61 protein-coding genes are annotated in these 50,046 nt (G+C 65.7%); 51 read left to right on the top strand and 10 right to left on the bottom strand.

Annotated elements, in window-relative coordinates; all coding sequences use genetic code 11:
• Positions 1-490 precede the first annotated feature (490 nt).
• The 29 genes from rpsJ (at position 491) to GST15_RS06465 (ending at position 16,652) form a co-directional block, all read left to right on the top strand.
• Positions 491-802: a 30S ribosomal protein S10 gene (gene rpsJ / locus GST15_RS06605; RefSeq protein ID WP_159016406.1), complete on the top strand. Its 312-nt coding sequence runs from the start codon at positions 491-493 to the stop codon at positions 800-802.
• 11 nt (positions 803-813) lie between these two features.
• Positions 814-1,467, top strand: a complete 654-nt coding sequence (rplC, locus tag GST15_RS06600) for a 50S ribosomal protein L3 (protein WP_159016405.1) — start codon at positions 814-816, stop codon at positions 1,465-1,467.
• A 2-nt stretch (positions 1,468-1,469) separates the two neighbouring features.
• On the top strand, positions 1,470-2,075 hold the full coding sequence (rplD, locus tag GST15_RS06595; protein WP_159016404.1) for a 50S ribosomal protein L4: 606 nt from the start codon (positions 1,470-1,472) through the stop codon (positions 2,073-2,075).
• A complete protein-coding gene (gene rplW, locus GST15_RS06590; protein WP_159016403.1) occupies positions 2,072-2,368 on the top strand; it encodes a 50S ribosomal protein L23 in 297 nt (98 codons plus the stop codon). Before rplD ends, rplW begins: the two co-directional genes overlap by 4 nt.
• A 10-nt stretch (positions 2,369-2,378) precedes the next feature.
• Positions 2,379-3,206, top strand: a complete 828-nt coding sequence (gene rplB / locus GST15_RS06585) for a 50S ribosomal protein L2 (RefSeq protein WP_159016402.1) — start codon at positions 2,379-2,381, stop codon at positions 3,204-3,206.
• Between the two features lie 6 nt (positions 3,207-3,212).
• Positions 3,213-3,482: a 30S ribosomal protein S19 gene (rpsS, locus tag GST15_RS06580; protein WP_159016401.1), complete on the top strand. Its 270-nt coding sequence runs from the start codon at positions 3,213-3,215 to the stop codon at positions 3,480-3,482.
• 10 nt (positions 3,483-3,492) lie between these two features.
• Complete coding sequence (rplV, locus tag GST15_RS06575) at positions 3,493-3,828, top strand: 50S ribosomal protein L22 (RefSeq protein WP_159016400.1); 336 nt, start codon at positions 3,493-3,495, stop codon at positions 3,826-3,828.
• Positions 3,829-4,563 (top strand): 30S ribosomal protein S3, encoded by a 735-nt coding sequence (gene rpsC / locus GST15_RS06570; RefSeq protein WP_159016399.1) that lies wholly within the window; start codon positions 3,829-3,831, stop codon positions 4,561-4,563.
• A 3-nt stretch (positions 4,564-4,566) separates the two neighbouring features.
• A complete protein-coding gene (rplP, locus tag GST15_RS06565) occupies positions 4,567-4,980 on the top strand; it encodes a 50S ribosomal protein L16 (protein ID WP_159016398.1) in 414 nt (137 codons plus the stop codon).
• Entirely contained in the window at positions 4,980-5,192 is a 213-nt protein-coding gene (rpmC, locus tag GST15_RS06560) for a 50S ribosomal protein L29 (RefSeq protein ID WP_159016397.1), read from the top strand. The genes rplP and rpmC overlap by 1 nt, the downstream gene beginning before the upstream one ends.
• A gap of 11 nt (positions 5,193-5,203) precedes the next feature.
• Positions 5,204-5,482 (top strand): 30S ribosomal protein S17, encoded by a 279-nt coding sequence (gene rpsQ / locus GST15_RS06555; protein WP_159016491.1) that lies wholly within the window; start codon positions 5,204-5,206, stop codon positions 5,480-5,482.
• Between the two features lie 16 nt (positions 5,483-5,498).
• On the top strand, positions 5,499-5,867 hold the full coding sequence (rplN, locus tag GST15_RS06550) for a 50S ribosomal protein L14 (RefSeq protein ID WP_159016396.1): 369 nt from the start codon (positions 5,499-5,501) through the stop codon (positions 5,865-5,867).
• A 16-nt stretch (positions 5,868-5,883) separates the two neighbouring features.
• A complete protein-coding gene (rplX, locus tag GST15_RS06545; RefSeq protein WP_159016395.1) occupies positions 5,884-6,192 on the top strand; it encodes a 50S ribosomal protein L24 in 309 nt (102 codons plus the stop codon).
• Between the two features lie 31 nt (positions 6,193-6,223).
• On the top strand, positions 6,224-6,766 hold the full coding sequence (gene rplE, locus GST15_RS06540) for a 50S ribosomal protein L5 (protein ID WP_159016394.1): 543 nt from the start codon (positions 6,224-6,226) through the stop codon (positions 6,764-6,766).
• A 17-nt stretch (positions 6,767-6,783) separates the two neighbouring features.
• Positions 6,784-7,089 (top strand): 30S ribosomal protein S14, encoded by a 306-nt coding sequence (gene rpsN, locus GST15_RS06535; RefSeq protein ID WP_159016393.1) that lies wholly within the window; start codon positions 6,784-6,786, stop codon positions 7,087-7,089.
• An 88-nt stretch (positions 7,090-7,177) separates the two neighbouring features.
• Entirely contained in the window at positions 7,178-7,573 is a 396-nt protein-coding gene (rpsH, locus tag GST15_RS06530; protein ID WP_159016392.1) for a 30S ribosomal protein S8, read from the top strand.
• Positions 7,574-7,586: 13 nt separating this feature from the next.
• The gene (gene rplF / locus GST15_RS06525; RefSeq protein WP_159016391.1) at positions 7,587-8,114 is read left to right on the top strand and encodes a 50S ribosomal protein L6; all 528 of its coding nucleotides are present in this window, start codon (positions 7,587-7,589) and stop codon (positions 8,112-8,114) included.
• Between the two features lie 42 nt (positions 8,115-8,156).
• Positions 8,157-8,510, top strand: coding sequence for a 50S ribosomal protein L18 (gene rplR, locus GST15_RS06520; RefSeq protein ID WP_159016390.1), 354 nt, complete (start codon positions 8,157-8,159; stop codon positions 8,508-8,510).
• A 160-nt stretch (positions 8,511-8,670) separates the two neighbouring features.
• On the top strand, positions 8,671-9,204 hold the full coding sequence (rpsE, locus tag GST15_RS06515) for a 30S ribosomal protein S5 (RefSeq protein WP_159016389.1): 534 nt from the start codon (positions 8,671-8,673) through the stop codon (positions 9,202-9,204).
• The gene (rpmD, locus tag GST15_RS06510) at positions 9,197-9,397 is read left to right on the top strand and encodes a 50S ribosomal protein L30 (RefSeq protein ID WP_159016388.1); all 201 of its coding nucleotides are present in this window, start codon (positions 9,197-9,199) and stop codon (positions 9,395-9,397) included. Before rpsE ends, rpmD begins: the two co-directional genes overlap by 8 nt.
• 4 nt (positions 9,398-9,401) lie before the next feature.
• Complete coding sequence (gene rplO, locus GST15_RS06505; RefSeq protein ID WP_159016387.1) at positions 9,402-9,854, top strand: 50S ribosomal protein L15; 453 nt, start codon at positions 9,402-9,404, stop codon at positions 9,852-9,854.
• 7 nt (positions 9,855-9,861) lie between these two features.
• Entirely contained in the window at positions 9,862-11,229 is a 1,368-nt protein-coding gene (secY, locus tag GST15_RS06500; protein WP_159016386.1) for a preprotein translocase subunit SecY, read from the top strand.
• 272 nt (positions 11,230-11,501) lie between these two features.
• Positions 11,502-11,858: a 30S ribosomal protein S13 gene (rpsM, locus tag GST15_RS06495; protein WP_159016385.1), complete on the top strand. Its 357-nt coding sequence runs from the start codon at positions 11,502-11,504 to the stop codon at positions 11,856-11,858.
• Between the two features lie 9 nt (positions 11,859-11,867).
• The gene (rpsK, locus tag GST15_RS06490) at positions 11,868-12,260 is read left to right on the top strand and encodes a 30S ribosomal protein S11 (RefSeq protein ID WP_159016384.1); all 393 of its coding nucleotides are present in this window, start codon (positions 11,868-11,870) and stop codon (positions 12,258-12,260) included.
• Between the two features lie 14 nt (positions 12,261-12,274).
• Positions 12,275-12,907: a 30S ribosomal protein S4 gene (gene rpsD, locus GST15_RS06485; RefSeq protein WP_159016383.1), complete on the top strand. Its 633-nt coding sequence runs from the start codon at positions 12,275-12,277 to the stop codon at positions 12,905-12,907.
• Between the two features lie 54 nt (positions 12,908-12,961).
• Positions 12,962-13,960 carry a DNA-directed RNA polymerase subunit alpha gene (locus GST15_RS06480; RefSeq protein ID WP_159016382.1) on the top strand — a complete coding sequence of 333 codons (999 nt, stop codon included), beginning with the start codon at positions 12,962-12,964 and terminating at the stop codon, positions 13,958-13,960.
• Between the two features lie 246 nt (positions 13,961-14,206).
• Entirely contained in the window at positions 14,207-14,593 is a 387-nt protein-coding gene (gene rplQ, locus GST15_RS06475; RefSeq protein WP_159016381.1) for a 50S ribosomal protein L17, read from the top strand.
• Positions 14,594-14,698: 105 nt separating this feature from the next.
• Positions 14,699-15,199: a disulfide bond formation protein B gene (locus GST15_RS06470; protein WP_159016380.1), complete on the top strand. Its 501-nt coding sequence runs from the start codon at positions 14,699-14,701 to the stop codon at positions 15,197-15,199.
• A 58-nt stretch (positions 15,200-15,257) separates the two neighbouring features.
• A complete protein-coding gene (locus tag GST15_RS06465; protein ID WP_159016379.1) occupies positions 15,258-16,652 on the top strand; it encodes a class II 3-deoxy-7-phosphoheptulonate synthase in 1,395 nt (464 codons plus the stop codon).
• Between the two features lie 60 nt (positions 16,653-16,712).
• On the opposite strand, the gene GST15_RS06460 is transcribed toward GST15_RS06465, so the two are convergent.
• Together GST15_RS06460 and typA are read right to left on the bottom strand one after the other, a co-directional pair.
• The gene (locus tag GST15_RS06460) at positions 16,713-17,210 is read right to left on the bottom strand and encodes a DUF2127 domain-containing protein (RefSeq protein ID WP_159016378.1); all 498 of its coding nucleotides are present in this window, start codon (positions 17,208-17,210) and stop codon (positions 16,713-16,715) included.
• 41 nt (positions 17,211-17,251) lie between these two features.
• Positions 17,252-19,081 carry a translational GTPase TypA gene (gene typA, locus GST15_RS06455; protein WP_159016377.1) on the bottom strand — a complete coding sequence of 610 codons (1,830 nt, stop codon included), beginning with the start codon at positions 19,079-19,081 and terminating at the stop codon, positions 17,252-17,254.
• Positions 19,082-19,224: 143 nt separating this feature from the next.
• Here typA and GST15_RS06450 point away from each other — a divergent pair, with 143 nt between their 5' ends.
• The 5 genes from GST15_RS06450 to prpC all read left to right on the top strand — a co-directional run bounded on the left by GST15_RS06450 (position 19,225) and on the right by prpC (position 24,246).
• Positions 19,225-19,719, top strand: coding sequence for a peptidylprolyl isomerase (locus GST15_RS06450; RefSeq protein WP_159016376.1), 495 nt, complete (start codon positions 19,225-19,227; stop codon positions 19,717-19,719).
• A gap of 101 nt (positions 19,720-19,820) precedes the next feature.
• Positions 19,821-21,026, top strand: coding sequence for an aminotransferase class I/II-fold pyridoxal phosphate-dependent enzyme (locus tag GST15_RS06445; protein ID WP_159016375.1), 1,206 nt, complete (start codon positions 19,821-19,823; stop codon positions 21,024-21,026).
• Between the two features lie 78 nt (positions 21,027-21,104).
• Entirely contained in the window at positions 21,105-22,088 is a 984-nt protein-coding gene (locus GST15_RS06440; protein ID WP_159016374.1) for a malate dehydrogenase, read from the top strand.
• A gap of 113 nt (positions 22,089-22,201) precedes the next feature.
• Positions 22,202-23,098: a methylisocitrate lyase gene (gene prpB, locus GST15_RS06435; protein WP_159016373.1), complete on the top strand. Its 897-nt coding sequence runs from the start codon at positions 22,202-22,204 to the stop codon at positions 23,096-23,098.
• On the top strand, positions 23,095-24,246 hold the full coding sequence (gene prpC, locus GST15_RS06430) for a bifunctional 2-methylcitrate synthase/citrate synthase (RefSeq protein WP_159016372.1): 1,152 nt from the start codon (positions 23,095-23,097) through the stop codon (positions 24,244-24,246). The genes prpB and prpC overlap by 4 nt, the downstream gene beginning before the upstream one ends.
• Positions 24,247-24,335: 89 nt before the next feature.
• Here the strand turns inward: prpC and GST15_RS06425 are convergent, their stop codons facing one another.
• The 3 genes from GST15_RS06425 to GST15_RS06415 all read right to left on the bottom strand — a co-directional run bounded on the left by GST15_RS06425 (position 24,336) and on the right by GST15_RS06415 (position 26,585).
• Positions 24,336-24,950, bottom strand: coding sequence for a glutathione S-transferase family protein (locus GST15_RS06425; protein WP_159016371.1), 615 nt, complete (start codon positions 24,948-24,950; stop codon positions 24,336-24,338).
• A gap of 77 nt (positions 24,951-25,027) precedes the next feature.
• Positions 25,028-25,486, bottom strand: coding sequence for a cell wall hydrolase (locus tag GST15_RS06420; protein ID WP_159016370.1), 459 nt, complete (start codon positions 25,484-25,486; stop codon positions 25,028-25,030).
• Between the two features lie 313 nt (positions 25,487-25,799).
• Positions 25,800-26,585: a DODA-type extradiol aromatic ring-opening family dioxygenase gene (locus GST15_RS06415; RefSeq protein ID WP_159016369.1), complete on the bottom strand. Its 786-nt coding sequence runs from the start codon at positions 26,583-26,585 to the stop codon at positions 25,800-25,802.
• Between the two features lie 225 nt (positions 26,586-26,810).
• On the opposite strand from GST15_RS06415, the gene GST15_RS06410 reads away from it, so the two are divergent.
• The 4 genes from GST15_RS06410 (at position 26,811) to GST15_RS06395 (ending at position 31,225) form a co-directional block, all read left to right on the top strand.
• Positions 26,811-28,262, top strand: a complete 1,452-nt coding sequence (locus GST15_RS06410; RefSeq protein ID WP_159016368.1) for a bifunctional 2-methylcitrate dehydratase/aconitate hydratase — start codon at positions 26,811-26,813, stop codon at positions 28,260-28,262.
• Between the two features lie 157 nt (positions 28,263-28,419).
• On the top strand, positions 28,420-29,643 hold the full coding sequence (locus tag GST15_RS06405) for an OmpA family protein (protein WP_159016367.1): 1,224 nt from the start codon (positions 28,420-28,422) through the stop codon (positions 29,641-29,643).
• Positions 29,644-29,823: 180 nt separating this feature from the next.
• Complete coding sequence (locus GST15_RS06400) at positions 29,824-30,336, top strand: hypothetical protein (protein WP_159016366.1); 513 nt, start codon at positions 29,824-29,826, stop codon at positions 30,334-30,336.
• Positions 30,337-30,448: 112 nt separating this feature from the next.
• Positions 30,449-31,225 (top strand): pseudouridine synthase, encoded by a 777-nt coding sequence (locus GST15_RS06395; protein WP_159016365.1) that lies wholly within the window; start codon positions 30,449-30,451, stop codon positions 31,223-31,225.
• 27 nt (positions 31,226-31,252) lie between these two features.
• On the opposite strand, the gene kbl is transcribed toward GST15_RS06395, so the two are convergent.
• The 3 genes from kbl to GST15_RS06380 form a co-directional block, all read right to left on the bottom strand.
• Entirely contained in the window at positions 31,253-32,446 is a 1,194-nt protein-coding gene (kbl, locus tag GST15_RS06390; protein ID WP_159016364.1) for a glycine C-acetyltransferase, read from the bottom strand.
• Between the two features lie 84 nt (positions 32,447-32,530).
• On the bottom strand, positions 32,531-33,565 hold the full coding sequence (gene tdh / locus GST15_RS06385) for an L-threonine 3-dehydrogenase (RefSeq protein ID WP_199268719.1): 1,035 nt from the start codon (positions 33,563-33,565) through the stop codon (positions 32,531-32,533).
• A 65-nt stretch (positions 33,566-33,630) separates the two neighbouring features.
• Positions 33,631-34,050, bottom strand: coding sequence for a DUF3224 domain-containing protein (locus GST15_RS06380; RefSeq protein ID WP_159016362.1), 420 nt, complete (start codon positions 34,048-34,050; stop codon positions 33,631-33,633).
• A 239-nt stretch (positions 34,051-34,289) separates the two neighbouring features.
• Here GST15_RS06380 and serA point away from each other — a divergent pair, with 239 nt between their 5' ends.
• From serA to GST15_RS06350, 6 genes are all read left to right on the top strand, one after another.
• Positions 34,290-35,855, top strand: a complete 1,566-nt coding sequence (gene serA, locus GST15_RS06375; RefSeq protein ID WP_159016361.1) for a phosphoglycerate dehydrogenase — start codon at positions 34,290-34,292, stop codon at positions 35,853-35,855.
• On the top strand, positions 35,855-36,499 hold the full coding sequence (locus GST15_RS06370; protein ID WP_159016360.1) for a histidine phosphatase family protein: 645 nt from the start codon (positions 35,855-35,857) through the stop codon (positions 36,497-36,499). Before serA ends, GST15_RS06370 begins: the two co-directional genes overlap by 1 nt.
• Entirely contained in the window at positions 36,496-37,767 is a 1,272-nt protein-coding gene (folC, locus tag GST15_RS06365; protein ID WP_159016359.1) for a bifunctional tetrahydrofolate synthase/dihydrofolate synthase, read from the top strand. The genes GST15_RS06370 and folC overlap by 4 nt, the downstream gene beginning before the upstream one ends.
• A gap of 56 nt (positions 37,768-37,823) precedes the next feature.
• Entirely contained in the window at positions 37,824-38,861 is a 1,038-nt protein-coding gene (locus tag GST15_RS06360; protein WP_159016358.1) for an SPOR domain-containing protein, read from the top strand.
• Positions 38,862-38,990: 129 nt separating this feature from the next.
• The gene (gene purF / locus GST15_RS06355) at positions 38,991-40,460 is read left to right on the top strand and encodes an amidophosphoribosyltransferase (protein ID WP_159016357.1); all 1,470 of its coding nucleotides are present in this window, start codon (positions 38,991-38,993) and stop codon (positions 40,458-40,460) included.
• Positions 40,461-40,475: 15 nt separating this feature from the next.
• On the top strand, positions 40,476-41,276 hold the full coding sequence (locus tag GST15_RS06350) for a ferritin-like domain-containing protein (RefSeq protein WP_159016356.1): 801 nt from the start codon (positions 40,476-40,478) through the stop codon (positions 41,274-41,276).
• 726 nt (positions 41,277-42,002) lie between these two features.
• Here GST15_RS06350 and lpxH read toward each other — a convergent pair.
• Positions 42,003-42,722, bottom strand: coding sequence for a UDP-2,3-diacylglucosamine diphosphatase (gene lpxH / locus GST15_RS06345; protein WP_159016355.1), 720 nt, complete (start codon positions 42,720-42,722; stop codon positions 42,003-42,005).
• A gap of 77 nt (positions 42,723-42,799) precedes the next feature.
• Here lpxH and gltX point away from each other — a divergent pair, with 77 nt between their 5' ends.
• The 7 genes from gltX (at position 42,800) to GST15_RS06310 (ending at position 48,748) form a co-directional block, all read left to right on the top strand.
• Positions 42,800-44,200, top strand: coding sequence for a glutamate--tRNA ligase (gene gltX / locus GST15_RS06340; RefSeq protein ID WP_159016354.1), 1,401 nt, complete (start codon positions 42,800-42,802; stop codon positions 44,198-44,200).
• 23 nt (positions 44,201-44,223) lie between these two features.
• Entirely contained in the window at positions 44,224-44,715 is a 492-nt protein-coding gene (locus GST15_RS06335; protein WP_425482200.1) for a transcriptional repressor, read from the top strand.
• Positions 44,716-44,817: 102 nt separating this feature from the next.
• Complete coding sequence (locus GST15_RS06330; protein WP_159016353.1) at positions 44,818-46,236, top strand: hypothetical protein; 1,419 nt, start codon at positions 44,818-44,820, stop codon at positions 46,234-46,236.
• A 10-nt stretch (positions 46,237-46,246) separates the two neighbouring features.
• A complete protein-coding gene (locus tag GST15_RS06325) occupies positions 46,247-47,167 on the top strand; it encodes a metal ABC transporter substrate-binding protein (protein WP_159016352.1) in 921 nt (306 codons plus the stop codon).
• The gene (locus tag GST15_RS06320) at positions 47,164-47,976 is read left to right on the top strand and encodes a metal ABC transporter permease (RefSeq protein ID WP_199268718.1); all 813 of its coding nucleotides are present in this window, start codon (positions 47,164-47,166) and stop codon (positions 47,974-47,976) included. The genes GST15_RS06325 and GST15_RS06320 overlap by 4 nt, the downstream gene beginning before the upstream one ends.
• A 61-nt stretch (positions 47,977-48,037) precedes the next feature.
• Positions 48,038-48,448: a MerC domain-containing protein gene (locus tag GST15_RS06315; RefSeq protein ID WP_159016351.1), complete on the top strand. Its 411-nt coding sequence runs from the start codon at positions 48,038-48,040 to the stop codon at positions 48,446-48,448.
• A gap of 111 nt (positions 48,449-48,559) precedes the next feature.
• Positions 48,560-48,748 (top strand): 30S ribosomal protein THX, encoded by a 189-nt coding sequence (locus GST15_RS06310; RefSeq protein WP_159016350.1) that lies wholly within the window; start codon positions 48,560-48,562, stop codon positions 48,746-48,748.
• Positions 48,749-48,812: 64 nt separating this feature from the next.
• On the opposite strand, the gene hutI is transcribed toward GST15_RS06310, so the two are convergent.
• Entirely contained in the window at positions 48,813-50,033 is a 1,221-nt protein-coding gene (gene hutI, locus GST15_RS06305; RefSeq protein WP_159016349.1) for an imidazolonepropionase, read from the bottom strand.
• Positions 50,034-50,046: the final 13 nt, after the last annotated feature.

The raw sequence follows: 50,046 nt of genomic DNA, 5'->3' as shown, positions 1-50,046 counted from the left end.
GGTGGCGAAGATCATCAAGTAAGACTTCGCGCCTGGTTATTGCGGCCCCGGGCCGCAATAACCGTCGCCGTTGCAGCGGCCTGTGGCCGCTTGGCGCCGACCAAAGCGTGAATTTCGGTTCGGACCCCGGATTGTGCTTGCGCAGTCCCAGCCTTAACCGCTAGAATGTGCGGCTCGGCGACCCCCGTCTTCACGAGGGCGTCCCCACCAGCGAAATGAAGCGCAGGACGCGCGTCGTTTTCGCCAGACACGGAAATGTCGCGCGGCAAGTGCTCCGCCCGTCCCGAAGTTCTTCGGGGCACTCATGGCGGAGCGTCTTTTCGCGTTTGCAATTCCATCTGGGCAGGTCGGGCAACCGATCTGCCTTGTTTTTCAGTTTCAAGGCAAGGATCGATCAGGCAAGCGGGGCTGTATTCCTGGTCGGTCATGGTTCAACGGGGTTCGGCGCACCCAGCCGCCGGCCTGTCGCTCTTTCAATGAGGAATTCCGCATGGCGGACCAGAAGATCCGGATTCGGCTGAAAGCGTTCGATCATCGCCTGATCGACCGTTCGGCCAGCGAGATCGTCGAGACGGCGAAGCGGACCGGCGCGCAAGTGCGCGGCCCGATCCCGCTGCCGACCAAGATCGAGCGCATCACCATTCTCACCTCGCCGCACGTCGACAAGGACGCGCGCGACCAGTACGAGACCCGCACGCACAAGCGTGTGCTCGATATCGTCGACCCGAACGACAAGACCGTGGACGCGCTGATGAAGCTCGAGCTCGCGGCTGGCGTCGACGTCCAGATCAAGCTGACCTGAGGCATACGACCATGGCGAAGAAATATTCGTTGGGGATCGTCGGTCGCAAGGCCGGCATGAGCCGGTTGTTCACCGAAGACGGCAAGTCCGTGCCGGTGACGCTGATCGAGGCAACCCCGAATCGCATCACGCAGATCAAGACGGTCGAGACCGACGGCTACAGCGCCGTCCAGGTCGCGGTCGGCTACAAGCGCGCAGCGCTGGTGAACAAGCCGTCCGCCGGCCACCTGGCCAAGGCCAAGGTCGAGGGCGGTCGCGGCCTGTGGGAGCTGCGCGTGCAGCCCGACAAGATCGGCGACTTCACCGTCGGCGGCGAAATCAAGGCTGACATCTTCGAGGTCGGCCAGATCGTCGACGTCGAGGGCATCACCAAGGGCAAGGGCTTCCAGGGCACGATCAAGCGCTGGAACTTCAAGATGGGCGACGCCACGCACGGCAACTCGCTGTCGCATCGCTCGCCGGGCTCGATCGGCCAGCGCCAGACGCCAGGCCGCGTGTTTCCGGGCAAGAAGATGTCCGGCCACATGGGTTCGGTGCAGCAGACCACGCAGCGCCTGCAGGTTGTCAAGGTCGACGCAGACCGCGGGCTCATCGCGATCCGCGGCGCAGTGCCGGGTGCTCCAGGCGGTGACGTGATCGTGCGTCCGTCGAGCAAGGGAGTCTGACGATGGAACTCGCCATCAATAACAGCAGCAAGACGTTGTCGGTGTCCGACGCGATCTTCGGCCGCGAATTCAGCCAGGACCTGGTCCACCAGGTCGTCGTCGCCTACCGCAATGCGGGTCGCGCCGGCACCAAGGCGCAGAAGACGCGTTCGGAAGTCAGCGGCACGACCAAGAAGTCGAAGAAGCAGAAGGGCGGCGGTGCGCGACATGGCGCGCTGACGGCTCCGATCTTCGTCGGTGGCGGCGTGACCTTCGCGGCCAAGCCGCGCAGCTTCGCGCAGAAGGTCAACCGCAAGATGTACCGGGCGGCGATCTCGACGATCCTGTCGGAGCTCAACCGCCAGGGCCGGATCATGGTCGTCGAGGGTTTCGACGTCGACTCGGTCAAGACCAAGGGCCTGATCGCCAAGCTCAAGGACCTCAATGTCGGCCAGCGTCCGCTGATCGTCACCGAGGAAGCCACCGAGAACCTCTACCTGTCGGCGCGCAACCTGCGCTACGTCGAGGTTCGTGACGTGCAAGGCCTGGATCCGGTTGCCCTCGTCGGCGCCGATACCGTGGTCATGACGTCCGATGCCGTCAAGAAGATCGAGGAGTGGCTGGCATGAACGACGCCAAGCTCTACAACGTGATCCGTGCGCCGCGCGTGTCTGAAAAGACCGCCCGGCTGCAGGAAGTGTCGAACCAGTACGTGTTCGAAGTCGCTACCGACGCCACCAAGGCCGACATCAAGGTGGCGATCGAGAAGCTCTTCGACGTCAAGGTCGAGGCCGTGAACGTGCTGAACGTGAAGGGCAAGCAGAAAGCCTTCAAGAACCGCACTGGCCGCCGCGCTGACTGGCGCAAGGCGTACGTGAAGCTGGCCGAAGGCCAGTCGATCGACGTGATGGCCAAGGCTTGAGGAATCACCAATGGCATTGATGACATTCAAACCCACTTCGCCCGGCCGCCGTTCGGCAGTCCGCGTAGTGACGCCTGGCCTGCACAAGGGCGCGCCGCATGCAGCCCTGGTCGAGAGCCAGAGCCGGTCGGGTGGTCGCAACCACCACGGTCGCATCACCACCCGTCACATCGGTGGTGGTAGCAAGCAGCATTACCGCATCATCGATTTCAAGCGCGACAAGGAAGGCATTCCCGCGCGCGTGGAGCGGATCGAGTACGACCCGAACCGCACCGCGCACATCGCGCTGCTGTGCTACGCCGATGGCGAGCGCCGCTACATCATCGCGCCCAAGGGCCTGAAGGCCGGTGACCAGGTGATCGCGGGCAGCGATGCGCCGATCAAGACCGGCAACACCCTGCCGCTGCGCAACATCCCGGTCGGCTCGACGGTGCATTGCATCGAGATGAAGCCGGGCAAGGGCGCGCAGATCGCCCGTGCCGCCGGTGCCGGCGTGCAGCTGGTCGCCCGCGAAGGCGTGTATGCCACGCTGCGCCTGCGCTCCGGCGAAATGCGCCGGGTGCCGTCGGAGTGCCGCGCGACGATCGGCGAAGTCGGCAACGTCGAGCACAACCTCGAGAAGCTGGGCAAGGCGGGCGCAAGCCGCTGGCGCGGTATCAAGCCGACCGTTCGTGGCGCCGCCATGAACCCGGTCGACCATCCGCACGGTGGTGGTGAAGCCAAGGCCGGCCAGGGCAATCCGCACCCGGTCACGCCGTGGGGCGTCCCGACCAAGGGCTACAAGACCCGACACAACAAGCGCACGCAGCAGTTCATCGTTCGCGACCGCAGGAGCTGATAGGCCATGCCACGTTCACTGAAAAAAGGCCCGTTCGTCGACCATCACCTGATGAAGAAGGTGGAAGCGGCGACCAGCAACAAGAAGCCGATCAAGACCTGGTCGCGCCGTTCGATGATCCTGCCGGAAATGGTCGGTTACACGCTCGCCGTGCATAACGGGCGCAACCACATCCCGGTGCTCGTCAACGAAAACATGGTCGGCCACAAGCTCGGTGAGTTTGCGCTGACGCGCACGTTCAAGAGCCATGGCGGCGACAAGAAGTCCGGGAAGTAAGGAGATGACCATGGAAGCGAAAGCCATCCTGCGCAGTGCGCGCATCTCCCCGCAGAAGGCCCGGCTGGTTGCCGACCAGGTGCGCGGCCTGACCGCCGAGCGCGCGGTCAACCTGCTGAAGTTCTCCGACAAGAAAGCCGCCCACATGATCCGCAAGGTCGTGGAGTCGGCGATCGCCAACGCGGAGAACAACCAGGGCGCCGATGTCGACGAACTGAAGGTCACGACCATCATGGTCGACGAAGGTCCGTCGCTGAAGCGCTTCATGGCGCGCGCGAAGGGTCGCGGCACCCGCATCCTCAAGCGCACCAGCCACATCACCGTCGTTGTCGGCGAGGGTAAATAAATGGGTCATAAAGTACATCCGACCGGTATCCGCCTTGGCATCTCCAAGGACTGGAACTCGAAGTGGTATGCCGGCAAGAAGCATTTCGCCGACTACCTGATCGCCGACATCAAGGTTCGCGAGATGCTGCGCAAGAAGCTTGCGCAGGCTGGTATCTCCAAGATCCTGATCGAGCGTCCTGCCAACAATGCGCGTGTCACGATCCACACCGCCCGCCCGGGCGTGGTGATCGGTAAGCGTGGCGAGGACATCGAGAAGCTGCGCAAGGAAGTCAGCACGCTGATGGGCGTCCCGGCGCACATCAACGTGACCGAGGTCCGCAAGCCGGAGCTCGACGCGCAGCTGGTGTCCGAGTCCATCGCGCAGCAGCTCGAGCGCCGCATCATGTTCCGTCGCGCGATGAAGCGCGCCGTCGGCAACGCGATGCGCCTGGGCGCGCTGGGCATCAAGGTCAATGTCGCCGGCCGCCTGAACGGTGCCGAGATCGCGCGTTCGGAGTGGTACCGCGAAGGTCGCGTGCCGCTGCACACGCTGCGCGCCGACGTCGACTACGGATTCGCCGAGGCGAAGACCACCTACGGAATCATTGGCATCAAGGTGTGGGTCTACAAGGGTGAGATCTTCGATTTCTCCCAGGTTGGCCAGGAAAAGCAGGACGACACGCCGCGCAGTGATCGCAACGAGCGCAGTGACCGTCCGCGTGCGCCGCGCCGCGACCGCGAAGCGAGGGAATAAATCATGTTGCAACCCAAGCGAACCAAATTCCGCAAGATGCACAAGGGTCGCAACGACGGCCTGGCATGGTGCGGCAACGCTGTCAGCTTCGGCGAGTTCGGCCTGAAGTCGACCGCGACCGGCCAGCTGACCTCGCGCCAGATCGAGGCGGCACGTCGTTCCATCAGCCGTTACGTCAAGCGTGGCGGCAAGATGTGGATCCGCGTGTTTCCCGACAAGCCGATCACCAAGAAGCCGATCGAAGTCCGAATGGGCTCGGGCAAGGGCAACGTCGAGTTCTGGGTCGCGCAGATCCAGCCCGGCCGGATGATCTACGAGATCGAAGGCGTCGACGAAGCCACCGCACGCGAGGCATTCCGCCTGGCCGCGGCCAAGCTTTCGGTCACCACCACTTTCGTGTCCCGGACGGTGCGCTGATGGAACTCAAGCAAATGCGAACGAAGTCGGCGGATGAGCTGAAAAGCCACCTGCTGGATCTGCACAAGGAGCAGTTCTCGCTGCGCATGCAGAAGGCCACCGGTCAGCTCGCCAAGACCCACGATGCCCGCCGGGTGCGCCGAGAGATCGCGCGCGTCAACACCCTGCTCGGCCAGCCCCAGGCAGCTGATCTGCCGGGCAAGAAGAAGTAAGGATGGCCGATATGAGCGAAGTAACCAGCCCCACGAAAGAAAAGAAGCTGCACACGGTCGAAGGCCGCGTTGTCAGCAACAAGATGGACAAGACGGTGACGGTGCTCGTCGAGCGTCAGGTCAAGCATGCGCTGTACGGCAAGTACATCCGCCGTTCGACCAAGCTGCACGCCCATGACGCCGACAATTCCTGCAACACCGGTGATGTCGTCCGCGTTGCGGAATGTGCGCCGATGTCCAAGACCAAGAACTGGCGCGTGGTCGAGATTCTCGCCCGCGCGGCAGAGTGAACGAGGAGGCTGACTCATGATCCAGATGCAGAGCTACCTCGACGTCGCCGACAACTCGGGCGCCAAGGAACTGATGTGCATCAAGGTGCTCGGCGGCTCCAAGCGCCGTTACGCGCACATTGGCGACATCATCAAGGTGACCGTGAAGGACGCGATCCCGCGCGGCAAGGTCAAGAAGGGCGACGTCTATGACGCCGTCGTGGTGCGCACCCGCAAGGGAGTGCGTCGTCCGGACGGTTCGCTGATCCGCTTCGACGGCAACGCCGCGGTATTGCTGAACAACAAGCACGAGCCGATCGGCACGCGCATCTTCGGGCCTGTGACCCGCGAGCTGCGCTCCGAGAAGTTCATGAAGATCGTCTCGCTCGCACCTGAAGTGCTCTGAGCGCAGGAGTTTTGAAATGAACCGAATCAAGAAGGGCGACGAAGTAATCGTCACGGCTGGCAAGGACAAGGGCAAGCGCGGCGACGTCGTGCGCGTGTCCGGCGACAAGGTCGTCGTGTCCAACGTCAACATGATGAAGCGCCACACAAAGCCGAATCCGCAGGCCAACCAGCCTGGCGGCGTGATCGAGCGCGAAGCGCCGATCCATGTTTCCAACGTGATGTTGTTCAACCCTGCCTCGGGCAAGGGCGGGCGCATCGCAACCAAGGTGCTCGAGAATGGAACCCGCCTGCGCGTGTTCCGCTCGAGTGGTGAAGCCGTCTGAGGCCGAGCCTGAGACCAGAGGATATTTGAAAATGACTACGCGTCTGGAAGAGTTCTACAAGCAGGAAGTCGTGCCGAAGCTGATGGAGAAGTTCGGCTACACCAACCCGATGCAGGTTCCGCGCCTGTCCAAGATCACGCTCAACATGGGCGTGGGCGAGGCGGCGACGAACAAGAAGATCCTGGAAAACGCCGTCGCCGACATGGCGAAGATCTCCGGCCAGAGGCCGCAGGTCACCAAGTCGCGCGTTTCGGTGGCGTCGTTCAAGATCCGCGACGGCTGGCCGATCGGCTGCAAGGTGACGTTGCGCCGCGCCAGGATGTTCGAGTTCCTGGATCGCCTGATCAACGTCTCGCTGCCGCGCGTGCGCGACTTCCGTGGCGTGTCGGCGCGTTCGTTCGACGGCCGCGGCAACTACAACATGGGCGTGAAGGAGCAGATCATCTTCCCGGAAATCGACTTCGACCAGGTCGACGCGATCCGCGGCATGGATATCGCCATCACCACCACCGCAAAGACCAACGACGAAGCCAAGGCGCTGCTCGAAGCCTTCCGTTTCCCGTTCCGCAACTGATCCTGAGGACCTGACACATGGCAAAGACCTCGATGGTCAACCGTGAGACCAAGCGCGCCAAGCTGGTCAAGAAGCACGCCGTCAAGCGCGACGCCCTGAAGACGATCGTCAGCAGCCAGTCGGCCAGCTTCGAGGAGAAGATGGAAGCGGTGGTCAAGTTGCAGAAGCTGCCGCGCGATTCGTCGCCTGCCCGCCAGCGCAACCGCTGTGCCCTGACCGGCCGCTCGCGCGGCGTCTACAGCAAGTTCCGCCTGGGTCGCAACAAGCTGCGCGAAGCCACGATGCGCGGCGACGTGCCGGGCCTGCGCAAGGCCAGCTGGTAATTCGCTCCATCCGTCGTGGCATGTGCCGCGGCGGCAATTTCGAAATTCGCAATCAAGCGGATATCGGTGCACTCAAAGGTAACAATCAATGAGCATGACTGATCCCATCGCCGACATGCTGGTCCGCATTCGCAATGCGGCCGCGGTCGGCAAGCCGACGGTGAAGATGCCGTCCTCCAAGACCAAGGTGGCAATCGCCAAGGTGCTGCAGGACGAGGGTTACATCGGCGGTTCGCACGTCACCCAGAGCGGCGCGAAAGCCGAGCTGGAAATCGTGCTGAAGTATTACGAAGGCAAGCCGGTCATCGAGAAGCTGCAGCGCGTGTCGCGCTCGGGCCTGCGCCAGTATCGCGGCAAGGATGCGATCCCCAAGGTGCTTGGTGGTCTCGGTGTTGCCATCATTTCCACATCCAAGGGCATCATGACTGACGTGCAGGCACGCCAGCAGGGTGTCGGCGGCGAAGTCCTGTGCTTCGTGGCGTAAGGGAGTAACGATCATGTCCCGAGTTGCCAAGAAGCCGATCGTCCTCACCAAGGGCGTCGAGCTGAATGTCCAGGCCGACAACGTGAGCGTCAAGGGCCCGAAGGGCACGCTGACGATCGCCAAGCCGGCCGGTATCGAAGTGATCATCGAAGACGGCCATGCACTGCTGTCCGCGAACGATCCTGCGCTGGTTCCGCTCGCCGGAACGCTACGCTCCATCATCGCCAACATGGTGCAGGGCGTGTCCGAAGGCTTCCAGCGCAAGCTGGAGCTGGTCGGCGTCGGCTACCGCGCGTCGATGAGCGGCACCGACCTGAACCTTGCGCTCGGGTTTTCGCACCCGGTGCTGTTCAAGGCGCCCGCCGGCATCACCATCACCACGCCGACGCAGACCGAGATCCTGGTCAGTGGCGCGGACAAGCAGCGCGTCGGCGAAGTTGCCGCGAAGATCCGCAGCTTCCGTCCACCGGAGCCCTACAAGGGCAAGGGCGTCAAGTACGCCGGCGAAAACATCATCCGCAAGGAAGCCAAGAAGGCGTAATCCCACCGGGATAGACCGCTTTCAGCTTTCGGAGAAACAGACATGCTCAAGAAAATTGCCCGCCTGCGCCGCGCCAAGTCCACCCGCGCGCACATCCGCCAACTCGGCGTGCCGCGCCTGTCGGTGCTGCGCACCGGCCAGCATCTGTACGCGCAGTTGTTCAGTTCGGACGGCTCGACGGTGCTGGCTGCCGCCAGCACGACGCAGGCTGAAGTCCGCGAAGGCCTCAAGAACGGCAAGAACGCCGATGCCGCCGTCAAGGTGGGTCGCGCGATCGCCGAGAAGGCACTCGCGGCCGGTTTCGAGAAGATCGCGTTCGATCGTTCCGGCTACCGCTACCACGGCCGGATCAAGGCGCTCGCCGATGCCGCCCGCGAAGGTGGCTTGAAGTTCTGATCGCTTGAATGCCTGGGGTTCCGGCCTCATGCAGCAGGACCTGCCGATGCGGGTTGCATCGGGCGGCACGGCCAGTTCTGGCTGTTGTCGAGGCGCCCGCCACACATCACAACCATAAGCGGCAACGCCGCAAATCCTTTCAACTTACGGAATCAAGCAGATGGCAGACGAACGTGGACCGCGGGGCAGGGATCGCAACCGCGAAGAGATCGACGATGGCATGGTCGAGAAGCTCATCGCCGTCAATCGCGTCAGCAAGACGGTCAAGGGTGGTCGGCAATTCACCTTCACCGCGTTGACGGTGGTTGGCGATGGCGACGGCAAGGTCGGCTTCGGTTACGGCAAGGCGCGCGAAGTGCCGGTCGCGATCCAGAAGTCGATGGAGCAGGCGCGTCGCGGCATGCTGCGCGTCGAACTGAACAACGGCACCTTGTGGCATGCGGTCAAGTCGGGCCACGGCGCTGCGCGCGTGTTCATGATGCCGGCGTCCGAAGGTACTGGCGTCATCGCCGGTGGCGCCATGCGCGCCGTCCTGGAAGCCGTTGGCGTCAAGAACGTGCTGGCCAAGGCCGTCGGTTCACGCAACCCGATCAACCTGGTGCGCGCAACGCTGCGCGGCCTGACGGAAATGCATTCACCAGCCAACATTGCGGCCAAGCGCGGCAAGAAGGTCGAGGATCTCAACCATGGCTAAGAAAGAGAGCAACGCCGGCGGTACCGTCAAGGTGCGCCTGGTCAAGGGCCTGCGCGGCGCCAAGGGCATCCATCGCCTGTCGGTCAAGGCGCTGGGCCTTGGCAAGTTGAACAGCGTGCGCGAGTTGAAGGACAGCCCGCAGGTCCGTGGCCTGATCAACACGGTCCATTACCTGGTTCGGGTCGAGGAGTAATTCCATGAAGATGAACACACTGGGTCCGGTCGATGGCGCACGCCAGGATCGCAAGCGCGTTGGTCGCGGCATCGGTTCGGGCCTGGGCAAGACCTGCGGTCGCGGCCACAAGGGCTCGTTCGCGCGCAGCGGCAAGGGCAAGATCAAGGCTGGCTTCGAGGGCGGCCAGATGCCCATGCAGCGTCGACTGCCCAAGATCGGCTTCCGCTCCAAGCGTGCGCTCAACGTCGCCGAAGTCCTGCTGTACCAGCTGGACAAGCTCGATGCGGGAACGATCGATTTCGCGACGCTGCAGGCTGCCAAGCTCGTGCCGACCAGCGCCAAGCAGGCGAAGATCGTCAAGAAGGGCGAAGTCAGCAAGAAGTTCATCCTGACTGGCTTGCTCGCGACGGCTGGTGCGAAAGCCGCGATCGAAGCCGCTGGCGGCCAGATCAACGCAGCTGCTGGCGCGGAGTAAGCAACGAATGGCGCGAAGCGGCAATGCGGCTGGCAACCTGGGCGGCGTCGGTAAATTCACCGAGCTGCGCCAGCGCCTGTTGTTCGTCCTGGGGGCAATGATCGTCTATCGGCTGGGTTGCTATATCCCGGTGCCTGGCGTCAATCCCGAGGCGATGCTGCAGTTGATGGAGTCGCAGAAGGGAACCATCGTGGACATGTTCAACATGTTCTCCGGCGGCGCCCTGCAACGCTTCAGCCTGTTCGCGCTCAACGTCATTCCCTACATCTCGGCGTCCATCATCATGCAGTTGATGGTGCAGATCCTGCCGAGCCTGAAGGCGCTGCAGAAGGAAGGCGAGTCCGGCCGTCGCAAGATCACGCAGTGGTCGCGCCTCGGCGCCATTCCGCTGGCGATGTTCCAGTCGGCGGGCATCGCGATCGCGTTGCAGAGCTCCGGTGCCAGCAACGGCATCCCGGTGGTCTACGCGCCGGGCATCGGCTTCATCATGACGGCCATGGTCGCGTTGACCGCCGGCACGATGTTCCTGATGTGGGTCGGTGAGCAGATCACCGAGCGCGGCGTCGGCAACGGTGTTTCGCTGATCATCTTCGCCGGCATCGTGGCGGGACTTCCCGCTGCCGTGCTGGGTACGCTCGAGCAGGCGCGCAACGGCGACATCAGTGCGCTCGCGGTGATCGCGATCCTTGCGATCGTGCTGCTCTTCACCTATTTCGTCGTGTTCGTCGAGAGCGGCCAACGCCGGATCACGGTCAACTACGCGCGCCGCCAGGGTGGCCGCAGCGCGTACATGAACCAGTCGTCCTTCCTGCCGCTCAAGCTCAACATGTCGGGCGTGATCCCGCCGATCTTCGCATCGTCGATCATCATGTTCCCCGCCACCGCCACCACCTGGTTCGGCCAGTCGGGCAGTTCGGGCTTCCAGACCGCCATGCAGAAAATCACCCAGGCGCTGTCGCCGGGCGAACCCCTTCACATGATCCTGTACGGCGCGCTGATCGCCGGGTTTACGTTCTTCTATACGGCGCTGGTGTTCAACTCGCAGGAGACTGCGGACAACCTGAAGAAGTCCGGTGCGCTGATCCCCGGGATCCGTCCAGGCAAGGCGACCGCCGACTACGTCGATGCCGTGTTGACGCGACTGACCGCGGCCGGCGCCGTCTACCTGGTGCTGGTCTGCCTGTTGCCTGAAATCATGCGGGTCAAGCTCGGTACCTCGTTCCGTTTTGGCGGCACCTCGCTGCTGATCGTGGTGGTGGTCGTCATGGACTTCATCGCGCAGATCCAGGCGCACCTGATGTCGCACCAGTACGAAAGTTTGTTGAAGAAGGCCAACCTGAAAGGCGGCTCGCGCGGCGGTCTGGCGCGCGGGTAGGGCAAATATCGATGGGCGACCTGCGCGGCGGTCTCGAGCGCAGGTGGGTCAGGACCATTCCGCGCACAAGAGTAGCGCGCGGGGCGGGGCAACCGGTTCACCGGGCGCCCCACCATCCAGACCCAACGCCGGAGCAGGGGCACACTCCCCCTGCCGGGTTCCGGAAGTTTCGGCTTCCGGGGCTTCCTAGTAACACGAGACCCTGTTAAAATTCTGAGTTCACTTCGCCCGGCTCACCAGCCAGGCCGCCCAATCAGTTGGAGAATCGCGTTATGGCGCGTATTGCCGGCGTCAACCTGCCTGCCCAGAAACACGTCTGGGTGGGATTGCAAAGCATCTTCGGCATTGGCCGGACCCGTTCCAAGCAGGTATGCGAGGCCGCTGGCGTGACGCCCGCGACCAAGATCCGCGACCTGTCCGAGCCTGAAGTCGAGCGCTTGCGCGCCGAAATCGGCAAGTTCGCAGTCGAGGGCGACCTGCGTCGTGAGGTCGGCGTCGCGATCAAGCGCCTGATGGACCTCGCGTGCTATCGCGGGCTGCGCCATCGTCGCGGCTTGCCGCTGCGTGGCCAGCGCACCCGGACCAATGCACGCACCCGCAAGGGTCCGCGCAAGGCCATCAAGAAATAAGGAACCACAATGGCCAAGCCCGCTGCTGCGAAAGTCAAGAAGAAGATCAAGCGTGTCGTCACCGACGGCATCGCCCACGTCCATGCTTCGTTCAACAACACCATCATCACGATCACGGATCGCCAGGGTAATGCGCTGTCATGGGCGACCTCGGGCGGCGCCGGATTCCGCGGTTCGCGCAAGTCGACCCCCTTCGCTGCGCAGGTCGCTGCGGAAAAGGCCGGCAAGGCTGCGCTGGACTACGGCGTCAAGTCGCTCGAAGTGCGCATCAAGGGCCCCGGCCCAGGTCGCGAATCCGCCGTGCGGTCGTTGAACAATGTCGGCTACAAGATCACCAACATCATCGACGTGACGCCGATTCCCCACAACGGGTGCCGTCCGCCCAAAAAGCGTCGCGTCTGAGGAGCTGAACAAAGATGGCTCGTTATATCGGTCCCACCTGCAAGCTCGCCCGTCGCGAAGGCGCCGACCTCGGCCTGAAGTCGCCGGCACGCGCCCTGGATTCCAAGTGCAAGCTGGAGCAGAAGCCCGGCCAGCATGGCGCCACCATGACCCGCAAGGGCAAGCTGTCCGACTACGCAACCCAGCTGCGCGAGAAGCAGAAGGTCAAGCGCATCTACGGCCTGCTGGAGCGTCAGTTCCGCAACTACTACAAGAAGGCGTCGACGAAGAAGGGCAACACCGGTGAAAACCTGTTGCAGCTGCTCGAGACCCGCCTGGACAACGTGATCTATCGCATGGGTTTCGCGATCACCCGGCCGGCCGCGCGCCAGCTGGTGTCGCACCGTGGCGTGACGGTCAACGGCAAGCCCGTCAACCTGCCGTCGTTCCAGGTCAAGGCTGGCGACGCGATCGCATTGTCCGAGCGCGCGCAGAAGCAGTTGCGCGTGCAGGAATCGCTGACCGTGTCCGCGCAGATGGACCTGTCGCCGTCGTGGGTGGATGTCGATGCGAAGCAGTTCGCTGGCGTGTTCAAGGCGGTCCCGGACCGCGCCGATTTGCCTTCCGACATCAACGAAGCGCTGATCGTCGAGCTGTACTCGAAGTAATTCAATCAAGAGCGGACGGGTCCATGCCCGTCCGGTCGCAGGAGACACCAGAACATGACGGTTACCGCCAACCAGGTGCTGCGCCCGCGCGGACCCCAGATCGAACGCCTTGCCGACAATCGCGCGAAGGTCGTGATCGAGCCGCTGGAGCGAGGCTACGGCCACACGCTCGGCAACGCGCTGCGCCGCGTCCTGCTGTCGTCCATCCCCGGCTTCGCGATCACCGAGGTCGAGATCGACGGCGTGTTGCATGAATACACTACGGTCGAAGGGCTGCAGGAAGACGTGCTCGAGGTGCTGCTCAACCTCAAGGACATCGCCATCCGCATGGGTACCGGCGAAAGCTCGACCCTGACCCTGTCGCGACAGGGTCCCGGCGTAGTCACGGCAGGCGACATCAAGACCGACCACAACGTCGAGATTCTGAATCCCGCGCACGTGATCGCCCACCTGACCAAGGACACGGCGCTGAACATGCGCCTGAAGATCGAGCGTGGCTTCGGCTACCAGCCCGCCGCCGCCCGTCGTCGTCCTGATGAAGAAACCCGCACCATCGGCCGCCTGATGCTGGACGCGTCGTTCTCGCCCGTGCGCCGCGTTGCGTATGCGGTGGAATCCGCCCGCGTCGAGCAGCGCACCGATCTCGACAAGCTGGTGCTGGACATCGAGACCAACGGCACGATCGACGCCGAGGAAGCCGTCCGCACGGCGGCCGACATCCTCAGCGACCAGTTGTCGGTGTTCGGCGACTTCACGCATCGCGATCGCGGCGCGGCCAAGACCGTGGCGACGGGCGTGGATCCGGTGCTGTTGCGCCCGATCGACGACCTCGAGCTGACGGTGCGTTCGGCCAACTGCCTGAAGGCCGAGAGCATCTATTACATCGGCGACCTGATCCAGAAGACCGAAGTCGAGCTGTTGAAGACGCCGAACCTCGGCAAGAAGTCGCTCACCGAGATCAAGGAAGTGCTGGCACAGCGCGGCCTGTCGCTCGGCATGAAGCTTGAAAACTGGCCGCCAGCGGGCGTCGCCTCGCACGGCATGATGGGGTGAGCCCGAGCGCCCTGCGCGGCACTGCCGCGCGCTCGGGCAAACGCCCGGCGCGCTGCGCCGGGCCGGGGCGGAAGTTCCAAAAGTTGAAGTCGTTACTGACGTAAACGCAATACACGCCGACGGATCATAAGACCCGCGGCGCGCCGCCCAAGGATGGTCGGCCAGGACCAGCGCAGTCCGAAGTTCCAACGCCAGGACGGCGACAGCGAAGTCCAATCGTTACACCATTCATCAGGAATCCAAGCCATGCGCCACCAGAAATCCGGACGCAAGTTCAGCCGCACCAGCGCGCATCGCCAGGCGATGTTCGAGAACATGGCCGCGTCGCTGATCAAGCACGAACTGATCCGCACCACGCTGCCAAAGGCCAAGGAATTGCGTCGCGTCGCCGAGCCGCTCATCACGATGAGCAAGATCGACGGCGTTGCCAATCGCCGCCTTGCCTTTGCGCGCCTTCGCGACAAGCAGGCCGTCGGCAAGCTGTTCGTCGAGCTCGGCCCGCGTTACCAGACCCGCCCGGGTGGTTACCTGCGCATCCTCAAGTGCGGCTTCCGTGCGGGCGACAACGCACCGATGGCGTACGTGGAGCTGGTTGATCGTCCCGTGGACGCGGCAGCGGTCGACGCCGGCTAAGCGCCTGCGTTCAAGTTGCAACGGAACCCCGGCCTGGTGCCGGGGTTTTTGTTTTGCATGCCTGCCCGGCAATAATGGCTTGGTTGCCTTTCAGGACTGCGCGCCGTGAACCCGATGCACTGGAACTTTCGATCGCGATGCCTGCTCGGCGTTGCCGTATGCCTGGCCTTGCTGGGCTTTGCCTTCTACGCGCAGTTCCACGACGGGCTGGTTCCTTGCCCCTTGTGCGTCTTCCAGCGCATTGCCTTCAGCGCCGTTGCGCTGGTGTTCCTGATCGGTGGGTTGCACGCGCCCAGGGGCGTGGCTGGCCAACGCGCCTATGGATTGCTGGCCCTTGTTGTCGCGGTCATCGGCGCGGGCATCGCGGGGCGCCAGGTCTGGTTGCAGCACCTTCCCCCCGACCAGGTGCCCATGTGCGGACCGGGGCTCAATTACCTGATCGAGGCGATGCCCTTGGCGAGTGTCGTGCGCAAGGTGCTGACCGGTTCGGGCGAGTGCGCCAAGGTCGACTGGACATTCCTGGGTGGGTCCATGGCGGAATGGAGCCTGCTGTGGTTCATGTTGCTGGCCGCGTGGGCGTTGATCGTGGCCTTCCGTCGTCGCTGAGAGCCAGTTGCGGTGCAGCCGTGATCTGGCAGGATGGCGGCGCAACCAGAACAAGACCATGACGAACAGCGAACGCAACCTGCAGGCCGTACACCTTCCCGATGACTGGTCACCGGAAAGCTGGCGCGCGCGCCCGGCCATGCAGTTGCCGGTCTATCCGGATGCCGACGCGCTCGCCGAGGTCCAGGCCGAACTGCGGGGATTGCCGCCGCTGGTGACGTCGTGGGAAATCCTGGCGCTCAAGCAGCAGCTTGCAGAGGCGCAGGAAGGCCGGCGCTTCCTGCTGCAGGGTGGCGATTGCGCCGAGAGCTTCCGTGAATGCAGCTCGGCGGTGATCTCCAACCGGTTGAAGGTCCTGCTGCAGATGAGCCTGGTGCTTGTGCACGGACTCCGGCTGCCGGTCGTGCGCGTCGGTCGTTTCGCCGGCCAGTACGCCAAGCCGCGTTCGGTCGACAGCGAAACCATCGATGGCGTCACCTTGCCGGTCTATCGCGGCGACATCGTCAACGCGGCGGAATTCACCGCGCAGGCCCGCACGCCCGACCCGCGTCGCATGATCAAGGCGCACGCGCGTTCGGCGATGACGATGAATTTCGTCCGCGCGTTGATCGACGGTGGATTCGCCGATCTCCATCACCCCGAATACTGGGACCTGGGCTGGGTCGGCCATTCCCCGCTTGCCGACGAGTACCAGCACATGGTTGCCGGCATTGGCGACGCCGTCCGTTTCATGGAGACGTTGTCGGGCTCGCAGGTGCACAACCTCAATCGCGTCGATTTCTACACCTCGCACGAAGCGTTGCTGCTGCCTTACGAGGAAGCGCAGACCCGCGGGGTGCCGCGCCAGTGGGGCTGGTTCAACCTCGGCACGCATTTCCCGTGGATCGGCATGCGCACGGCAGCCATCGATGGCGCCCATGTCGAATATTTCCGTGGCATCCGCAACCCGATCGCGATCAAGGTCGGTCCGACCGCGACGACGGATCAATTGCTGCGGCTGATCGACGTCCTCAACCCGCACGACGAGCCTGGCCGCCTGACCTTGATCCACCGCATGGGCGCCGCGCGCATCGCGGCGCGCCTTCCCGCGTTGCTTGATGCAGTGAAGAGCGAAGGCCGCCGGGTGCTGTGGATCTGCGATCCGATGCACGGCAATACGGAAACCACCGGCAACGGTTACAAGACGCGCCGCTTCTGCAACATCCGCAGCGAGCTCGAGCAGGCCTTCGAGTTGCACGCAGCAGCAGGCACGCGGCTGGGTGGCGTGCACCTGGAGCTGACCGGGGAGGATGTCACCGAGTGCCTGGGCGGAGCGCGCGAATTGACCGAGGGTGACTTGTCGCGCGCTTATCGCTCTGCGGTCGACCCGCGCCTGAATTATGAGCAGGCGCTGGAGGTGGCGATGCTGATCGTCCGCCAGCAGAGCCGGCTCGCGCCGGCAGCGTCGATCTGACACAGGCCCGGTGGGATCACCGGCCGCAATGCGGCCACTGCGCCCTCGTGACGCCGCGAATCAGTAGCGGCGCCGGAAGATGTCGCGCGCCAGCACCCAGACGATGAGCAGGTTGATGGCCAGCACGGCGACGGTCGGCGCACCGGGATGCTTGCCCAGCGCATAGAGGTCGATCGGCAGGTACAGGGTGGCCGCTAGGCAGCCCAGCCAGGATGCCCAGACTTTCGCTCGCCAGAGTCCCCAGGCTTCGAAGACATGCAGCACGCCGTAGGCCATCACCGCCGCTGCTGCCCAGTGCACGGCGCCCTGGCTGATCTTTGCGGCGAACAGCGCCAGCGTGCCGTGTTGGGGATCCAGTTCGAACCGGGCGATCAGCACGTGCACCCAGTGCTGCAGGGGAGCCGGCCCGAGGATGGCCAGGCCGCTGGCGGCAATGACCGCCAGCACGCCCTTCACCGCTTCGATCAGGGCAATGATGTGCAGCCCCGGATGGGCATGCGGATCCGGGTTGTAGTGCGGGTGCGAGGGGTCGAGTCTGGGATCGAGGCTGGGGCGCATCAGGCGCGCAGGCTAACCCGCCAGGCCCGACGGAGTCGACCTCAAGCGACGCGCGAGGCGCGCTTGCGGTCGTTCTCGGTGAGGTGCTTCTTGCGCAGCCGGATTTCCTTGGGGGTGACCTCGACCAGTTCGTCGTCCTCGATGAAGTCCAGCGCCTGCTCCAGCGTGTACTTGATCGCCGGGGTCAGCTTGATGGCGTCATCCTTGCCGGAGGCGCGCATGTTGGTGAGCGGCTTGGTCTTGATGGCATTGACCGTCAGGTCGTTGTCCTTCGAGTGGATGCCGATCAGCTGGCCCTCGTACACGTTGTCGCCTTCGGCGGCGAACAGCTTGCCGCGCTCTTCCAGCGGCCCAAGCGAGTAGGCAGGCGTTGCGCCGGCGGCGTTGGAGATCATCACGCCGTTCTGCCGCTTGGCGATCGCGCCGACTTCCTTCGGGCCGTAGTGGTCGAACACGTGGAACAGCAGGCCCGAACCCTGGGTCAGCGTGCGGAATTCATTCTGGAATCCGATCAGGCCGCGGGCCGGGATCATGTAATCCAGGCGAACGCGTCCCTTGCCGTCGGATTCCATGTTCTTCAGCTGGCCCTTGCGGATGCCGAGCTTCTCCATGACGCCGCCCTGATGCTGCTCCTCGATGTCGACGACCAGCTGCTCGACCGGCTCCATCTGCTTGCCGTCGATTTCCTTGATGATGACTTCAGGCCGCGAAACTGCGAGCTCGAAGCCCTCGCGACGCATGTTCTCGATCAGCACCGACAGGTGCAGTTCGCCGCGGCCGGAGACGAGGAACTTGTCCGGGTCCGAACCTTCCTCGACCTTGAGCGCGACGTTGTGCAGCGTCTCGCGCTGCAGGCGCTCGCGGATCTGGCGGCTGGTGATGAACTTGCCGCCGCTGCGATCCTTGTTGCCCGCGAACGGCGAATTGTTGACCTGGAAGGTCATGCTGATCGTCGGCTCGTCCACGGTCAGCGCCGGCAGCGCTTCCGGGGTGTCGAGCGCACAGATCGTGTCGGAAATACTGAGGTCGGCCACGCCCGAGATCGCGACGATGTCGCCGGCTTCGGCTTCAGGCACTTCAATGCGCTCCAGGCCGAGGAAGCCCAGCACCTGCAGCACCTTGCCCTGGCGCTTCTTGCCATGGCGGTCGACGACGCTGACCGGCATGTTGGTGCGGACCTTGCCGCGCTGGATGCGGCCGACGCCGATCAGCCCGACGAAGTTGCTGTAGTCCAGCTGGCTGACGCGCATCTGGAAGGGGCCGTCCGGATCGACCGTGGGCGCGGGGACGTGCTTCATGATCGCTTCGTACAGCGGTGTCATGTCGCCGTCGCGCGCAGAGTCGTCCAGGCTCGCGTAGCCGTGCAGCGCCGAGGCGTACACGATCGGGAAGTCGAGCTGCTCATTGGTCGCGCCGAGCTTGTCGAACAGGTCGAACACCTGGTCGATCACCCAGTCGGGGCGTGCGCCGGGCCGGTCGATCTTGTTGACCACGACAATGGGATTGAAGCCCATCGCGAACGCCTTCTGGGTCACGAAGCGCGTCTGCGGCATCGGCCCATCCATCGCGTCGACCAGGATCAGGACCGAATCCACCATCGACAGCACGCGCTCCACTTCGCCGCCGAAGTCGGCATGGCCGGGGGTGTCCACGATGTTGATGTGGTTGCCCTGCCAGTTGATGGCGGTGTTCTTGGACAGGATCGTGATGCCACGTTCCTTTTCCTGGTCATTGCTGTCCATCATCCGCTCGGTGGTGACCGTGCGTTCGTTGAACGTGCCCGATTGCTTGAGCAGGCAGTCGACCAGGGTGGTCTTGCCATGGTCGACGTGGGCGACGATGGCGATGTTGCGGAGGCGTTCAATGGACATGCGGAAAGCGCACCGGGACGGCGCGAAGGCTGGCTAGGAAGCCGGCTATTATAGCGGGTCCACGCGCCTCTGCCGCCGATCACGCGATTGAAACGGTGAAGGACCCACATTTTCCCGTTCCGATTCAGACCTGGAGTCAGCCAATGTCCCTCTTTGCCACCTTTGACACCGACCGCGGGACCGTCCGCGCCGAGCTGTACCCGGAGAAGGCGCCGCTGACGGTCGCCAATTTCGTCAATCTCGCCAAGCGGGGCTTCTACGACGGGCTCAAGTTCCACCGGGTGATCCCGGACTTCATGGTCCAGGGCGGTTGTCCGCAGGGCACGGGCACGGGTGGTCCGGGCTACAAGTTCGAGGATGAAGCCAACAATGGCGTCCGCCATGACCGCGGGGTGCTGTCCATGGCCAATGCCGGCCCCAACACCAACGGCAGCCAGTTCTTCATCACCCACGTCGCCACGCCGTGGCTGGACGGAAAGCACACCGTCTTCGGCAAGGTCCTGGAGGGACTGGACGTGGTCGACAAGATCGCGCAGGGCGACGTGATCCGGTCGGTCAGGATCGAAGGCGATGCCGACGCGGTCCTGGCTGCCAAGGCCGATCGCGTCGCCGAATGGAACCGCATCCTGGCGGCCTGATCCGCCTTCCGGCAATACGTTGGGCGCAGGCGCGCACTCCGGCCGGAGTGCGCCGCCATGCTAAAATCAGCGGTCTCCCGCTGCCATTCCAAAGGTTCCCGATGCTTCAGCTCGCACGGCGCATTGGCCGCGCCAAGCCAAGCGCGATCATGCTGATCGCCGACAAGGCCAAGCGCCTGAAGGCCGAAGGCCGCGACATCATCAGTTTCTCGATCGGCGTCCCGAATTTCCTTCCCGGCGAGCATGTCTACGCCGCGGCGCGCGATGCACTGGCGCACGACTCGGGCCAGTACGGCAGCAACCGCGGCAGCGATGCGTTGCTGGACGCCTTCATCGCGCACATGGCCGAAGTCGGGCTGACCGGATACACGCGCGCCAACTGCGCTACCGGCGTGGGCGCCAAGCACGTCATCTACAACATCGCCGAAGCACTGCTCGACGAAGGCGACACGATCGTCTTCCCCACGCCCTACTGGACCAGCTACCTCGACATCGCCGAGATCGTCAACGCGAAGATCGACCTGCTGCCGTGCCCGGCGGACCAGGATTACAAGCTGACGCCGGCGCAGCTGGACGTCGCGCTGGCGAAAAAGCCGCGCGTCTTCCTGTTCAACAATCCGTCCAATCCCACCGGGATGGTGTACTCCAGGGACGAAATCTCGGCGCTCGCCGACGTCCTGGTGCGTTACCCCGACACCTGGGTGATCACCGACGACATCTACAACCGCATGGTGTTCGACGGACTGGGCTACCACAACTTCGTCCACGCCCGTCCGGAGCTGCGCGACCGCGTGATCTTCATCGATTCGCTGTCCAAGACCTATGGCATGCCCGGCTGGCGGGTCGGCTTCATGGCGGGTCCGGAGCAGGTCGCGCAGGCCGTGGTGACGATGAACTCCAACCACATCACCAACCTGCCTGAAGTCGTCAGCGCCGCGGCCGTCGCCGCATTGAGCGGGCCGCAGGACGTCACGCGCGAGAAATGCGCCGAATTCCAGCGCAAGCGCGACCAGGTGATGGCCGTCATGGACGCCATCCCTGGCGTCGTCTGCCCGAGGCCGCAGGGCGCGTTCTACGTGTTTCCGGACATCAGCGTCGCCTTCGGAAAGACCCACCAGCCATCGGGCTTGGCGATCAAGGACGACGTCACCTTCTGCAGCGCGTTGCTGGAGACCAAGGGCGTCGCGTGCGTGCCGGGTTCGGCCTTCGGTGCACCGACGGCGTTGCGCATCAGCTACACCTGCCCGACACCGCAGCTGGCTCCCGGCCTGCAGCGGTTCCAGGAATTCTTCGCCGAACTGGCGTAAGGCGTGCTTCGGCCCGTCGTTTGCCGTATCGCCAGCACACATCGGTGGGCCAGAAGGCCCGCCCAACAGGAGCCTTGAATGAAACAACCCATCCGTGTTGCCGTCACCGGCGCCGCAGGCCAGATCGGCTACGCGCTGCTGTTCCGTATCGCTTCTGGCGAAATGCTCGGCAAGGACCAGCCGGTGATCCTGCAGATGCTGGAACTGCCGCTGGAGAAGGCCCAGGCCGCGCTGCGCGGCGTGATGATGGAGCTCGAGGACTGCGCATTCCCGCTGCTGGCCGGCATGGTCGGCACCGATGACCCGCGCGTGGCCTTCAAGGATGTCGACGTGGCCCTGCTGGTGGGTGCGCGCCCGCGCGGCCCCGGCATGGAGCGCAAGGACCTGCTGCTGGAGAACGCGAAGATCTTCACCGCGCAGGGCAAGGCGCTCAACGATGTCGCATCGCGCGACGTCAAGGTGCTGGTCGTCGGCAATCCGGCAAACACCAACGCCTACATCGCGATGAAGTCGGCTCCGGACCTGCCGGCGAAGAATTTCACCGCCATGCTGCGCCTGGACCACAACCGCGCCCTGTCGCAGCTGGCCACCAGGGCCGGTGTCGCCGTTGCCGATATCGACAAGCTGGTCGTGTGGGGCAACCACTCCCCGACGATGTATCCCGACTACCGCTTCGCCACGGCGAAGGGCCAGTCGTTGAAGGACCTGATCAACGACGCCGACTGGAACGCGAACACCTTCATCCCGCAGGTCGGCAAGCGCGGCGCGGCCATCATCGAGGCGCGCGGGCTGTCGTCGGCTGCATCGGCGGCGAACGCGGCCATCGACCACATCCACGACTGGGTCCTGGGCAGCAACGGCAAGTGGGTGACCATGGGCGTGCCGTCCGATGGCAGCTATGGCATCCCGGAAGGCGTGATCTATGGAGTGCCGGTGACCACCGCCGATGGCGAATACACCCGTGTCACCGATCTGCCGGTCGACGCGTTCAGTCGCCAGGCGATGGACAAGACACTGGCGGAACTCGAGGAAGAGCGCGCCGGCGTGGCGCACCTGCTGTAGGAAGCGAAGGCGGCCTGGGCCGCCTTCGACCCGCCGGACGCGCTCTCGAGGCATCCGCGGGATTGCATCGAGCCATATCGGCGGGTTGAAACCCGCCCTACGAGGGGTTGGCAATGTCGCAGGTTTCAGCAGGCGCCCGTTTCCGCGCCGCCATCGCCGAGGAGTCGCCGTTGCAGGTCATGGGCGCCATCACCGCCTACGCCGGGCTCATGGCAAAGCGTGTCGGTTACAAGGCGCTGTACCTGTCCGGTGGCGGCGTGGCGGCCAATTCGCTTGGCATGCCGGATCTCGGCATCAGCACCATGGAAGACGTGGTCACCGATGCGCGGCGGATCGTGGAGGCGACGCAGATGCCCTTGCTGGTCGACATCGATACCGGCTGGGGCGGCGCGTTCAACATCGCGCGCACGATCCGCTCGTTCGAACGCGTGGGCGTCGCCGCGGTGCACATGGAGGACCAGGTCGGTCAGAAGCGTTGCGGGCATCGCCCTGGCAAGGAAGTCGTTACGGCCGCGGAAATGGTCGATCGCATCAAGTCGGCGGTCGATGCACGGACGGACGACGGCTTCGTGATCATGGCGCGCACCGATGCCGCGGCAGTGGAAGGCGTCGACGCAGCCATCGAGCGCGCCATCGCCTACGTCGAGGCGGGCGCCGACATGATCTTCCCCGAAGCCATGAAGACGCTCGACGATTACCGGCGCTTCAAGCAGGCGGTGCGGGTGCCGATACTGGCCAACCTCACCGAATTCGGCTCGACGCCGTTCTTCACCACCGACGAGCTTCGCGGCGTCGACGTGGACATCGCGCTGTATTGCTGCGGTGCCTATCGCGCGATGAACAAGGCCGCGCTGCACTTCTACGAAACCGTGCGTCGCGACGGCACCCAGAAGCACATCATCGACAGCCTGCAGACGCGTGCCGAGTTGTACGACTTCCTGGGCTACCACCACTACGAAGAGAAGCTGGACGCGCTGTTCGCGCAGGCCAATCCGGAGAAATCAGCATGAGCGACAACGTCCAGGCAATGCCGAAGGCGAAGAAATCCGTGGCCCTGAGCGGCACCCCCGCGGGCAACACCGCGCTGTGCACGGTCGGCCGCAGCGGCAACGACCTGCATTACCGCGGCTACGACATCCACGACCTGGCTACCCAGTCGTCATTCGAGGAAGTCGCCCACCTGCTGGTGCACGGCGCGCTGCCGACGACGGCCCAGTTGTCTGCCTACCGGACCAAGCTCAAGCGCCTGCGCGGATTGCCGGTGATCGTCGCCGAGGCGCTGGAACTGGTGCCGGCCAATGCCCATCCCATGGACGTCCTGCGCACCGGCTGTTCGGTGCTGGGAACCGTGCTTCCCGAGCGCGACGCACATGCCGCGCCGGAAGCGCGCGACATCGCCGACAAGCTGATGGCGAGCTTCGGATCGATGCTGCTGTACTGGTGGCATTTCACCCGCAATGGCCGCCGGATCGATTGCGAAACCGATGACGATTCCATCGCCGCGCACTTCCTGCACCTGCTGCATGGACAGGCGCCGAGCCAGCTGCACGCACGGTCGCTCGACAAGTCGCTGGTGCTGTACGCCGAGCACGAATTCAATGCGTCGACCTTTGCCGCACGTGTGATCGCGGGCACCGGATCGGACATCCACAGCTGCATCACCGGCGCGATCGGCGCGCTGCGCGGCCCCAAGCATGGCGGCGCCAATGAAGTCGCCATGGACATCATCTCCCGCTACGCGACGCCCGATGAAGCCGAGGCCGACATCCGCGCGCGCATGGAGCGCAAGGAAATCGTCATCGGCTTCGGCCACCCGGTCTACACCATCGGCGATCCGCGCAATCCGATCATCAAGGAGATCTCGCGCGCACTGTGTACGGACGGTGGCAACCAGGTCCTGTTCGATGTGTCCGAGCGCATCGAGAACCTGATGATGGACACCAAGAAGATGTTCCCCAACCTCGACTGGTACAGCGCATCCGCGTACCACATGATGGGCATCCCGACGCCGATGTTCACGCCGCTGTTCGTGATCGCGCGCACCTCGGGCTGGAGCGCGCACGTGATCGAGCAGCGCGAGGACGGCAAGATCATTCGTCCGAGCGCGACCTACGTCGGTCCGGAAGATCGCGCCTACGTGCCGATCGGGAAGCGTTGAAGCACGGCTGGGGCCGGCCGCTGCGGTAGGGTCGGCAGGCAGGCGAGGGTGCTGCGGCGCGGTGAATTGCGCCACCGCAGGGGCGTCGCCTAGGTGGCGCCTTCCTGCAGCAGCGCGCGCTGCACGCCTGCATCGCCAAGCATCGTGTCGAAGAAGCGCGCGAGGTTGTCGAAGCCCGACAGGTCGATGTCCATGGCCCTGGCCCAGCGGGTGACCACGAACAGGTAGGGATCGGCGATCGACCGGCTGCCGGTGATCCAGTCGCGTCCCTCGAGTTGTCTGTCGACCCGCGCGAACAAGCCACGCAGCTTGGTCGCGGCGGCCTGCTTGGTCCGGTCGATCAGGTCGGCATCGCCAAGGTAGGCGGTCGAACCGAACAATGGATGGAAGGCCGGATGGATGTCCGCATTGGCCACGCCCAGCCAGCGGTTGACCTCCGCCCGGGACCGCGCGCTGCCATCACCGCCCAGCCCGGCTTCGGGATGACTGTCGGCCAGGTAATTCAGGATCGCGGCGTTCTGGGTCAGCACCCAGCCGTCCGGCGCCGCGAGGGCGGGGACCGCACCGGCGGGATTGATCGCCAGGTACTCCGCCGTTTGTCGATCCTCACGTGAAACGCGGACGGCTTCGTAGGGCTGGCCGATCCACTCCAGCACGATGTGGTCGGAGAGCGAGCAGGCGCCGGGCGAGTAATACAGCTTCATGGGAGGTCTCGCTGAAGGGAGACCGACTATGCGCGGCGCGGCGCCAACCCATCAATCCGGCGCCGTGGAACGTAGCGTCACGACTTGTGGGGCTTGAGCTTCTGCACCCGGAAGAAGGTGTGGTCGCCGATGGTCGCCACCTGATAGGCGTTGCCCCATGCCGGGGAGACGAGGGCGGTCGCGGCAAAGTGGCTGGCGCCAGGCACGATTTCCCGGCGTTGGCGCGGCGGCAGCGCCCAGTTGCGTTGCGAGGCCAGCGCGACGGCGATGGCGGTATCCCACGCGTCGTTGTTCGCCAGGTTGGTCTGCGGGGAGACCAGCGATGGGGCGAACTGGTGGCGCGCGGTCACCACCTGGCACAGGTTGCTGCCCCACAGCCCGCTGTCGCGGCGACGCAGGGCAACCTCGGCGACGGCTTCCTGCCCGCGCACGGTCTGGTCGCGCGCTTCCAGGAAGACGGTGGTGCTCAGGCACAGCGAGTCGGCGGCTGGCTGTGGCAAAACATGCGATAGCCAGAGGATCCAGGCCAGCTTCATGGCAACTCCTTGTCCGTTGCACGGCCGCGATGCTGGCGTCCCGCCCGTTAAAGGCGGATCTGCAGCGCGACCGGATGGCGTAATGGGGAGGGCGACAGCTCTGCGGCTGGCTTTAAGCCCGGGTGCCGGAAAACCCCGCGGGAGTGCGGGCCAGCACCGGTGTTGGCCAAGGTGGCCGAACGACAGTGCGCGCACCCTATCCACCCCAAACCCAACGCCAGCTGAATAGGCGAGGCGGCAAGTGCTTGATTTTGCTGGAATGCCCGGTCGGAGAGGGTGTCTCCAAGCCGCATTCATCAGCAGTCGCGGGCCATCAGCCGATTGCGAAAGCGTCCAGGGCGAGTGAGCCGAACTCGACGGATTCATGGATCTGGCGCACGGCCGAGCCGTGCCCAGCGCCCAGCGCGACAAACAATGGCATCAGGTGTTCGACGGTGGGATGGGCCTGCCGGGCGCCTGGCGCCAGGCGATCCCAAGCCAGCAGCGCGTCGGTGTCGCCGGCGGCCAGCCTGTCCCGCATCCAGTTGGCGAAGGCAGAGGCCCAGCCGGGCATGGGCGCGTCGCGGTCGCCCCACGCCAGGTCGCCGAGGTTGTGCACGAACCCGCCGGAACCGATCACCAGTACGCCGGTTTCGCGCAGGGGCGCCAGCGCCCGCCCGATGGCGAGGTGCTCGCTGGCGGTACCGCGCGGATTCACCGAGAGAGGGATGACCGGCACGTCGGCCTGCGGGTACATCCTGCGCAGGGGCACCCATACGCCGTGGTCCAGGCCCTGGTCCGGAAGCAGGACGGCGTCCAGTCCGGCGGCCGACAGGCCCCGGGCGATGTCCTCGGCGAGTGGCCTGTCCCCGGGGGCGGGGTAACGGATCTGGTGCAGCGAGTCGGGGAAGCCATTGAAGTCGTGCACGGTCGCCGGATGGCTGTTGGCACCGACGCTGGCACGGGGTGCGGTGAAATGCGCCGACGCGACCACGATGGCCCTTGGCCGGGGCATCGCGGCTCCCAATCCGTCCAGGAAGCGGCCGGCCGGGGAATCCTCCACCGCCAGCATCGGTGAGCCATGGGAGAGAAACAGTGCGGGCAGGGTTGGAGTGTCCATTCCGACACTCTGGCGCTCTCACTCGGCAATACCAAGCGCGGCAGCTGGGCCACTGCGTTGCAGGAGCGGGCGGGTTGCTCGAGCAACAGCAATCGTATCCAGGAGGTCAACGGCAAGAGGCTGGGGGCGGCCAAGTCGGGGAATTGCCACTTTTTTCCCGGCACGGTTGGCCAGTCCTCCCGCGGCACGGCAAAATAGTCGGCTTCCTCCGAGCCGGAACCCTGCATGAGCCACTTCGACGTCCGTTCCGCCGCCCGACCCGATCCCGATCAGCCGATGGTCGATATCGCCGATTACGTGATCGACTATTCGATCCAGTCGCAGGAGGCGTACGACACCGCGCGCTACATGCTGCTGGATTCACTGGCCTGCGCGATGCTCGCGATGAAGTTCCCCGACTGCGTCAAGCATCTTGGACCGCTGGTACCCGGCGCGATCCTGCCCGGGGGCGCGACGGTTCCCGGCACCCATTTCGAACTCGACCCTTCTCAAGCTGCCTTCAATATCGGCACGCTGGTGCGCTGGCTCGACTTCAACGACACCTGGCTGGCCGCCGAGTGGGGCCACCCCTCGGACAACCTCGGCACCATCCTCGCCGTCGCCGACTACCTCGCGCGCCGCGACCTGCGTGATGGCGGCGAGCCGCTCACCGTGCGCGACGTGCTGACCTGGGCGATCAAGGCGCACGAAATCCAGGGCGTCTACGCGCTGCAGAATTCCTTCAATCGCGTTGGCCTGGACCACGTGATCCTGGTGCGCCTGGCGTCCAGCGCGGTCGCCACGGCCATGCTTGGCGGCAACAAGGACGCCGTGATCACCGCGGTCTCGCATTCATGGATCGACAACGGCGCGCTGCGGACCTATCGCCATGCGCCCAACACCGGGCCGCGCAAGTCATGGGCCGCGGGCGACGCCTGCCGGCGCGCAGTCATCCACGCACTGAATGCCACCGACAAGGGCGTGGTCGGCTATCCCAGCGCCCTGTCGGCAAAGACCTGGGGTTTCTACGACGTCGCCTTCCAGGGCAAGCCATTCCAGTTCGAGCGACCGTTCGGCAGCTACGTGATGGAGAACGTCCTGTTCAAGATCAGCTATCCGGCGGAATTCCACGCGCAGACAGCGGTCGAGTGCGCGATGCAACTGCATCCCATGGTTCGTGACCGCATCGATGACATCGAGCGGATCGCCATCGAGACCCAGGAAGCGGGCGTGCGGATCATCGACAAGACCGGCCCGCTGGCCAACTATGCCGACCGCGACCATTGCATCCAGTACATGGTTGCCGTCCCGCTGATCCATGGGCGCCTGACCGCCGGGGACTACGATGATTCCGTGGCGGCGGATCCGCGGATCGACGCACTGCGGTCACGGATGACGGTCGTTGAGAACCCGCGCTTCACCCAGGACTACTTCGATCCGGACAAGCGCTACATCGGCAATTCCGTGCAGGTGTTCTTCAAGGACGGGCCGTCGACCGAGAAGGTGTCGATCGACTACCCGATCGGCCATCGCAAACGCCGGGTGGAGGGCATCCCGGTGCTGATGGCCAAGTGCGGGGCTGCCCTGCGGGGGCACCTGCCGGCGGACCAGGCCGACCGGATCATGGCCCTGGCGGCAGACCCGGCCGCCTTGGACCAAATGCCGATCGATCAGTTCATGAATCTGTATCGCGTGTAACATCGGGGCGTCTTGCCCGATGGCCGCGCCCCAACTGTTATGGTAGCGTTAACAGGACCTTCACACCGTCAACATTAGTCTGGTCGGGATGGCGTGCTTAAAAAGGCCGTCTCCAATCACGCTTTACCGCTTTTATTTCTTGATCAAGGAGCTGAACATGAATAAGAAACTCCTCTGTGCTGCGTTGCTGAGCGGACTGGGCGTAGCACAGGTCGCATTTGCCCAGGACAGCACCACCACGACGACAACCACCACCACCGACACCGCGGCCGCCCCGGCCACGGACACGATGGCAACCGATACCACCACCGGTACGTTCGACGACCGTTGGTATGTCACCGGTTCGGCTGGCTACAACTGGCAGGACAGCAAGCGCGCCACCAAGGACATCCCGTTCGTGACCCTCGGTTTCGGTCGTTTCCTCAACCGCAACTGGTCGCTGGATGGCGAGCTGAACTACCAGATCCACCCGACGTTCACCGGTCGCGCCAACATCAATCCGTCCAATCCTGACCTGTCGGTCAGCGGCCAGGACCTGAATTTCGACCAGTACGGCGTTTCGCTGGACCTGCGTCGCCACTTCATTGCTGAAGGCCGCAACTGGAACCCCTACCTGCTGATGGGCCTGGGCTACCAGCGTTCGCAGGAAGAGTACGACAACTTCCCGAATCCGGATTCGCCGGCGCAGAACAAGGTCGGCAATGTTGCCGCCAAGGTCGGCCTGGGTATCCAGGGTGACCTGGGTCGCGTCGGCATCCGTGCCGAGCTCGCCGAGCGCTTCGACATGAACGGTCGCAGCCACATCGCTCCCACCGACTCTTACTTCCGCGACCTGCTGGCTTCGGTCGGCGTCGTGATCCCGCTGGGTCCGGAGCCGATGGCTGCGGTTGCCCCGGCTCCTGTCGCGCCGAACTGCGCCGACATGGATGACGACGGTGACGGCGTCAACAACTGCAACGACAAGTGCCCCGGTTCGCAGGCTGGCCAGACCATCGGTCCGGACGGCTGCCCGGTTCCCGTGTCGATCGACCTGAAGGGCGTCAACTTCGACTTCGACAAGGCCACGCTGCGTCCGGATGCCGTCGCGATCCTCAACGAGGCGATCGACATCCTGAAGCGTTACCCCGACCTGAAGGTTGAGGTCGCCGGCCACACCGACTCGATCGGTTCCGACGCCTACAACCAGAAGCTGTCCGAGCGTCGCGCCAAGACCGTGTACGACTACCTGACCAGCAACGGCATCGACGCCGGTCGCCTGGTCGGTCCGGTCGGTTACGGCGAGAGCCGCCCGATTGCGCCGAACACCAACCCGGACGGTTCGGATAATCCGGAAGGCCGCGCGCAGAACCGTCGTACCGAGCTGAACGTCCAGAACCAGTAATACGGACGTCGGTTCCTGACGACACGTTCCAAAGTTGTACGAGAAGCCCGGCCTAGCGCCGGGCTTCTTTTTTGTGAATTGGCGCGCGATCTGAATGCGTGCATGTGTTCACCTGCGGCTGCTTGTGGGCATCTGTGTCGACGCCTACACTCAAGTCATCCCGTGATGCTGTGAGTGACCATGCGCAAGATGACGTTCCTCCTTACCAGTGTGCTGTTGGCGCCGGGATTCGCGCAGGCCATGGATTGTTCCAGCAACATCTCGCAGCCCTTGCGCTCGGCGACGCTGGCGCCGATCGCCAGCGAACTGGCGCTCGCGGACAGCCCCCTGGGCGCGCCCAGTGGCGTGCTGTCGCAAATCGGGGACATGTCGCAATCAGTGGACCAGGTGCTGTTGCGGATCCGCATCGACAGCTGCCAGAACATGGCGAACATCGCGCCGGCGACTGGCGTGGTCAATCCCGATGATCCGGCCGCATACAAGCCGCGCACGGCATTCGACAACACGCCGTGGCGCTTCAACATGAGCCAGAACGGCAAGAACATGACCGCCGATGAGTTCAGTGCGTGGATGCAATCCAAGGGCGTCCATGTCGCACGCGGTGCGGCCCCGGCACCAGTGGTGCAACCCACTGCGCCGCAATCCGCGCCGGCAGCGCAGTCCCCGACCCCGGATCCGGTCACCAACCCGTAGCACCATCCCGCGGCCGCTCCGGCCGCCCGTCGATCCCATCACCCGCAGTGGTGCGACCGCGTGATCGCGCGCGCGGCCGCCAGGGCGCGAGCCAAGCAAGCATGTCGAACCGATGAAACCGCAGGCAGGTCGTCCATCCGTCCCGCGGCATGGACTTGCGCGCGTGCTGTCCAAGCGCGGGATCTGTTCGCGCACCGAAGCCGCCCGCTGGATCGCCGCAGGCCGCGTCACGGTCGGTGGACGCGTCATTCGCGATCCGGAACATCCCACCGCGGATACCGCGGTCGTCGTGGTGGACGGGGCGCCGCTGGCCACGGCCGAGCGCGTCTACGTCGCCTTGAACAAACCGCGGGGCCTGGTCACCACCGCGGCCGATGAGCGCGGTCGCGAGACGATCTACCGTTGCCTGGACGGTTCCGGATTGCCGTGGCTGGCTCCCGTCGGCCGCCTGGACAAGGCCAGCGAAGGCCTGCTGCTGCTCAGCAACGATCCGCAGTGGGCGGCCCTGGTCACCAGTCCGGATCGCGGCCCCGACAAGGTCTACCACGTGCAGGTCGATTCGATCCCCGATGCCGAACTGCTCCTGGCGATGGTGAGGGGAGTCGTCGTCGACGGTGACTTCCTCAGGGCGGCTTCGGCTCGAGTGCTGCGCACGGGCGGCACCAACGCGTGGCTGGAGATCGTCCTGGACGAAGGCCGCAACCGACAGATCCGCCGACTGTTGTCGGCGTTCCGGATCAATGTCCTGCGGCTGGTGCGCGTCGGGATCGGCAGCCTCGCGCTTGGCGAACTGCCCAAAGGCCAATGGCGGCGACTGCTCGTTGACGAGGTTCGCGCGTTGGCTGGCGATACAGCGCCAACATCACCGGTTGCACGCCGCCCGCGCTAGGGCGCGGCAACGACGCATCCCGCCAGGTCAGGCCTTCAACACGCCGAGCTCGTGGCCGATCGTCTCGAAGGCGGCGATCGCGCGATCCAGGTGCGCGCGGGTGTGTGCAGCGGAAAGCTGCACGCGGATGCGCGCCTTGCCCTGCGGCACGACGGGGAAGAAGAAGCCGATCGCGTAGATGCCTTCCTCGAGCAGGCGCCGCGCGAAAGCCTGCGCGAGCGGCGCGTCGTACAGCATCACCGGACAGATCGGATGGATGCCGGGTTTGATGTCGAAACCAGCAGCCGTCATGCGTTCGCGGAAATAGCGCGTGTTCTCGACCAGTTGCCCGCGCAGGCCACCAGCGGCGGCGAGCATGTCGAAGGCCTTGATGCCGGCCGCGACGACATGCGGTGGCAATGAGTTGGAAAACAGGTACGGACGCGACCGCTGGCGCAGCAGCTCGATGACCTCTGCTTTCGCCGTGGTGAAGCCACCGACCGCGCCGCCCATCGCCTTGCCGAGCGTGCCGGTGAAGATGTCGATCCGGTCGAGGACGCCTTTCACCTCGGCCGATCCCCGGCCGGTATTGCCCAGGAAGCCCGTCGCGTGGCACTCGTCGATGTGCACCAGCGCGCCGTATTTCCGCGCCAGCGTGGTGATTTCGTCCAGTGGCGCGACGAAGCCATCCATGGAGAACACGCCGTCGGTCGTGATCAGCTTGGTCCGGCAACCCACCGCATCGGCGGCCTGGAGCTGCGCCTCGAGGTCGGCCATGTCGCAGTTGGCATAGCGGAAGCGCTTGGCCTTGCACAGGCGCACGCCGTCGATGATCGACGCATGGTTCAGTGCGTCGGAAATCACCGCGTCGTTCTCGTCGAGCAGTGGCTCGAACAGTCCGCCGTTGGCATCGAAGCAGGCCGCGTAGAGGATCGTGTCCTGGGTGCCGAAGAAGTCCGCGATCGTCCGCTCCAGCTGCTTGTGCAGGTCCTGCGTGCCGCAGATGAAGCGCACCGAGGCCATGCCGAAACCGTGCGTATCCAGCGCATCCTTTGCCGCCGCGATGAGGTCCGGATGGTCGGCGAGGCCCAGGTAGTTGTTGGCGCAGAAGTTCAGCACCGTGCGGCCGTCTTCCAGCGTGATCTCGGCCGACTGCGGCGAGGTGATGACGCGCTCGGACTTGAACAGCCCGGCATCGCGGATGTCGTCGAGGGTTTCTGCGTAGCGGCTGGTCAATGACATGGCGGGTTTCTTGTGGGAGCGACGTCAGTCGCGATAGTGGATTCACGCAGCGATGCATCGCGACTCACGTCGCTCCCACAACGGCTAATTCCAGCTCAGGACGACCTTGCCGGCCTTGCCCGCTTCCATCAGGTCGAATCCCTGCTGGAATTCGTCGATCGACAACTGGTGCGTCAGCACCTTGCCGAGGGGGAATCCACCGAGTACCAGCTGCGTCATCTTGTACCAGGTCTCGTACATCTTCCGGCCGTAGATACCCTGCACGGTCAGGCCCTTGAAGATGATCTTTTCCCAGTCGGCGCCGGCGCCGTTGGGCATGATGCCCAGCATCGCGATCTTGCCGCCGTGGTACATGCAATCGAGCATGTCGTTGAACGCGCGCGGGTTGCCGCTCATCTCCAGGCCGACGTCGAAGCCTTCCATGTGCAGGTCGGCCATCACGTCCTTGAGCGACGTGTTGGTCACGTTGACGACGCGCGTCGCGCCCATGTCGGCGGCGAGCTTCAACCGGAAGTCGTTGACGTCCGTGACCACCACGTTGCGCGCCCCGATGAACTTGCAGATTCCGGCGGCAATGATCCCGATTGGGCCCGCACCGGTGATGAGGACGTCCTCGCCGACCACGTCGAACTCGAGCGCGCAGTGCGCGGCGTTGCCGTAGGGATCGAAGAACGCCGCCAGCTCGCTGGGGATCTGGTCCGGGATCGGCCACAGGTTGGTGGCCGGCATCACGATGAATTCGGCGAACGCGCCGTTGCGGTTCACGCCGATGCCGATCGTGTTGGGGCACAGGTGCTGGCGCCCGCCGCGGCAGTTGCGGCAATGGCCGCAGACGATGTGGCCCTCGGCGCTGACGCGCTGGCCGATCCGGTAACCGGTGACGCCGGCGCCGATCTCCACGATGCGTCCCACGAATTCGTGGCCGATCACCAGTCCCGGCTTGATCGTCCGCTGGCTCCACTCGTCCCACAGGTAGATGTGCAGGTCGGTGCCGCAGATCGCGGTCTTCTCCAGCTTGATGAGGACCTCGTTGGGGCCGGCCACCGGGATCGGCACATCCTCCATCCAGATGCCCTTGCCGGTCTCGCGTTTCACCAACGCCTTCATCGTCTGCATCATCCGGGTCGCATGTGTGGAGGCGGCGAATTATACGCGGCTGCCGCCACCGGCCGTGATCGCGTCGGTCACTCCGCCGGCGGCGAGGACGCCGCTGCCAGGCGGTAATCCAGCGTGTAGAAGTGCTTGCCCTGGGTGATGTCGATCGCCATGCGCCCGGTGATCCCGCGCAGTTCGCCGCCACCGGAGTCCGGGACGATGGTCAGCAACAGCGTCGCCGCCCCGCGATCCATGATCCCGTTGTGCTGCAGGAAGAAATGGCCGGCGCGGCCCTGCAGCGTTCCCGCGACGCGCTCGATCGCCACGTAGGCCGCCGAGCCCGGAACGTCGGTACCCACGGCCAGCATATGGACGACGCTGGTGGCGTCGAGATCGCCCTGGAAGCGCTTGTCGAACCGGTAATGGCCGGCCGTGACGCCATCGCCCATGTCGCAACCCGGCTCGACGGTGCGATCGGCCTCGAATTCGCCCTTGGCTTGCTGGTCCATCGGTCCGTCCGGTCTTGAGGGGAGCGCATGGTCTCCCGGCATGGCGGCCGACGCCAGCCGCGCTGCTCCAGCAATAATGATGCGTGCGTCATCACGGCAGGCTCTGCTAGGCTGCGCGCTCGCGGATTCCCATGCCAGCCGGCACCGTCTCCCGAACAGTTCCAGCGCCGCGTCGACCTGACGCTGCGCGTTCCGCCGGCGGCGTGCGTGTCCGTGGTCCCTCACCACTGGAGCATGCGATGAAAGTGCTGGCCTGCGATGGCATCCACGAAGACGGTCTGGCCCTGTTCCGCGACGCGGGCTGGACGGTCGATGTCTCCGCCCCGATCAAGGACCCCACGGCATTGGCCAAGGCGCTGGACGGCGTCGACGCGCTGCTGGTGCGGTCGGCAACTTCCGTCACGGCCGAGTCCATCGAAAATGCGGCGTCCCTGCGCGTGATCGGTCGCGCTGGCGCCGGTGTCGACACGATCGACGTCGACGCGGCCACCGAGCGCGGCATCGCCGTGATGAACGCACCCGATGGCAACACGCTGGCAGCCGCCGAACATGCCTTGTCGCTGCTGTTCGCACTGGCGCGCCACGTGCCGCGTGCCGACGCCGGCATGAAGGCCGGGCAATGGCCCAAGGCTGGGCTCACCGGATTCGAGCTGGAAGGCAAGAAGCTCGGCGTGATCGGCCTGGGCCGCATCGGTGGCACCGTGGCGCGCAAGGCGCGCGCACTGGGCATGGAAGTGGCCGCCTTCGATCCCTTCCTGCCACCGGCGGCCGCCGGACACGGCAGCCTGCCGTTGATGACGCTCGAGGCGTTGCTCGGCTGGGCGGACGTGGTGACGTTGCACATCCCGCGCACCAAGGACACCACGCACCTGCTCAATGCGCAGACCCTCGCGCTGATGAAGCCCGGTGCCTACCTGATCAACGCGGCCCGCGGTGGCCTGGTCGACGAAACCGCACTGCTGGCGGCGCTCGACAGTGGGCACCTGGCCGGCGCCGCGCTGGACACCTTCGCCACCGAGCCGCTGCCGGCCGATTCACCGCTGCGCACGCATGCCAACCTCGTGCTGACGCCGCATCTGGGCGCTTCCACCAGCGAGGCCCAGCAGGCGGTCAGCAGGATCCTCGCGCGCCAGGTACTGGACTACTTCGCGACGGGTGCCGTCGCCGGCTGCGTCAACCTGCCGCCGCTGACAGCCGAGGCGGCGCGGGAAGTCGGGCCGTGGATGCCGCTCATGACCGCACTGGGCAAGTTGTGCGCGCGCCTGGTGCCTGCGCCCGTGCGCCTGCACGTCACCTATGCCGGCCGCAGCGAATCGCTGGATCCGCGGCCGCTGACGCGCCTGCTGGTGGCGGCGTTGCTGGGCAGCGCATCCGGACGGGTGACGCCGGTGAACGCCCTGCACGAAGCCGTGCTGCGTGGCCTGACCGTTGCCGAAACCGTCGGGGGCGATGGCGATGGTTTCGATCGCCTGCTGCGCCTGCGCATCGAGGACGACCGTGGCCAGTCGCGCTCCGTCGAGGCCACGCTGCATCGTGGCCCACGCGTGGTCAGGCTCGACGGCGTGGAGATCGAATTCGATCCGCAGTCGCACCTGCTGCTGCTGCGCAACGAGGATCGTCCCGGCATCATCGGACTGGTCGGATCGCACCTGGGCGCGGCCGGCGTCAACATCGTCAACTTCTCGCTGGGCGCCAAGGGCAATGGCGAGGCGCTCGCCGCGATCACGGTCGATCGCGAAGTCGCTCCCGCGCAGCTGGTCGCATTGCGCGGCATCCCCGGCGTGCTCGAACTGGAAACGCTGTAATGCGCGTCCTGCTCGCCCGCCATGGCGAAACCGCGTGGAACGCCGAAGGCCGCTACCAGGGGCAGGAAGACATTCCCCTGTCGCCGGTCGGCGAAGCGCAGGCCCGGTCGCTGGGTGAGCGCCTGCGCGACGTGCACATCGATCGCGCCGTCGCGTCGCCGTTGGTGCGTGCGGCGCGAACGGCCGAGCTGGCGCTGGGCCCGGAGCGCGTCGCCATGCTGACGACCGATCCAGGCTTGATGGAAATCTCCCACGGCGAATGGGAGGGCCTGCTCGCCAGCGAAATCCGCGAGCGCGATCCCGATCGCCTGCGCGCATGGCGCGAGTCCCCGCACGACGTGCTGATGCCGCAGGGCGAGTCGCTGCAGCACGTACTGGACCGTGCCTGGCCGGCACTGGAGCGCGCAGGCGCCGGCCTTGGCGCCAACGACACGCTGCTGGTGGTCGCGCATGACGCGGTCAACCGCGTCCTGCTCTGCCGCATCCTCGGCTTGCCGTTGCAGAACTTGTGGAGCTTCCGCCAGGCGCCGACGACGCTGAACCTGCTGGAAGGCGACGACGTCGATCATCTCGAAGTCGTGCGGCTGAACGATTGCTCGCACCACACTCCATTCTTCGGCGAAGCGGTGCACCGCGCCCTATGACGCCGCGCCCGTTGGTCGACTGGCTGGCATACATCGAACGCCAGCATCCAAGGTCCATCGCCATGGGCCTGGACCGCGTGCGCATCGTCGCGCAACGCATGCAATTGCAGCGGCCCGCGCGCAAGGTCATCACCATCGCCGGCACCAACGGTAAGGGATCGACGGTGGCCTTCATCGAGGCGATTGCGCGCGCGGCCGGCTGGCGCGTCGGCGCCTACACCTCACCGCACCTGCTCGCCTACAACGAGCGCCTGCGGATCGCTGGCGTCGACGCCAGCGACGCCGACCTCGTCAGCGCATTCGAGGCCGTGGAAGCCAGCCGCGGCGACGTCGAGCTGACCTATTTCGAGTACGGGACGTTGGCCGCACTGTGGCTGATGCAGCAGGACAAGCTCGACCTGGCATTGCTGGAAGTCGGCCTGGGTGGCCGCCTGGATGCCGTCAACCTGGTCGACGCGGATGTCGCCGTCATCACCACGGTCGACCTCGACCACCAGGACTGGCTGGGCGACGATCGTGAAGCCATCGGTGCGGAGAAGGCCGGTATCGCGCGTGCGGGAAGACCGCTGGTGCTCGGCGAGGACGATCCGCCGGCGAGCGTGCTGTCGCATGCCTATGCCATCGGTGCGTCCGCCGTGCGTGCCGGCTGCGATTTCTTCTTCGCTGCCGGCGACACCAGCACCTGGCGCTGGTGGGAGATTGGTTTCGCACTGGAGTTGCCGCTGCCCCGTCTCGCCGCGCCGGTCCAGCTGCGCAATGCCGCCACCGCGATCGCGGCGGTGCGCGCGCTGGGCAAGCGTCTGCCGCGATCCGCATTTGCACAGGGCATCGCCGCAGCGGACATCCCCGCGCGCTGGCAGCGGTTCGACCGCGATGGCGTCGACGTCCTGGTCGACGTCGCGCACAACCCGCAGTCGGCCCGGGCGCTTGCCACCGCGCTGCGGCAGGCTCCGGTCGCTGGCTGCACGTTGGCCGTGTTCGCGGCGCTTGGCGACAAGGACATCGCCGGCATCGTTGCCGCGCTGGCCGACGATATCGATGACTGGTTCCTGGCCGGACTCGACGATGCCGGTCCGCGCGGCCTCTCCGCTGATGCGTTCATGCAGCGGGTGCAGGGCACCGCTGCCGCCAGCGGTGACCTGGCCCCGAGCGTCGGCGAGGCAGTGCAGGCGGCCCTCGCGCAGGCGCGGCCCGGGGATCGGGTGCTGGTGTGCGGTTCGTTCCACACCGCCGCTGCAGCACTGCGCATGCTGGGAACCCGGGGTTAAGGGAGCTTGGGTCGGGCCGGGTATAATTGCGGCGCCTCCTGGGTAAGTGAGCGCCGATGGATTCCCGATTGAAGCAGCGCCTGATCGGCGCCGCAGTGCTGGTCGCGCTGGCGGTGATCTTCCTGCCGATGCTGGTGCAGGGCCCGGCGCCGGACAGCGGCGTATCCGACGTTCCGCTGTCGATGCCCGATGCGCCGCGCGGCGCGTACGAAACCCGTGATCTTCCCCTCGTGACGCCGGGCGATGCACCCGACGGCGGCGCCGTGGGCATGGCGGCGAACCAGCCGGCAGCCGTGGTGTCACCGCCGACCGACAGCAGCGTCGCGCCAGTGGCCGCCGCCAGCGACGACATGCCCGCGGACGCCACGCCCCTGGACGGCGCAACCGTCGACGCCACCCCCAAGCCCGCGACTCCTGCGACTCCCGCGGCTGCCAGCGCTCCGTCCGCGGCCAGTAATGCCGCGTCTGCCGGCAAGGGCGACATGTTCCCTCCGGCCACTGCCGGTGGCGACTACGCGGTGAGCTTTGGCACCTATGGCACCACCGCCGCCGCTGATGCGGTCGTCGGATCGCTGCGGGCCTCGCAGCTGCCGGGCTATCGCGAGGCCGCGACCGCCAACGGCAAGCCGGCATGGCGTGTCCGCATCGGTCCCTACGCGTCGCGCGCGCAGGCCGAGGCCGCGCGATTGCGCGCCGCGCATGTGCGCGACGATGTGGGCTCGCGCGTCGTCGTCCTCGACGCGCGGACCGCCGCCACTCCAGCCGCGACCACCACGGCTGCGACGGGCGCATCGATCGCAGCCAAGGCGCCGACCGCTGCCACGACCCCGCCGCCAGCGGCGACCTCCGCCGCGGCAGCCGTCGGGTTCGCCGTGCAGCTGGCGGCCTTCAGCAAGCCGGCCGATGCCACCGCGCTGCGCGACCGGCTGCGGGCTGCCGGCTTCAACGCCTTCGTCGAGTCGGTGTCGACCGATCGCGGGACGCTGACGCGCGTGCGCGCCGGCCCCGTCCAGAGCCGGACCGAAGCAGAACAATTGCAGGCACAGATCAAGTCGAAACTCGGGCTGGATGGCATCGTCAGGCCACATCCGTGACGTGATGGCGTTGCCATCGGTCGCTGTCGTGGGTTGATATCGGCGCGCGGCACCACATTCATCGGTCGCGGCAACGCATCGTCGTTGTCACGAAAACAGTCGGCGCAATCGCGCCGCGGAGAGCGGAACATGTGCGGCATCGTTGGAATCGTTGCAACCACGGATGTCGCACCGGCGCTCTACGACGGTTTGACCGTCCTGCAGCACCGCGGCCAGGACGCCGCGGGAATCGCCACCGCCGACGGCTCCCACCTGCGCGTGCACAAGGGCAACGGCCTGGTGCGCGACGTGTTCGATGCCAAGTCCATGGCCATGCTGCAAGGCCGCGTCGGCATCGCGCATTGCCGCTATCCGACCGCGGGCAATGCGGGCGCCGACGAAGCCCAGCCGTTCTACGTGAATTCGCCGTACGGCATCGCGCTGGCGCACAACGGCAACCTCATCAACACCGATGCATTGCGCCAGGAGGTCTTCGAGCAGGACCGCCGCAACGTCAATACGGATTCGGATTCGGAAGTCCTGCTGAACGTGTTCGCGCACGAACTGGGCACGCAGAAGGCGTTGACGCCGCAGGCGGTGTTCCACGCCATCGAGGGCGTCAACCGGCGCGCGCGCGGAGGCTACGCAGTCGTCTGCACCGTGCTGGGCCTGGGCCTGGTGGCATTCCGCGACCCGCACGGCATCCGTCCGCTGGTGCTGGGCAGGCGCAGCACCGCAACGGGCACTGACTATGCCGTCGCATCGGAATCCGTCGCGCTGGACATCCTCGGCTTCGAACGCATGCGCGACGTGCAGCCGGGCGAGGCGGTCGTCGTCACCGCGCGTGGCGAACTGTTCACCCAGGTCTGCGCGCCGGCCCAGCAGCACGCGCCCTGCATCTTCGAGTACGTGTATTTCGCGCGACCCGACTCGATGATGGACGACATCTCGGTGCACAAGGCGCGCATGCGCATGGGCGTGAAGCTGGGCGAGAAGATCCTGCGCCTGCGCCCGGACCACGACATCGACGTGGTGATCCCGATTCCCGACACCTCGCGCGACGCCGCCCTGGAAATCGCCAGCGTGCTCGGCGTGAAGTACCGCGAGGGCTTCATCAAGAACCGCTACGTCGGCCGCACCTTCATCATGCCGGGGCAGGGCGAGCGCGCGGCCTCGGTCAAGCGCAAGCTCAATCCGATCCCGCTGGAATTCAAGGGTCGCGTCGTCCTGCTGGTCGACGACTCGATCGTGCGCGGCACGACTTCGAAACAGATCGTGCAGATGGCGCGCGACGCCGGCGCCCGTAAGGTCTACCTCGCGTCGGCCGCGCCACCGGTGCGGTATCCGAACATCTACGGCATCGACATGCCGTCGGTCGACGAACTGGTGGCACACGACCGCAGCGAGGACGAGATCCAGCAGATCCTCGGCTGCGACTGGCTGATCTACCAGGACCTGAAGGACCTTGAGGACGCCGTATCCGGTCCGAAGCAGCGGATCGATCATTTCGATTCATCGTGCTTCGACGGCAAGTACGTGACCGGCATCGATCCTGGTTACTTCGAACGCATCCAGCAGTTGCGCTCGGACGACGCCAAGAAATCCCGTCGCGCGCTGTAGATCCGCGTTCGCGCCATGCGCTCGCTGTACGATGCCGCGCGCGGCTGCCTGGATGCCGCCACGCCCGAAGACAAGGTGTCGCGCACGGAAACCGCCGCGCTCGCGCTCGCCAGTGGGCAACTCGCCATTCCCGAATCAGCCCCCGCGCCCGATGCGGTGCGGATGCCCGGCAGGCCGCTGGCGCCCAGGCTGATCCATGCACGCGATCTCCCGAAACGCGGCCTGGGCAGCACGCATGGACGGGCCGCCTTCATCCATTCCATCGCGCACATCGAGCTCAACGCGATCGACCTGGCGTGGGACGCGGTCTATCGCTTCCGCGGCCTGCCGGCCGCGTACTACGCCGACTGGGTTGCGGTCGCCAGCGACGAAGCGCGCCACTTCATGATGCTGCGCGACCGCCTGCGCGAACTCGGCCACGACTACGGCGACTTCGACGCGCACAACGGCCTGTGGGAAATGGCCGAAAAGACCGCGCACGACGGGTTGGCGCGGATGGCGCTGGTACCACGGGTGCTTGAGGCGCGCGGCCTGGACGTGACGCCGGGAATGATCGCGAAACTGCAGGCGCTGGGCGACGACGCCACCGTGGCGATCCTCGAGACGATCCTGCGCGAGGAAATCGCGCACGTGGCGGCGGGGTCGCGCTGGTTCCGCTGGTATTGCGAGCGCGCGGGCGTCGATCCGCGGGCGCGCTTTCGCGAGCTGCTGGTGGAATATGCGCACGGGAGTCTGCGGGGGCCGTTCAACCGCGACGCGCGGTTGGCGGCGGGGTTTGATGTGGATGAGATTGCTTATCTCGAACAGCTTGCGTGACAGATTGGGCTGATTAGGAACTCCAAAGGCTGCCCTTCGGGCAAGTCAAAGGCTTTCGCCTGCGGCGAGTTACTTTTGTCTTGGCAAAAGTAACCAAAACCGTTTGCTCCTGACGGCCGCCGGTGCGGACTGCGTCCACCCCGGTGCCCTGCGCTTCTCGGTCAAAGCGGCACGGCGCCCAAACTCGCTGCGCTCAAACATGGGCGCCTCTTCGGCCGCTTCGCCCTGCGATGCTCGGCGGCCTTTAAGTCGCAAAACAGCAAGGGCCAAGCGACAGCCAAGCGACAGCCAAGCGACAGCACTCAATAATCCGCTCCATCGCTTTTTCAATGGCGCCACGACTTCGTCTACCTTTTCGCCACTCCGCCCTGGGCCCTTCCGCTCTTTCGTTGGCTTTTGTGCGCCTTAAAGCTCGCCGAGCATCGCAGCCGGAAAGGGGGAAAAGGCGCCCATGTCTGAGCGCAGCGAGTTTGGGCGCCGTACCCTTTCCGGCGAGAAGCGCAGGGTACCGGGGGCGGCTTCATCGCCCCCGGCGGGCGTCCGGCGCAAGTGGTTTTGGCTACTTTTGCCGTAACAAAAGTAGCTCGCCGCAGGCGAAAGCCTTTGACTTGCCCGAAGGGCAGCTGTTTGTGGAGAAGCAAGACAAAAGTAACTCGCCCGCAGGGCGAAAGTCCTGGGCTAAAAGCTTTGGCTGGAAGGTTTGACTAGTAGCGTTGGCCCAGGCCATTACAACGCCGACAACACAGCCCCCCTCCCATCCACCCGCAACACCGATCCCTGCTCATACCAATCCCCCAGCACGATGCGCTTGTTGCCGTTACGCGCATGCACGGCGGGCCGATGCGTATGACCGTGGATCAGCGTGTCGATCCCGAATCGCGCCATCGTTGCCTCCACGGTCGCTTCGCTGACGTCGGTGATCGCGTCCATCGCGCCTTGCGCCTTCAGCCCGGATTGATGCGCCTTGCTGGCCGCGCGCGCCTGCGCCGCGAAGGCCGTGCGCGCGACGAGCGGCTGCGACAGGAACTGGCGTTGCCAGGTGGGGTCGCGCGTCTGCGCGCGGAACTGCTGGTAGGCGACGTCATCCGTGCACAAGGTGTCGCCGTGCATGAGCAGGGTGGGTTTTCCGTACAGCATGACCACGACGGGATCCGGCAGGATGCTCATGCCGCTTCGCCGGGCATACGAATCGCCCACGAGGAAGTCGCGATTGCCGCGCACGAAATACACCGGCACGCCGCTGTCGGCCAGCCCGCGCAGGGCGTCGGCCACGAAGGCTCCGGTTACGGAGGGATCGTCGTCGCCGACCCAGGCTTCGAACAGGTCGCCGAGGATGTACACGGCCTCGGCGCCGCGCGCTTCTTTGGCGATGAACTGGCCAAACAGGTCCGTGATGGCAGGACGCTCGGCGTCCAGGTGAAGATCCGAAATGAACAGCGTGGTCATCGCGCCATTCTAGGACGAGGCCGCGCAGGCGTGCCCCGTCCCGTAAAATTGGCCGATTCCCCGACGCTGGCCCTTGCATGACCTGTCGCACCCGCTTCGCCCCAAGTCCCACCGGTTACCTGCACATCGGCGGCGCGCGCACGGCGCTGTATTGCTGGCTGGAGGCACGCCGACATGGCGGGCAGTTCATCCTGCGCATCGAGGACACCGACCAGGAACGCAACACGCAGGCGGCGATCGACGCCATCCTGCAGGCGATGGACTGGCTGGGCCTGGATTACGACGAGGGCCCGGTCTACCAGACCGCGCGGCTGGACCGATACCGCGAAGTCGCCGGGCAGATGGTGGCCGCAGGCACCGCGTATTACGCCTACGAGACCCGCGCCGAGCTGGAGGCGATGCGCGAGGCGGCAATGGCGAAGAACGAGAAGCCGCGCTACAACGGCGCCTATCGCGACCAGGCCGCCGGTTTCCGCGACGATCCGGACCGCGTCATCCGCTTTCGCAATCCGCTCGACGGCAGCGTCGCCTGGAACGACAAGGTCAAGGGCTGGATCGAGATCGCCAACAGCGAGCTCGACGACCTGGTGATCCTGCGCTCGGACGGCTATCCGACATACAACTTCGCGGTCGTCGTCGACGACCTGGACATGCGCATCACCGATGTCGTGCGTGGCGACGACCACGTCAACAACACGCCGCGGCAGATCAACATCTACCAGGCGCTGGGTGCGGACGTGCCGGCGTTCGCGCACCTGCCGATGATCCTGGACCAGGAAGGCGCGAAACTGTCCAAGCGCACCGGCGCCGCCGACGTCATGCAGTATCGCGACGCCGGCTACCTGCCGCATGCGCTGCTCAACTACCTGGCGCGCCTGGGCTGGTCGCACGGCGACCAAGAGATCTTCTCCATCGCGGAGATGACCGCGCTGTTCGACCTCAAGGACGTGCACGCCAAGGCCGCGCGCCTGGATCCGGCGAAACTCGGCTGGCTCAACCAGCAATACCTCAAGACCGATGAGCCGGCCGCCGTTGCCGTGCACCTGCAGTGGCACCTGCGCGAGATCGGGCTCGACATCGCGAACGGGCCGGATCCGGTCGACGTCGTGCTCGCCTTGCGCGATCGCGTGCAGACGCTGCGCGACATGGCCGAACGCGCCGCGGTCTGGTACCTGCCGCTGGAGCATTACGACGACGCGGCCGTGGCCAAGCATCTCGGCGCCGCGGCGCGTGCGCCGCTGCTGGCGGTGCGCGAACGCCTGGCTGCACTGGCGTCGTGGAATGTCGAGACGATCGGCGTCGTCCTGCACGACACCGCGGAAGCCCTGGGCCTGGGCATGGGCAAGGTCGCCCAGCCGCTGCGCGTCGCGATCACCGGCACGCAGGTCAGCCCCGACATCGCGCATACGGTGTACCTGGCTGGCCAATCGCAGGCGCTCGCGCGCATCGATGCGGCCCTGCAGCGCGTGCCAGCTTGAGTCGTCACGCAGGCGGCACCATCATGGCTGTCATGTCCCGCCACGCCTGCACCGATCCCAAGCACCACGTCCACGACTCCGCCGGTTTCGTGGCGGCGGTCGAGGTTGCCTGCCAGCAGCGTGGCCTGCGCCTGACGCCGATCCGCGCGCGGGTGCTGGGGCTGATCGCCGATGGCGGCAAGCCATTGAAGGCCTACGACCTGCTCGACCAGATGCGCGAAGGCGAGGGCGCCGGCGCGGTCGCGCCGCCAACGGTGTATCGCGCGCTGGACTTCCTGCTGGCCAACGGCTTCATCCACAAGCTGGAATCGGTCAACGCCTTCGTCGCCTGCCACCACCCCAGCACCGCCCAGCACTCGGTGCCGTTCCTGATCTGCGATCGCTGCCATTCGGCGGTCGAGCTGGAGGACGAAAAGGTCGTCGCGGCGCTGGATGAGCGCGCACGCGCCCTGGGCTTCGTGCCGCAGGCGCAGACCCTCGAAGTCCACGGGCTCTGCGCCCGCTGCAACGGCTGATCCGGCAGGCCGATCCCACCCGCTGAAGATTCCAGTGGACGACTGGTGTGGCTTGGATGTTATGTTATAACTTCCTTGCCCCGACATCGGTATCGCGCGTCCATGAGAAAGACCTTGCTGGGCTCGACCGCCCTCTCGCTGTGCCTGCTGTCCGCCATACCTGTTGCCGCCATGGCTGCCGTGCCGGCCAAACAGACCGAAGCCCAGCGCATCGCGGCGCTCGAGGCCAAGGTCGAGGCGCTGGAGTCCGAACTGCAGGCGATCAAGTCGGCGCAGCCAACGACCGACGCCAGCCAGGCCGCCGTCGCGCCGGTCGCGCAGCAGCCGGACGCCACCGCCGAATCCGAGATCGATGCGCTGGCCGCGAGTCCCACCGATGCAGCCGCCAGCGACGTCTCCGCACCGGCGGCAGCGTCGGCCGGCGACAGCAGTGCCGGCAGCAATGCGAATGCCTTCAACCCGGCAATCAGCATCATCCTCAACGGCAGCTACTCGCACCACTCGCTGGATTCGGCCCGCTACGCGCGTTCGGGCTTCCCGCTGGTGGGCGAGGGCGCGCCATCGCCGAACGGATTCTCGCTGGGCGAAAGCGAGCTGTCGTTCGCCAGCAACATCGACGACAAGCTGTACGGCCAGTTGACGTTGACCGCGTCCAGCGAGGGCGGGCAGGACCACATCGGTGTCGAGGAAGCCTTCATCGACACCACGTCGCTGCCGGCGAATTTCAGCGTGCGCGCCGGACGGTTCTACTCCGACATCGGCTATCTCAACAGCCACCACGCGCATACCGACAGCTTCTTCGACCGGCCCTTGCCCTACCAGGCATTCCTCGGCAACCAGTACGGCGACGATGGCGTGCAGGTGAAGTGGCTCGCGCCGACGGCGATGTTCCTGGAGCTTGGCGCCGAAGCATTCCGCGGCAGCAACTATCCCAGCGGCGGCGCGCAGAACGGCGGCCTCGGCACGCGCACGATCTTCGCGCACACCGGCGGCGATGTCGGCAGCGAGAACGCCTGGCTCGCCGGCGTGTCGATGCTCAAGACCAGGGCGGCAGGCGCCGAGGATGGCTTCAGCGGCGACACGACGCTGTACATCGCCGATGGCACGTGGAAATGGGCGCCGCAGGGCAACTTCAAGGACGGCGGCATCACGATTCGCGGGGAATACTTCCTCGACAACCGCGATGGCGTGTTCGCCGACCCGGTCGATCCCACGCTCCTCACGCCATGGAACGGGCAGCGCCACGGTGCCTATGTCGAAGGCGTGTATCGCCTCAACCGCACATGGGACATCGGCTATCGCTACGACCGACTGTGGTCGGACGCCGGCAATCCGTTCGCGATCGCGGGCAACAGCTTCGACCCCTATCGCCATAGCGCCGAACTCACCTGGCGCAACAGCGAGTTCAGCCTGGTGCGCCTGCAGCTCAGCCACGACAAGCCCAATCCCGACGACAGCGACAACGCCGTCACCGTGCAGTACCAGACCGCCCTTGGCGCGCACGGCGCGCACAAATTCTGAGGATCGACCGATGAAAGCGTTTGCCATTTCCGCAGTCCTCCTCGCCGCCGGCATGTTCGCCGCGCCGGCGCAGGCAAAGTTGAAAGTCTTCGCCTGCGAGCCCGAGTGGGGTTCGCTGGTGCAGGAACTCGCCGGCGACAAGGTCGATCTCGACGTCGCCACGACCGCACTGCAGGACGTGCACGTGATCGAGGCAAAACCCAGCCTCATCGCGAAGGTGCGCGCGGCCAACCTCGTCGTCTGCACGGGCGCGGAGCTGGAGATCGGCTGGCTGCCCATGCTGATCCGCCAGTCGGGCAACGCCAGCGTCGCGCCGGGTACGCCCGGTTATTTCATGGCCGATTCGCAGGTCAAGCTGCTGGAAAAACCCACCGCCGTCGACCGCGCCGCGGGTGACGTGCATCCGGACGGCAACCCGCACACCCAGATGGACCCGCGCCGCATCCTCGTCGTCGCGCGCACGCTCGATGCGCGGCTTGCGCAGCTCGATCCGTCGAATGCGGCGGTGTATCAACAGCGCCTGGACACCTTCAGCAAGCGCTGGCTCGCCGCGATGACGCGATGGAAGGCCGAGGCCGCTCCGCTGCGTGGTCGTAAGGTCGTCGTGCACCACATCGCCTGGCCGTACCTGTGGGACTGGCTCGGCATGCAGCAGATCGGCGCACTGGAGCCCAAGCCGAGCGTGCCACCGACCAGCGCGCACCTGTCGAGCCTGATCGCGATCACCAAGTCGAGCAACACGCTGGCGATCGTTCGCGCGGCCTACCAGGATCCCAAACCTGCCGACTGGTTGTCCGATCGCACCGGCGTGCCCGCGCTGACGCTGCCGTTCACCGTCGGCGGTGACGCGCAGTCGAAGGATCTGTTCGGCCTGTTCGATTCGACGATCAGCAAGCTGCTGGGAGCGTCCCGGTCAGGAGCGGCCAAGTGACGTTGAACTGGGAAGGCCTGGACATGAGCATCCTCGGCCCGGCCTGCGTGGCCGGGCTGATCGTGCTGTCGACGCATGTACCGCTGGGCAAGCAGGTGCTGTCGCGCGGGATCATCTTCATCGACCTCGCCATCGCGCAGATCGCCGGGCTCGGCGTGATCCTCGCGCAGGCGATGGGCATCGACGAGCACGGTTTCGGCGTGCAGGTCTCGGCCGCGGTTGCCGCACTGGCCGGTGCCGGACTGCTGTCCTGGACCGACCGTCGCTGGCCGGAATACCAGGAACCGCTGATCGGCACGCTGTTCGTCCTCGCGGCGACCGGTGGACTGTTGTTGCTGGCAAACAACCCACAGGGTGGCGAGCACCTGAAGGACCTGCTGGTGGGGCAGATCCTCTGGGTCAGCTACGCGCAGCTGATCCCGGCGGCGGTGCTGTCGGTGGTGCTGCTTGGCTTCATGTGGCTGCGGCGCGGTCGCCTGGCCGGACTGGCGTTCTATGGCCTGTTCGCTCTCGCGATCACCGCGTCGGTGCAGCTGGTCGGCGTCTACCTGGTCTTCGCCAGCCTGATCGTGCCGGCACTGGCGACGGCCGGGATGCGTGGGCGGGGTCGACTGACGGCCGCCTATGTCATCGGCGCGATGGGCTACGTCACGGGCCTGGCGCTGTCCGCGGTGCTCGACCTGCCCAGCGGCGCGCTGATCGTGTGGACGCTGGCTGGCTGCGCCCTGCTGGCGCAACTGGTGCCGGCGGTTCGACGTTCGCATCCGGCGCACGCGACGCCGGAAGTGGTCTTCGACGCGGCCGCCTGAGGCCTTCACGCTGGCGTCGATGGCAATTGTTACAATGTAACGTATGAGTGATGGATCCCCCATGCGAGCGCGGCGCCCCCACCCCGTGCTCGATCGCCTCGGCGCAACCGGATCGCTGGTCTGCGCCATCCATTGCGCGCTGTTGCCGATGCTGATCGCGCTGCTGCCCTCGTTGGGCATCGCGGCGTGGCTGGGCGAGGGCTTCGAACGCGGGTTCGTCATCTTCGCGACGCTGCTGGGGGTATTCACCCTGGCCTGGGGCTATCGGCGGCACCGCGTGGTCCGGGCCCTCGGGATCCTGATCCCCGGGCTCGCGGCCTTGTGGATCGGCGTGCTGTACGCCCCGCTGCACCATGCCCTCCTCCCGCATGCGATCACGATGACGCTGGGTGGCACCCTGGTCGGCATGGCCCACCTTGCCAACCTGCGGCTCAACCACGGCCACGTGCACAACGCCTCCTGCGCCCACTGAGCCGTGCCGGCGGCGGCCTTCGACAAGGGACCGGCAGGAAGATCGGGTAGAATCTGCAGCCTCGCGCACGCGAACACCCGCGTGCTACACAAAATTTCAGGAGTCACATCGATGGGCAAGGGCGACAGCAAGACGGCAAAGGGCAAGCGCGCCACCTCCAGCTATGGCAATGCGCGTTCCCACACGGCGCCCAAGGCGACCGGTGCCTTCGCCGCCCCGGCAGTGAAGAAGACCGCCACCAAGTCGGTCGCCAAGGCGCCGGCCAAGAAGGTCGTCGCCAAGAAGACGGCCGGCAAGTAAGCCCGCCGCGCCGCGTTTGCGGCGAATCGAAAAGCCCCGCCCCGGCGGGGCTTTTTCGTTGTGGTCAGGCCAGGCGCCTGCCGTCGGCGAACACGGCCTCCACCAGGTCGCCGCCAAGCCAGTACGCCAGCTCCGACGGGTCGCCGACCCGCCACTGCACGAAATCCGCACGCATGCCGGTTCGCAGTATTCCGCGATCGTGCAGTCCGAGCGCACGCGCGCCATGCAACGTTGCCCCACGCAGGGCTTCCTCGGGTGTCAGCCGGAAGTGGGTGCACGCCAGTTGCATCGCCTGCCGCAACGACAGCAGCGGTGAGGTTCCCGGGTTGCAGTCGGTGGCGACCGCCATCGGCACGCCGTGCTCGCGCAATGCGTCGATCGGCGGCAGCCGCGTATCGCGCAACACATGGAACGCACCCGGCAACAACACGGCGACCGTGCCCGCTGCCGCCATCGCGCGCACGCCGGCGTCGGACGTGTGCTCGATATGGTCGGCCGACAGTGCGCGGTAATCCGCAGCGAGCGCCGCTCCGCCGAGGTCGCTGAGCTGGTCGGCGTGCAGTTTGACCGGCAGCCCGAGCGCGCGTGCGGTGTCGAACATGCGACGCGTCTGCGCCGGGGAAAACGCGATCCGCTCGCAGAAAGCGTCGACCGCGTCGACCAGGCCTTCGGCATGCAGTCGCGGCAACCATTGGATCGCCGCATCGATGTATCCGTCGGCGTTGCCGGCGAACTCGGGCGGCAGCGCATGCACGGCCAGGTAAGTCGTGCGGACGCCGATGCCGAGGACATCACCGATGCGCCGCGCAACGCGCAGCATCTTGCGTTCGTTGTCGAAGTCCAGGCCGTAACCGGACTTGATCTCCAGCGTGGTCACGCCATCGCGGAGCAGGGCGCGTGCGCGCGGCAGCGACTGCGCGAGCAGCGCGTCCTCGCTCGCCTCGCGCAACGCGCGCACGCTCGACACGATGCCGCCGCCCGCGCGTGCGATCTCCTCGTAGCTGGCGCCCTGCAGTCGTTGCTCGAACTCGCGCGAACGATTGCCGGCAAACACCAGGTGGGTGTGGCAGTCGACCAGGCCCGGCGTGATCCAGCCACTTGTCTGGATGACGTCGCCGGCGAGCGTCGCCGGATCGCCCGGCAAGTCCGCGCGCGGACCGACGAAGGTCAGCACGCCATCGCGCCAGCCGATCGCGGCATCGGCGATCGCTCCGTATCCGGCATCCGCGTCCAGCGTCGCCAGTGAGGCGCCGAGGATCAGTCCGTCCCAGTGAACAGCGCTCATTCGTTCCTGCATA

The sequence above is a fragment of the Cognatiluteimonas profundi genome (assembly GCF_009792795.1).
In the GTDB taxonomy this organism is placed as follows: domain Bacteria; phylum Pseudomonadota; class Gammaproteobacteria; order Xanthomonadales; family Xanthomonadaceae; genus Cognatiluteimonas; species Cognatiluteimonas profundi.
The sequence above is the reverse complement of the archived record's forward strand: the minus strand, read 5'-3'. Positions and strand labels throughout refer to the sequence as shown.

Bases quoted from the DNA above. Each gene is read 5' to 3' on its own strand.
- secY (WP_159016386.1), top strand. From the start codon at position 9,862: ATGGCGCGAAGCGGCAATGCGGCTGGCAACCTGGGCGGCGTCGGTAAA.
- GST15_RS06360 (WP_159016358.1), top strand. From the start codon at position 37,824: ATGGATTCCCGATTGAAGCAGCGCCTGATCGGCGCCGCAGTGCTGGTC.
- GST15_RS06460 (WP_159016378.1), bottom strand. From the start codon at position 17,210: ATGCGCCCCAGCCTCGATCCCAGACTCGACCCCTCGCACCCGCACTAC.
- prpC (WP_159016372.1), top strand. From the start codon at position 23,095: ATGAGCGACAACGTCCAGGCAATGCCGAAGGCGAAGAAATCCGTGGCC.
- rplC (WP_159016405.1), top strand. From the start codon at position 814: ATGGCGAAGAAATATTCGTTGGGGATCGTCGGTCGCAAGGCCGGCATG.
- rpsM (WP_159016385.1), top strand. From the start codon at position 11,502: ATGGCGCGTATTGCCGGCGTCAACCTGCCTGCCCAGAAACACGTCTGG.
- GST15_RS06335 (WP_425482200.1), top strand. From the start codon at position 44,224: ATGGCTGTCATGTCCCGCCACGCCTGCACCGATCCCAAGCACCACGTC.
- rplO (WP_159016387.1), top strand. From the start codon at position 9,402: ATGAAGATGAACACACTGGGTCCGGTCGATGGCGCACGCCAGGATCGC.
- rplW (WP_159016403.1), top strand. From the start codon at position 2,072: ATGAACGACGCCAAGCTCTACAACGTGATCCGTGCGCCGCGCGTGTCT.
- rpsQ (WP_159016491.1), top strand. From the start codon at position 5,204: ATGAGCGAAGTAACCAGCCCCACGAAAGAAAAGAAGCTGCACACGGTC.
- rplQ (WP_159016381.1), top strand. From the start codon at position 14,207: ATGCGCCACCAGAAATCCGGACGCAAGTTCAGCCGCACCAGCGCGCAT.
- GST15_RS06400 (WP_159016366.1), top strand. From the start codon at position 29,824: ATGCGCAAGATGACGTTCCTCCTTACCAGTGTGCTGTTGGCGCCGGGA.
- rpmD (WP_159016388.1), top strand. From the start codon at position 9,197: ATGGCTAAGAAAGAGAGCAACGCCGGCGGTACCGTCAAGGTGCGCCTG.
- rpsN (WP_159016393.1), top strand. From the start codon at position 6,784: ATGGCAAAGACCTCGATGGTCAACCGTGAGACCAAGCGCGCCAAGCTG.
- GST15_RS06330 (WP_159016353.1), top strand. From the start codon at position 44,818: ATGAGAAAGACCTTGCTGGGCTCGACCGCCCTCTCGCTGTGCCTGCTG.
- GST15_RS06425 (WP_159016371.1), bottom strand. From the start codon at position 24,950: ATGAAGCTGTATTACTCGCCCGGCGCCTGCTCGCTCTCCGACCACATC.
- GST15_RS06395 (WP_159016365.1), top strand. From the start codon at position 30,449: ATGAAACCGCAGGCAGGTCGTCCATCCGTCCCGCGGCATGGACTTGCG.
- GST15_RS06420 (WP_159016370.1), bottom strand. From the start codon at position 25,486: ATGAAGCTGGCCTGGATCCTCTGGCTATCGCATGTTTTGCCACAGCCA.
- GST15_RS06325 (WP_159016352.1), top strand. From the start codon at position 46,247: ATGAAAGCGTTTGCCATTTCCGCAGTCCTCCTCGCCGCCGGCATGTTC.
- rpsC (WP_159016399.1), top strand. From the start codon at position 3,829: ATGGGTCATAAAGTACATCCGACCGGTATCCGCCTTGGCATCTCCAAG.
- GST15_RS06370 (WP_159016360.1), top strand. From the start codon at position 35,855: ATGCGCGTCCTGCTCGCCCGCCATGGCGAAACCGCGTGGAACGCCGAA.
- GST15_RS06315 (WP_159016351.1), top strand. From the start codon at position 48,038: ATGCGAGCGCGGCGCCCCCACCCCGTGCTCGATCGCCTCGGCGCAACC.
- rplP (WP_159016398.1), top strand. From the start codon at position 4,567: ATGTTGCAACCCAAGCGAACCAAATTCCGCAAGATGCACAAGGGTCGC.
- rplE (WP_159016394.1), top strand. From the start codon at position 6,224: ATGACTACGCGTCTGGAAGAGTTCTACAAGCAGGAAGTCGTGCCGAAG.
- rpsD (WP_159016383.1), top strand. From the start codon at position 12,275: ATGGCTCGTTATATCGGTCCCACCTGCAAGCTCGCCCGTCGCGAAGGC.
- tdh (WP_199268719.1), bottom strand. From the start codon at position 33,565: ATGATGCAGACGATGAAGGCGTTGGTGAAACGCGAGACCGGCAAGGGC.
- purF (WP_159016357.1), top strand. From the start codon at position 38,991: ATGTGCGGCATCGTTGGAATCGTTGCAACCACGGATGTCGCACCGGCG.
- hutI (WP_159016349.1), bottom strand. From the start codon at position 50,033: ATGAGCGCTGTTCACTGGGACGGACTGATCCTCGGCGCCTCACTGGCG.
- rpsJ (WP_159016406.1), top strand. From the start codon at position 491: ATGGCGGACCAGAAGATCCGGATTCGGCTGAAAGCGTTCGATCATCGC.
- rplB (WP_159016402.1), top strand. From the start codon at position 2,379: ATGGCATTGATGACATTCAAACCCACTTCGCCCGGCCGCCGTTCGGCA.
- gltX (WP_159016354.1), top strand. From the start codon at position 42,800: ATGACCTGTCGCACCCGCTTCGCCCCAAGTCCCACCGGTTACCTGCAC.
- rplN (WP_159016396.1), top strand. From the start codon at position 5,499: ATGATCCAGATGCAGAGCTACCTCGACGTCGCCGACAACTCGGGCGCC.
- GST15_RS06310 (WP_159016350.1), top strand. From the start codon at position 48,560: ATGGGCAAGGGCGACAGCAAGACGGCAAAGGGCAAGCGCGCCACCTCC.
- GST15_RS06465 (WP_159016379.1), top strand. From the start codon at position 15,258: ATGACGAACAGCGAACGCAACCTGCAGGCCGTACACCTTCCCGATGAC.
- rplX (WP_159016395.1), top strand. From the start codon at position 5,884: ATGAACCGAATCAAGAAGGGCGACGAAGTAATCGTCACGGCTGGCAAG.
- rplR (WP_159016390.1), top strand. From the start codon at position 8,157: ATGCTCAAGAAAATTGCCCGCCTGCGCCGCGCCAAGTCCACCCGCGCG.
- rplF (WP_159016391.1), top strand. From the start codon at position 7,587: ATGTCCCGAGTTGCCAAGAAGCCGATCGTCCTCACCAAGGGCGTCGAG.
- GST15_RS06445 (WP_159016375.1), top strand. From the start codon at position 19,821: ATGCTTCAGCTCGCACGGCGCATTGGCCGCGCCAAGCCAAGCGCGATC.
- rplV (WP_159016400.1), top strand. From the start codon at position 3,493: ATGGAAGCGAAAGCCATCCTGCGCAGTGCGCGCATCTCCCCGCAGAAG.
- rpsH (WP_159016392.1), top strand. From the start codon at position 7,178: ATGAGCATGACTGATCCCATCGCCGACATGCTGGTCCGCATTCGCAAT.
- kbl (WP_159016364.1), bottom strand. From the start codon at position 32,446: ATGTCATTGACCAGCCGCTACGCAGAAACCCTCGACGACATCCGCGAT.
- rpsS (WP_159016401.1), top strand. From the start codon at position 3,213: ATGCCACGTTCACTGAAAAAAGGCCCGTTCGTCGACCATCACCTGATG.
- GST15_RS06380 (WP_159016362.1), bottom strand. From the start codon at position 34,050: ATGGACCAGCAAGCCAAGGGCGAATTCGAGGCCGATCGCACCGTCGAG.
- GST15_RS06410 (WP_159016368.1), top strand. From the start codon at position 26,811: ATGAGCCACTTCGACGTCCGTTCCGCCGCCCGACCCGATCCCGATCAG.
- typA (WP_159016377.1), bottom strand. From the start codon at position 19,081: ATGTCCATTGAACGCCTCCGCAACATCGCCATCGTCGCCCACGTCGAC.
- folC (WP_159016359.1), top strand. From the start codon at position 36,496: ATGACGCCGCGCCCGTTGGTCGACTGGCTGGCATACATCGAACGCCAG.
- GST15_RS06480 (WP_159016382.1), top strand. From the start codon at position 12,962: ATGACGGTTACCGCCAACCAGGTGCTGCGCCCGCGCGGACCCCAGATC.
- GST15_RS06415 (WP_159016369.1), bottom strand. From the start codon at position 26,585: ATGGACACTCCAACCCTGCCCGCACTGTTTCTCTCCCATGGCTCACCG.
- GST15_RS06450 (WP_159016376.1), top strand. From the start codon at position 19,225: ATGTCCCTCTTTGCCACCTTTGACACCGACCGCGGGACCGTCCGCGCC.
- GST15_RS06350 (WP_159016356.1), top strand. From the start codon at position 40,476: ATGCGCTCGCTGTACGATGCCGCGCGCGGCTGCCTGGATGCCGCCACG.
- lpxH (WP_159016355.1), bottom strand. From the start codon at position 42,722: ATGACCACGCTGTTCATTTCGGATCTTCACCTGGACGCCGAGCGTCCT.
- rpmC (WP_159016397.1), top strand. From the start codon at position 4,980: ATGGAACTCAAGCAAATGCGAACGAAGTCGGCGGATGAGCTGAAAAGC.
- rpsE (WP_159016389.1), top strand. From the start codon at position 8,671: ATGGCAGACGAACGTGGACCGCGGGGCAGGGATCGCAACCGCGAAGAG.
- GST15_RS06440 (WP_159016374.1), top strand. From the start codon at position 21,105: ATGAAACAACCCATCCGTGTTGCCGTCACCGGCGCCGCAGGCCAGATC.
- prpB (WP_159016373.1), top strand. From the start codon at position 22,202: ATGTCGCAGGTTTCAGCAGGCGCCCGTTTCCGCGCCGCCATCGCCGAG.
- rplD (WP_159016404.1), top strand. From the start codon at position 1,470: ATGGAACTCGCCATCAATAACAGCAGCAAGACGTTGTCGGTGTCCGAC.
- rpsK (WP_159016384.1), top strand. From the start codon at position 11,868: ATGGCCAAGCCCGCTGCTGCGAAAGTCAAGAAGAAGATCAAGCGTGTC.
- serA (WP_159016361.1), top strand. From the start codon at position 34,290: ATGAAAGTGCTGGCCTGCGATGGCATCCACGAAGACGGTCTGGCCCTG.
- GST15_RS06405 (WP_159016367.1), top strand. From the start codon at position 28,420: ATGAATAAGAAACTCCTCTGTGCTGCGTTGCTGAGCGGACTGGGCGTA.